A 57,671-nucleotide genomic window follows, 5' to 3' on the forward strand; every position below is an offset into this window, starting at 1 on the left:
TAATAGCCTGCGATAAGCTCCGGGGAGGCGGCAAATATCCTTTGATCCGGAGATTTCTGAATGGGGGAACCCACCTACTTTAAGGTAGGTATTGCAACATGAATACATAGTGTTGCAAGGCGAACGAGGGGAAGTGAAACATCTCAGTACCCTTAGGAAAAGAAATCAATTGAGATTCCCTTAGTAGCGGCGAGCGAACGGGGATCAGCCCATTAAGTTATGTGTGTTTTAGTGGAACGCTCTGGGAAGTGCGAACGTAGAGGGTGATATTCCCGTACACGAAAGGGCACACATAATGATGACGAGTAGGGCGAGGCACGTGAAACCTTGTCTGAATATGGGGGGACCATCCTCCAAGGCTAAATACTCCTGACTGACCGATAGTGAACCAGTACCGTGAGGGAAAGGCGAAAAGAACCCCTGTGAGGGGAGTGAAATAGATCCTGAAACCGCATGCATACAAGCAGTGGGAGCCGACTTGTTCGGTGACTGCGTACCTTTTGTATAATGGGTCAGCGACTTATATTCAGTAGCGAGGTTAACCGTATAGGGGAGCCGTAGAGAAATCGAGTCTTAATAGGGCGTTTAGTTGCTGGGTATAGACCCGAAACCAGGCGATCTATCCATGAGCAGGTTGAAGGTTGGGTAACACTAACTGGAGGACCGAACCCACTGTCGTTGAAAAGCCAGGGGATGACTTGTGGATAGGGGTGAAAGGCTAATCAAGCCTGGTGATAGCTGGTTCTCCCCGAAAGCTATTTAGGTAGCGCCTCGGACGAATACCATAGGGGGTAGAGCACTGTTTCGGCTAGGGGGTCATCCCGACTTACCAAACCGATGCAAACTCCGAATACCTATGAGTACTATCCGGGAGACAGACTGCGGGTGCTAACGTCCGTAGTCAAGAGGAAAACAATCCAGACCGCCAGCTAAGGCCCCAAAATCATAGTTAAGTGGGAAACGATGTGGGAAGGCATAGACAGCTAGGAGGTTGGCTTAGAAGCAGCCACCCTTTAAAGAAAGCGTAATAGCTCACTAGTCGAGTCGGCCTGCGCGGAAGATGTAACGGGGCTAAAACTATGTGCCGAAGCTGCGGATTTGACTTTTAGTCAAGTGGTAGGGGAGCGTTCTGTAAGCCGATGAAGGTGTATTGAGAAGTATGCTGGAGGTATCAGAAGTGCGAATGCTGACGTGAGTAACGACAAAACGGGTGAAAAACCCGTTCGCCGAAAGACCAAGGGTTCCAGTCCAACGTTAATCGGGGCTGGGTGAGTCGACCCCTAAGGCGAGGCCGAAAGGCGTAGTCGATGGGAAATTGGTTAATATTCCAATACTTCTGTGTAATGCGATGAGAGGACGGAGAAGGTTAAGTCAGCCTGGCGTTGGTTGTCCAGGTGGAAGGAAGTAGGCATGCATCTTAGGCAAATCCGGGGTGCTCTATGCTGAGATCTGATAGCAAGCTGTACTTGTACAGCGAAGTGGCTGATACCATGCTTCCAGGAAAAGTCTCTAAGCTTCAGTTACACAGGAATCGTACCCGAAACCGACACAGGTGGTCAGGTCGAGTAGACCAAGGCGCTTGAGAGAACTCTGCTGAAGGAACTAGGCAAAATGGTACCGTAACTTCGGGAGAAGGTACGCTGCTGACGGTGATGACCCTCGCGGTCTGAGCTATTGGCAGCCACAGAAACCAGGCCGCTGCAACTGTTTATTAAAAACATAGCACTCTGCAAACACGAAAGTGGACGTATAGGGTGTGATGCCTGCCCGGTGCTGGAAGGTTAATTGATGGGGTTAGCGTAAGCGAAGCTCTTGATCGAAGCCCCAGTAAACGGCGGCCGTAACTATAACGGTCCTAAGGTAGCGAAATTCCTTGTCGGGTAAGTTCCGACCTGCACGAATGGCATAATGATGGCGGCGCTGTCTCCAGCAGAGGCTCAGTGAAATCGAAATCGCTGTGAAGATGCAGTGTACCCGCGGCTAGACGGAAAGACCCCGTGAACCTTTACTGCAGCTTGACATTGAACTTTGACCTTACTTGTGTAGGATAGGTGGGAGGCTTTGAAGTTGGAACGCTAGTTCCAATGGAGCCGTCCTTGAAATACCACCCTGGTAATGTTGAGGTTCTAACTCTGCCCCGTAATCCGGGGCGAGGACCATGTCTGGTGGGTAGTTTGACTGGGGCGGTCTCCTCCTAAAGAGTAACGGAGGAGTACGAAGGTGCGCTCAGCGTGGTCGGAAATCACGCGTAGAGTATAAAGGCAAAAGCGCGCTTAACTGCGAGACCCACAAGTCGAGCAGGTACGAAAGTAGGTCTTAGTGATCCGGTGGTTCTGTATGGAAGGGCCATCGCTCAACGGATAAAAGGTACTCTGGGGATAACAGGCTGATACCGCCCAAGAGTTCATATCGACGGCGGTGTTTGGCACCTCGATGTCGGCTCATCTCATCCTGGGGCTGAAGCAGGTCCCAAGGGTATGGCTGTTCGCCATTTAAAGAGGTACGCGAGCTGGGTTTAGAACGTCGTGAGACAGTTCGGTCCCTATCTACCGTGGGCGCTGGAAATTTGAGAGGATCTGCTCCTAGTACGAGAGGACCAGAGTGGACGAACCTCTGGTGTACCGGTTGTGACGCCAGTCGCATCGCCGGGTAGCTATGTTCGGAAGGGATAACCGCTGAAAGCATCTAAGCGGGAAGCCTACCTCAAGATAAGATTTCCCTAGGACTTTATGTCCTCTAAAGAGCCGTTCGAGACTAGGACGTTGATAGGTTGGATGTGGAAGCATAGTGATATGTGAAGCTGACCAATACTAATTGCTCGTGAGGCTTGACTATACAACACCCAAGCAGTTGTATATAAAGCATCAATCGATTCATTAATATGCAAAGCAACTTGATTTAGTTATACGCTTAGCTAAAATGAACAAATAAAGTAAGATTCAATCAGCCCATCTGTAAAGATTTGGAAAACGCATCGGCATATTAAGACCCATGCAAGTATCCATACCAGTTGTGCTGGCGACCATAGCAAGAGTGAACCACCTGATCCCTTCCCGAACTCAGAAGTGAAACCTCTTAGCGCTGATGGTAGTGTGGGGTTTCCCATGTGAGAGTAAGTCATCGCCAGCTCATTATTCTAAACACCCCCAACTTAACAGTTGGGGGTGTTTTTTGCATGCGGGTAATAAATATTAAGGGGTTTTAACTAAAAACTTCATATTATTTCGAGCTTTGCTTATGATTTAAACAATTAAAATAGAGTTTCTGCCTATGCAGTTTAAAATCATCGCGGCTCATGACTTAGATAAACAACAACGGCAACAAATTGCTGAGCTATGTTTTGCTGCTTTTGATGAAGATCCTTGGAGTCAATATACCTTCATGCAAACCGCTGTGCATATAATAGGCATATTGGATGATAATATTGTGTCGCATGTTTTATGGACAGATCGAATTTTCACCTTAAAAGATGGTATCCCTGTAAAAACTGCTTATATAGAATATGTGACTACTGATGTCAAAATGCGTGGAAAAGGACTCGCATCTAAATTATTAAAATATTTAACTGATGCTTTAACTACTTTAGGCTATGAACTTGCGGCATTACAGCCTGAAGATGAGACGTTCTATAAAAAATTAGATTGGATTTCGTGGTGGGGGGATTTATACATCAAGCAAGATACTTTCACTTATCTAACAGATGATTATCAAATTATGCTATTTCCGTTAAGCGCTAAGCTGAAGGAGCGACTAACCTATAATTTAGAAGATGATACTATTTGTGCCGATTGGAGAGAGGGTGAACTTTGGTAACTCACTATATAAAATTTTGAAAAACATTAGCTTTAATTTATGACCAGAAGATGTGCGATATTAGCCTGATGTTCTCTTATTTTTAATGCATGATATGGATAGCTAAATAAACTTATTTAATCTAATAATTTGTTTTTTAAAATAATTTTTAAATTTTTATTTATTAAAAGAAATCTATGACAAGAGACACTGTTCATTTGAGAGTTTAGGTATTACTTAGCTTTTCTACTTTCCTGTTTATTATAGAAGCTTATAATGATTCAGAATCATTCCAAATCTAATAAGGATATAACATGTCTACTGATCAGCAATTTCCAACACCCAATAATTTAGGGATCGCGGTATATTCCAATAATGCAGAAGCTATTGGTAATACTCCTTTAGTTCGCATTAATCGTTTGATTAAAACTGGTGCAACCGTATTAGCAAAAGTGGAAAGCCGTAATCCTGCATTTTCTGTGAAATGTCGTATCGGAGCGGCACTAATTGCAGATGCAGAAAAGCGCGGTGTGTTAAAAGAAGGCATGCAAATTGTTGAACCAACCAGTGGTAATACGGGGATTGCACTAGCTTTTGTTGCAGCTGCTAAGGGTTATCCAATTACTTTAACTATGCCTGCAAGCATGAGTCTTGAGCGTAGAAAAGTATTAAAAGCTCTCGGTGCCAATTTGATTTTAACTGAACCAGCGAAAGGAATGAAAGGTGCAGTTGATGAAGCTATACGATTAGCAGCTGAACAGCCAGATGTTTATTTCTTACCTCAGCAATTTGAGAACCCAGCGAATCCACAAATCCATGTAGATACAACTGGTCCTGAAATCTGGCAAGCAACAGGTGGACAAGTTGATATTTTGGTTGCTGGCGTAGGTACTGGTGGCACAATTACTGGTATTTCTCGTTATTTCGAACAAGTTCAAAATAAACCTTTGTATTCTGTAGCCGTTGAACCTGCTGAGTCTCCAATTATTACTCAAACTAGAAATGGAGACAACATTACACCTGCGCCGCATAAAATTCAGGGAATTGGTGCGAACTTTATTCCAAAGAATCTTGATTTAGATCTTGTGGATGAAGTCTTACCAGTGACTAGCGAAGAAGCAATTCAGTGGGCAAGAAACTGTGCAACCCAAGAAGGTATTCTAGTGGGTATTTCAAGTGGCGCAGCTTTGGCTGCGGCGGCAAAAATTGCAGAACGCCCTGAAAATGTTGGTAAAACTATTGTTGTTATTCTGCCAGATAGTGGGGAGCGTTATTTATCTTCTGTTCTGTTTGATGGTTTATTTGACGAATAAAATTAACTCTATAAAAAAGCCCATCTATTGATGGGCTTTTTATTTAAGCTTATTTATAAAGCACTTTTTAAAGCTTTTTGATGATGTTTAACTGATCGAGCATATTTTTTAGCTTTGTGCCGTGTCCAGAAACTTCTCTGATATCCACTTGGTCCAACATTATAATAAGCAGTTGCTTTGAACCAACTATCCGCTGACTTATAGTAATGATTTAAAATATATGCGCCACATTGAATATTTGTAGATTCATCATACAAATTACCAGTACAAGTTTGTTGCCAATAGCTGGGAATAATTTGAGTTAAACCTACTGCACCCGTAGGCGAGAGGGCATTAGTATTGTAACTCGATTCTTGTCTTATGACCGCGGCAAGTAAAAGAGGCGGCACATTATATTGGTCAGCACTTTGAATAATTATTGGAGATAACCGATTCGCTGTGCTTTGTGGAACAGAATAAGCTTTTTGTAGACCAGACGAGAGCTTATTTGAACGCCATGAAAATGAACCACTATTCGGGCCTAAGCTTGTACACCCAGTCATTATTGTCATTAAAGCAATTACGAAAAATTTGAGACTCAAAATGTTTATTTGAGTCGGATTAAAATAATTGTTAGATAAAGATGAGGTAAGCAAAATACAAAACCGATAATCAAATTTCAAATGAAATCATGGTATTCAGCCATACTCAACGGATCAATATAAGTTCTGTTGCTCAGCACAAGCAAAGAGTGAGAATTTTGTATAATTAAAATGAAAAAACCCCGACATCCTGTCGAGGTTTTTTCGTATTCAGCTTATGTAGCTAACTCCTGTCAACTACCGCTTCCTGCGTTCTTATTCTTCTTCAATGAGACATCCTGTCTCTCTATGCTTCATATATTATGAAAAAATACTAAAGATGAATATCCGCAAATCACCGCAAGTTTTGTACGTTTTAACTTACAGATCAACTTACTTAAATACAATGTCGACAAGTTTCTGAGCTATAGGCGCACAAATCAATACACTTGGAAAAGCCAATATCCATGCAATAATCCAAGCCGATACCCACAATGAAAGGAAATGATGATTTAGCCCCACTACTTTAAAAGTTGAAATACCCGAAACTATAAAAGACATCATTCCAGATAAAATTAACAGAAATAAAAGCTTCTGTGCTTTCATGGCCTTATATTCCTTGATAAGCATTTAAGGTCAATGCAAAATTTTCTCCAAATTGTTGAGCAGTTTTAATATCTCCTTCATCAAACCTATCGGCATTACTGCCATGTTCAGCCTGAGCCATTAAGCCTGACCATGAGCCTAGACGATTGGCTGCTTGAGTATAAGGAATACCTTGGTGTTGCTCAGGCACAATCGGGTTGCCGATCCATAACATGCCGTGTTGCATACAAAAGGTAAAAAGTGAAATTAGTGTCGATTGTTTATCACCTGCTGGAAGGGAAGACACGGTAAAGCCAGCCGCCAGTTTTCCTTTAAAGCTCTGCTTTTTCCATAATGGACCCGTTGCATCCATGAGTTGTTTTAACTTGGAAGATACACCCCCTAAATAAGTGGGGGATCCCCAAATTAAGCCGTCATATTGAATTAGGATTTCTGGGTTTTCGACAAGATGTTCAGCATTGAGTAAATCTACTTTAATATCTTTATGGTTCAAGATGCCAGTTTGAATTTGCTGAGCAATAAATTGGGTGTGGCCTTGGCGACTAAAGTAAATAATGGCAACGGTTTTCATGAGCAGTTTCCTCTTTATTTAAATTTGAAATAATTTTGCAGTGAGATATAAGCCACAACCAAAAACACTATGGTTCATCAAACTTTTTAGGCAGTTCAAAAAAGGACGAGGGGTTTTTGATGAAGCAAAACCACTACCCATCGCAGGTTGCATAATAAAAAAAGGAATGAGAACGGTGACTACACCAAAAAGTAGTGCTGAATAAAACTGAGGATGGCTAAGCCAAGTTGAGCCAACAATTAAAAGAAAGCTAAATGAAAAGATTAGCCCAACACTATAGTGAGCAATCCAACCTAATAAATATTCATCCTTAATTTGAGGGCTTTGGGCTATAGATTGATGGATGAGTTTCCCTTTAAATATCCAACCAACCCAGCGTCCGAGCAAGCCGAAGTTTAAGGTCGGAATTTTGAATATCTTTAATGTTAACAGCCAGATATCCATCATAATTGTTGCGCCAATGCCGAGACATAAAGCCTGAAAGAACAATGTGGAGAGATTCATTTTGAAACCTTGCTTTTATACGTCTGAAACGTGATAAATTTATTGTGCAAGTTAAAGTTCACTTGAAGTCAAGAGGTTGTTATGGATATTGGTGAAGTCGCTAAAAAGGCAAAAGTCACAACCGCTACACTACGTTTTTATGAAGAGAAAGGATTAATTAAATCGATAGGGCGGCAAGGTTTACGTCGGCAATATGGGAAACAAGTGCTTGATCAACTGGCACTCATTGCTTTAGGTCGTGCTGCAGGTTTTTCTTTAAATGAAATCGCAACAATGTTTGGACAAGATGGTAAACCAGAGCTCAATCGGCAAAAACTAAAAGATAAAGCTGAACAATTAGAGCAAATGGCTAAACGATTGCATTTTATCAGCCAAGGATTACAACATGCTGCGGTATGTCCTGCTGAAAATCATATGGAATGTCCAACTTTCCAGAACTTTTTGAAAGCAGCAATTGCTGGAGAATATCAGCCAACGAAACTTTAATTATTTTTGATGAGGTCATTTAGTTTGTGTTTGTATTGAACAGTTGAGTTTGTCATATTTTCGCCATAAAGATTTCATCTTTTTGAAGTAAAAACTTCATATAAGATTGATTAAATTTGCTTAATTTTTTACCAACTGTATAAAACTATGAGCAAAAAAACTTTAGTCGCATTATTATGCTGCGCCAGTTTAGGATTGACGGCATGTAATGATGATAATGATCAAGAACAAACTTCACCTACTGAAAAAGTTACCGAACCGACCTTAATTTCTTTTGCCAAGTTACCTGTAGAAACTTATGCAGCTGGTCCAGACTCTGGCGCATATGTGAAAGGTGCAAATGGAATTTATCCTCCATTTAAGGGTCAACCTGTACAAGGCTTTTCTGCTGCATTAAAAAATGAAGATGGCAGTTATATGGCAATGGCTGATAATGGTTTTGGGACTCAAGATAATTCAGCAGATTTTTTACTTCGTATTTATAAACAAAAGCCTGATTTCAAAACTAAAGCTAAAGGCACGGGGCAAGTGACTGTGCAAAGCTTTATCCAGCTGCGTGATCCAAATAAGTTAATTCCTTTTAATATCGTGAATGGTGATACAGCTGATCGATTATTAACGGGCGCTGATTTTGATCCAGAGTCTATGCAACGTACTAGTGATGGGACTTACTGGATTGGCGATGAATTTGGACCTTATTTACTTCATTTTTCAGCCGATGGTGTGTTATTAGATGCACCGATTGCTCTACCAAATCCGTTAAACCCGACTCAAGAATTACGTTCACCACAAAATCAGTTTAATAAAGCACAAATTAATTTTGTAGAACCTCTAGTTCAGCAAAGTGGTGGTTTTGAAGGAATGGCGATTTCGCCAGACGGGCAGTATCTTTACCCTCTTATAGAAAAGCCAATTAAATCAATTCGGGAAACAGAAAGACAACTACTGATTTCTCAATTTGACCTGAAGAAAAAAGCGTATACAGGAAAATATTATTGGTTCCAGTTAGACAGCAAGGCAACCAATATTGGTGACTTCCAACTCTTTAATGATAAAGAAGGGATCATTATTGAACGTGATGCGACTCAGAATAATTTAGGCGGCTATAAAAAATTAATCCGTATTAAATTACATGAGTCCGGTCAGCTAGTAAGCCGTGAAGATTTGGTTGATTTAATTAAAATTGCTAACCCGAATTTATTGTATAGCACAGCAAGAGCAGGGGATATCGGTACGGGACAGGTTTTTGCTTTCCCATTTGAAACCATTGAAGATGTGATTATTGAAAATGGTACAACGCTTACCGTTTTCAATGATAATAACTTCCCTGGTTCGACAGGGCGTAACGCAAAACTGGCTGATGATAATGAGATTATTCAGATTCGTTTACCAAAAGCTTTGTTTTAAGCTCTATAAATAAAAATTAAAACTGCGGCGGATTTTATTCCGCCGTATTTATTCCAAGAATAAAATATTGAGTAAACTTTAATCAAATTAATTTCTATATTATTGTTTTCGCATGTTTTATAAACAGGGAAAATGAATGAAATTCATGTTAAAATGATCGGCTTTCATCTTTAGATGTCTCTCCTCCATCTGCTAGCCGAGATTCGCAAGCCATGTCTACTGCCTACACCATGCAGACTGCGCCCAAAGCGCTGTTTGATTACGACAAATATTGGGCGTCGTGTTTTGAACCCGCACCATTTTTGCCGATGTCACGAGAAGAAATGGACCAACTCGGCTGGGATGCATGTGACTTTATTTTAGTCTGTGGTGATGCTTATATTGACCACCCATCATTTGTATCGGGTGTGATTGGGCGTGTACTTGAAGCACAAGGTTTCCGTGTCGGAATTATTGCGCAGCCAGATTGGACCAATGTTGAAAGCTTCCGCGTTTTAGGTAAGCCAACAATTGCTTGGGGTGTAACCGCAGGTAATATGGATTCGATGATTAACCGTTATACGGCAGATCGTAAAATCCGTTCTGATGATGCATATTCACCAAACAATGAACCAAATAAACGTCCTGACCGTGCAGCAACAGTATATTGTCAACGTTGTCGTGAAGCATTTCCAGACGTACCTGTGTTATTAGGTGGTATTGAAGGTAGTTTACGTCGTATTGCTCACTACGATTATTGGTCAGATAAAGTTCGTCGTTCGATTTTGATGGATTCAAAAGCTGATTTACTCATGTATGGTAATGGTGAGCGTGCCATTATTGATGTGATGCATCGTTTGGCTAAAGGTGAAAAAATCCACGAGATTACTGATGTTCGTGGTACAGCATTTATTATTAATAAACATAACAAAGCATCAAAAGCAAAGTTTGTTGAAGTTGCGAGTAATGATGTAGATACGATTGGACGTGTTGATCCAATTATTAACCCATATGTCATGACTGAAGATATTGATGGCTGTGAGGTTGAAAAAGAAAAAGGCAACTCACTAGCTCAGTATCAAGATTTCCAGAAAGAGATTGTTGCAAACCCGATTGTGCGTGAAGGCGACAAACTAGATGACGACACTCAAATCGTTCAATTAAAACCGGCACCATCAAAAGCAATTAAACACAAGTTACCTCCACGTGAGTTAGCGGTAATTCGTTTACCTTCTTTTGAAGAGGTGTCAAATGATCACGTGCTTTACGCGCATGCAAACCGTATTTTGCACCTTGAAACTAATCCGGGTAATGCCCGTGCTTTGGTTCAACGCCATGGTGAACGTGATGTCTGGATCAATCCTCCACCAATTCCTCTAACCACTGAGGAAATGGACTATGTGTTTGATCTTCCATATGCACGTTTGCCACATCCTACTTATGGCGATGCTCGTTTCCCTGCATTTGATATGATCAAATTCTCGGTCAACATTATGCGTGGCTGTTTTGGCGGCTGTACATTCTGTTCGATTACAGAACATGAAGGTCGTATTATTCAAAACCGTTCGGAAGATTCGATCTTACGTGAGATTGAAAAAATCCGTGATACTGCACCTAACTTCACAGGTATTATTTCAGATTTAGGTGGTCCAACGGCAAACATGTACCGTTTGCATTGTAAAGATCCTGAAATTGAGAAGAACTGTCGTAAACCTTCTTGTGTATATCCAGGCGTTTGTCAAAACTTGCATACCGATCATGCCCCTTTAGTGCAGCTTTATCGTAAGGCACGTGCAATTAAAGGCGTGAAGAAGATTCTGATTGGTTCAGGTTTACGTTATGACCTTGCCGTACTAAACCCTGAATATGTCAAAGAGCTGGTACAACACCACGTTGGCGGTTATTTAAAAATTGCTCCTGAACATACCGAAAATGGTCCTTTATCTAAGATGATGAAGCCGGGTATTGGTACGTATGATCGTTTCAAACAAATGTTTGATCGTTTCAGTAAAGAAGCAGGAAAAGAGCAATACTTAATTCCTTACTTTATTGCAGCACATCCGGGTACTTCAGATTATGACATGATGCACCTTGCAATTTGGTTGAAAAAGAATGGTTTCCGTGCCGATCAGGTACAGACGTTCTATCCATCGCCAATGGCAACTGCAACGACCATGTATTATTCGGGCAAAAACCCGCTTGCTAAAGTAGCTCGCTATACTGAAAAAGTTGATATTGTAAAAGGTGAGAAACGCCGTCGTTTGCATAAAGCATTCTTACGTTACCATGATCCAAACAACTGGCCATTGCTTCGTGAAGCTTTAAAAGAAATGGGCCGTGCAGATTTAATTGGTAATTCAAAGCAGCATTTAATTCCAACCTATCAGCCACAAGGTACTGCTGAAGGTGAATATAAGTCGGCACGTAAGAAGAACTCTTCTGTAGCGGGTGATTCAGCAAAACGTGGTCAGGGGCAATCTCGTTCAGCAGCAGGGCAAAAACGTCCACAAAAAGGCCAGGTTCTAACCCAACACACTGGTTTACCTCCTCGTGAAACCGGTGAGAAAAGACCATTTGGTGGAAAAAGTAAACCTAAAAGCAAGGTTCGTGGATAGTGATAAAACAGGCTCTTAAATAGAGCCTGTTTTGTTTTTAAAGTGTCTATTTAAATCGTATAATGAGATTTTTGAAGATTAAAAGTACGAAAAACGTAACGAATAATGATAAATAGCAAAAATCTGACGAGCTGCACTTGATTGTTGTAGATTCTATGATTATAAATAATGTGAGGGTGGCTAAATTTAAGCCAAGCTTGATAACTACAAGTGAAATTACTAAGTGAACCTTTTAAAAAACGGCTCTGTCGTTATCAATTAAAACAAAGTGTGATCTAGCAAAATCATTATAAAAAACCTAAAGGATTGGACCCATGTACTATTTAATCACGATCTTATTATTATTTCTGGCTGTTGTAATGGCAGTGAAAAGTCTTTCGCGAAGGCATCAACATGATAGTGCCTTGAAGCGCCGTGCAGTCTTAACCAGTCATGAGCAAATGACATTAACCAGACTACAAACAGTTTTGCCTAAATTTACCGTGTTGGCACATGTATCGTTTGATGCATTATTAACTACAAAATATGCGCATACACGTCGAAAATATCAAAATATGGCGGCTGATTTTGTTGTGCTTGATCAAAATTATCAGGTTGTTGTAGTGGTTGTTCTTGGAGAAAGTGGTTTACGCCGAGCGCATCAACAATATGAACGTCGTCTATTACAACTGGCTGGCTATCGTGTGCTTCATTACAGTGAGGTGCCTGATTATCACGATCTAAGAAGGGACTTATTGACTCCAGAAACAGAGATGGCAATTTTACATGCAACGCCGCAACTAGAACGAATGTCAAATGCGTTTGTGAAGTCTTAAAAATTAGAGATTATAGCAATTGATTAGAGAACTCATTAAAGAGGATCTTAATAACATGCTGACATTAAAAATGTTAAAACTACTAAAAAATTGAGCAATATAACTAGAGATATTGCTCAATTTAGTTTCACTTTATATTTATAAAAATTATGGAAGTACTGCAACTACCGTCATTTCTACAAGCACGTCTGGTGCATAAAGTTTGGATTCTACACAAGTACGTGCTGGTGGATGTCCTTCACTAATCCATGCATCCCAAACAGCATTCATTGCTGCATAATCTTTGTCGATATCTTTTAGAAAAATCATAACAGAAAGAATATGGGTTTTATCTGTTCCAGCTTCTGCCAATAGACGGTCAATATTATCTAAAGTTTGTTGAGTCTGTGCTGTAACATCGACGCTTGTATCATCTGCGAGTTGGCCAGCTAAGTGTACTAAATTACCTGAAATCGCAACTTCGCAGTAGCGTGAAGTCACGTGTAAACGCTGCACGGACATAAGCTTTACCTGATTTAAAAAACAATAGAAAAGATTGTACTTGATTGAATTAAGCAGTGGAATTTTTTTAGTTGATATTGGTGGCTATAATTAATTAATGACAAGATTTATTATAAATTGCTAATATCTGCATTGAATAAAATAATATATTGGACATGACCATGCGAAAAAAAATAGAGATTATTATATTGGGAGGATTAGTGGGAATGACAACAATAACGCATGCTATAAATCCTGATCAAGAATATATATTGTTCTTTGAAAAATATAAACAGTTGTCGAATGAGAGTGATCCGAAAGGAATGGAACTCTATGCAGACAATGCCAAACTTCATCAAAAACAAATCACACCAGATGGTATTGAACAAAGCATGAGTATGTCTGGGAAAAAATTAAAAGAACTATTTTTAGAAAATCAAGAAATGCTTCAAAAGCTGGGATATACATCTAACTATAGTGATGTGAAAGTGACGAGAAGTCAAAATTCTGCAAAGATTTCAGCGACGAGATATAGCACTAATAACTGTTTTACAGATCGTGATTACTATATGGTGGTTTCTCGTGGGGTGGATAAACAGTTATATATTACAGAGGAATATTCTACAAGTGTCCCTCAGAATTTGTGTAAAGAAAGTATTAAGGATGATTTGCCGCTACAGTTAACTTTTGGGGCCAAGATAATCAATAAAAACTTGCCTATGCAAGTAGATCGAGAAACAAATTTAGAGCATGTTGAGGCCCAAGGGAAAGAATTAACGTTGAATTATCGTCTGATTCATATAACGTCTGTGGATATGCCTACTGAATGGGTACAAGCAATGGAAGTTAATGGTGTTCCTGAAATTGTTAAAGGTGTTTGCAATAATATAAAAATGAAAGAATTATTAAATAAAGGAGCGCAACTTAATTTAAAGTATTTATATAAAGATAATGTACCATTAACTAAAATTAAAATGACCAAACAGGACTGTAATATATAAATGTTTTTATTAAAGAATAAATTATAATAAAAGGGCACATTTGTGCCCTGTAATATTCGGATTTGGTCGTCACGCCAATCACAGGACGATATGCCGAAAGTAAAGGTTGCTTTGGCATGTTGCAAATACATGGGTAATGAAGATGCGTTGATTAGGTTACTCTAAAGTCTTAGTAAAAGGGAGTCTATTTTGTTTAAAAGTTGCTCTTTTGGGTGAAAATTAATCAACTACCAGAGGTTAAGCTGGAAGTCATCCGCTTGGGTTTGTAATTGATAAACTCCTATACCAATTAAGCGAAACTGAAAATGTTCAGGAATCTGCATTTCATTTAATAATAAAAATAAAACTTGAATTAAGTCCTGTAGCGACTGGATTGGTCTTTTAAAGCTTTTACTATGTTGTAAAGTCTGAAAATTCTTGAGCTTAAGCTTAATATTCACACCACGTGCATTGAGCTGTTTTTTCTCTAAGCTTTGCCAAACTTTTTCGGCTAGTCCCTGCCAATAGGGCTGACATTGAACTAAAGTAAAGTCACTATCGAAAGTTGTCTCTTTCGAAATTTGTTGGCGAGCTCTTTCAGCTTGAACAGGTCTATGATCAATTCCTTGTGCATATAGGTAGAGTTGTTGTCCATATTTACCAAAGTGGTGAACTAAAACAGCTTCTTCAATTTTCTGTAAATCGCCCAAAGTATGCAGTTGAAGTTGCTGTAATTTTTCCTGAGTGACTTTACCGACGCCAGGAATCTTTTTAAGTGGCAGATCTTGAATAAAAGTAGCAACCTGAGAAGGTTTAATTACACATAAGCCATTCGGTTTATTCCAATCTGAAGCAATTTTTGCCAAAAATTTATTAGGGGCCACACCCGCCGATGCAGTTAGTCCAGTTAACCGAAAAATATCTTCCCGAATATGCATCGCAACTTCGGTTGCACTCGCAATCTGTTTTAGATTTTCAGTGACATCTAAATAAGCTTCATCAAGCGATAAAGGTTCAATAAGCAGAGTATATTGCTGAAAGATCGAGTGAATTTGAGCGGAGACTGTACGATATTTTTCAAAATTTGGCTCAATAATAACGACTTGAGGGCATAGTTTTCTTGCCTGAGTCATCGACATGGCTGAACGTAAACCAAATTCGCGGGCAGGATAAGATGCAGCAGCAATCACAGCTCGCGGATGATGAGATGAAATAACCACAGGGAGATGCTTTAGATCAGGACGCTCTCGCAATTCGACTGATGCATAAAAGGCATCCATATCGATATGAATGATTTTGCGCATATTATTGTGCTTTCACGATGCCTCGCTGCTGTAAGAATTGGTGCCATTCTTTGACTGAACCCTCATAAACATTTAAGTCTACGGGCTTTATTATCCCTTCAATTTTACCCTGATTACTATGCTGCCAAAAGAGCCATTTTCGCTTGTCCTTCAGCTCAGGTTTTCCTTCGTAATCTCTGACCCAAAGTGGGGTATTAGGGAAACTTCCTATTAACACAATGTGGTAAAAAGTTTTGGAAATATAAAAGATAGGCTGTTTGCCATAATGCTGTTTTAGGCGGTCATGCATGATGCCTATTTCTTTAAGTAATTGTTCTTTGGTGTGCGCATTAATACAGTTGCCGTCATATTCCAGATCGATAACAGGAGGAAGGGCATCAGGTTTGTTGGGTACGGTTGCAATAAAATTTTCAGCTTGTGTTTTGCCATCGCGGCATAAACGGTAAAAATGATAAGCCCCAACATAAAAGCCATGTTCGCGTGCTTTTAACCAGTTTTCTTGAAATTTTGGATCTTTATAATCACCACCTTCGGTCGCTTTTAAATAGACGAACTGAAATTTTTGGGGTGATATTTTTTTCCAGTTAATATTTTCTTGATGATGAGAAACATCAAAGCCTTGAACCGGATAATCTTGAGCAATTGCTTTTTGTTGGTAGAACAGACCGAAGTAAGTGAGAACCCCCATAACACAAGCTAAAACAATCCCAATGAGGGTGTTGTAGCGTGGTGCAGAAAAGGTTTTTGCCAGCTTGGTCATGCAAAACTCAGTATCAATATGAAGCTCACATCATAGCGTGATTCGTGAATGAGAAACCATGTTAAAAATGCAACTGCTTACACAGGCGTATTTTTTGGAATTTGCCAAAAGATAAGCGCAGTAATGACATTAATACAGCCGAGGCAAATTAAAGTGACATGGAATGCAGTGGTCACATGGTCAGCTCCATAATAATTAGTAAAGATATTAATGAGAGTGCCCGCGAGTGCTACGCCAATACTCATTGATAGCATCATGATCATCGATAAAAAACTATTACCGCTACTTGCATCTTGTTGAGGCAGATCTTTTAAGGTCAATGTGTTCATACCCACAAATTGCAGTGAATTTAATGTGCCAAATAAGAAAAAGTGTAAGGCTCTAAACCAAGTTGGAGTGTCGACTGTCATGATGGCGAAAGAGGCAATACATAGCCCGACCAGTGTTGTGTTGATGAGTAAAAAACGTCGATAGCCAATCTTTTGAATAATGGGTCTGACAATTGGCTTTGAAAATAATGAGCCTAAGACCAAAGGGATCATCATTAAACCGGCTATGAAAGGTTCAAAGCCAAAAGCCACCTGTAACATGAGCGGTAAAACAAAAGGTAAGGCATTACCACCAAAGCGGGCAAAGAAATTACCTAAAATACCAATCGCATAAATTTTGTTTCTAAAAAGTCGGCTACGGAACAACGCATTTTGATGAGTATGTGAGTGATAGGCATACCAAAGCGTTGCGATTATGCCGACGATTAATAGCGAAATACTGAACCATTTAGAATATTCAGGTGAGGCTAAATGTTCGATACCCAAAGACCATCCAATCATGGCTACCACTAATAAGATGAAGCCACCTAAATCAAATGTTTTGACTGAAGGCTCTTTTAAATTAGGCATCACTTTTAATGTCATTAAGATGCCTAAGATACCCATGGGAATATTAATCAGGAAAATCCAGTGCCAAGTTGCAACTTCAACTAACCAGCCACCTAAAGTTGGGCCAGCCAACGGCCCGAGTAAACCTGCAAGACTCATTAAGCTCATTGCAGCTAAAAACTGAGTTCGGGGAATAATCTTTAAAAGGGATAATCGCCCAACAGGAAGTAGTAAAGCTCCACCTACGCCTTGGATGACTCGGAAAAATAAGAGTTCATTGAGGCTCTGAGAAAGACCACAACCTAAAGAGGCCAAAGTAAAAATAACGATTGCCGATAAGAAAATATTTCTAACACCAAAGCGGTCTGCTAACCATCCACTTAAAGGAATGCAGGCGGCTACTGATAATACATAGGCCACTACTACGCTATGCATGCGTAGAGGGTCTTCATTTAAATGGTGAGCCATTGCAGGAATAGCTGTATTTACAATTGTTGTGTCCAAAGCCTGCATAAAAAAGCCAATGGAAACCAAAAGTACGAGTAAGCGATATTCAGGTTGCAAGGCTTGGTGAGTCGGCGTGGCATTCATAACATTTGAAAGTTAACGTTTTGGTCTAGTGTAAAACAAATTGAAAGTAAAAAAAGTAAGACAATGTTGAATACCCCTTTAATAAATCTAAGTGCTTTTGAAGGTAGCGGTGAAAATAGTTAAAACGAAAAAAGCGGCAGAGCCGCTTTTTTATGGAGAGTAGGTGGATAACTAAACAACAAATCTTTTCGGCATTTTTAAATTTTTAATGACGTTATAAATTTGATCGACATCATCACATACAATTAATTTAGCTCGGTGCTGAAGGGGAAGAAAACCTTCTTGAACCGCATGGTCTAGTTGGGCAATCAATGCATTATAAAAGCCATTTACGTTATACAAAATCATGGGTTTTTGATGTTGGTTAAGTTGGCCCCACGTGGCTATTTCCAATATTTCTTCGAATGTTCCTAAACCACCCGGTAATGCAACAAATGCACTTGCACGTTCAGCCATCATGGCTTTGCGCTCATGCATGGTTTCTACTACGTGTAATTCGGTTAATCTTGAGTGTGCTTCTTCATAGTTAAGCATAAAATCAGGAATGACACCGACAGCTTCACCGCCATTTTCGAGTACGCTGTCGGCTACTTGTCCCATTAAGCCAATGCTTGCACCGCCGTAGACCAAACCAAAGCCTTGCTCAGCAATTCCACGAGCGAGCTCAATTGCTTTTTCTCGATAGATTGGATTATTTCCTACACGTGAACCACAATATAATGCAATAAGAGGTTGTTTTGTTTTTACAGCTGTTATAGATGAATCATTTACTGCCATTGTTAATACGCTATTCATTGCTTTATTTTCACCTTATCACGTTCATATTTCTTGTCTACACTAAGCCAAAGATATGACAACTTTATAAGCAGATTTATAAGAAAGATTCATGTTTTGTATGGGTTTGGTGAATGCCCGTCATGAACAAATAAAAATGATGAATTTCTATTAAATCTTGCCTATACTAAAAATTCGTTTAACAACATATGAACAAATATGGGTAGTGGTTGTAGTCGCTCCGTTTTAATTTCTTGTCCTAAAAAAACATTTTCCCTCCTTTGTATGGGCATGCCTGCTGTGTTGCCAAATAAAGATAAAATCCAATCAGCACAGGAGCAGGATCGATGATCTTTGAATGGATGTCTGATCCCTCTGCTTGGGTGGGTTTAGCAACTTTAATCGTTCTTGAAATTGTATTGGGGATCGATAACCTCGTTTTCATCGCTATTTTGGCCGAAAAACTGCCGCCAGAGCAGAGAGGCAAGGCTCGAAAGCTGGGATTATTATTAGCCTTGGGCATGCGTATGCTCTTGTTGGCTGCTATCGCTTGGGTAGTTACGTTAACCCAGCCACTTTTCCATATTTTTGATCATCCTTTTTCTGGTCGTGATTTGATTCTATTATTCGGTGGTGTGTTCTTGCTCTTTAAAGGCACCATGGAATTGCATGAACGAATGGAAGGCAAACAATTACAAAAAGAAGAAAATCCAGTTCATGCTGCATTCTGGATGGTCATTGTCCAGATTGTAGTGCTTGATGCTGTGTTCTCTTTAGACAGCGTGATTACTGCAGTAGGAATGGTCAAAGACAAGAGCGTCATGATGTTGGCGATGATTGTTGCTGTGGGTATTATGCTGTGGGCATCAAGACCCCTCATGGACTTTGTCAATAAGCATCCAACAGTCGTTATTCTGTGTCTTGGTTTCTTGATGATGATTGGTTTCTCTTTGGTTGTGGAAGGTTTTGGTTTCCATATTCCGAAGGGCTACTTATATGCTGCAATTGGCTTCTCAGTTTTGGTGGAAGTTATCAATCAGAGCATGCGTCGCAATCAGGAAAAGCTGGTTACAACCACAGACTTGCGTTATCGCACTGCCTCCGCAGTTTTACGTATGTTAGGAAGTAAAAGCAGTGGTTCTAGCTCAGATACACAATCTTCTGATAAAGAAGACGTATTAGCGACACAAGCTTTTGCAGATGAAGTCTTTGACGAAGAAAATGGCGCTTATCATAGTGTGCTTGTGCAAGGTGTTCTTGGTTTATCAGAACGTCCTGTAAAGTCTGTTATGACTCCACGACCTGAACTTGAATGGATTAATTTAGATGACGAACCTGAAGTGTTAAAAGAACGCTTAATGTCAATGACACACTCTCGTTTGATTGTTGCACGTGGTGAGCTTGATAATATTGAGGGTATCGCATTAACACATAAAGTTTTAAACGGCTTTATTGAAACAGGCGTGGTTGATTTCGAAAAGCATTTACGTGAACCTGTCATTGTGCATGAAAATGCTCAAGTACTGATGGTGATGGAGCAATTACGTCAAGCACCATTACAAATGGCAATCGTTTTAAATGAATACGGTTCAATTGAAGGTATTGCAACACCAATTGATATTTTAGAAGCCATTGCTGGTGAATTCCCCGATGAAGATGAGCTGGATGCAGCAGCTGAGAGCTTGGCAGATGGCTCATTAATACTTGAAGGTTCAACGGATATTCGCCACGTATCTCTTTTATTAGGTCGTGATTTGGTTGATGAAAGTGAACAGTATTCAACTTTGTCAGGTTATTTGTTATTCCATTTAGGTCGCTTACCAGAAAATGGTGAAGCTGTTGAAGCAGATGGTTATCGCTTTGAAGTGATTACGATGGAAGGTCATAAAATCGAGAAAGTTCATATTGTTTCTATCGAACAAGATGAATCAAAAGATTAAATGATATTTTAAGCCTAGAAACATCATAAAATAGCTCAACTCTGAGCTATTTTTTATTTGAGAAACACAGAATGACTCAACACACTTGTCCATGTGGAAAAGGCAGCTATGCAGAATGTTGTGAGCCTTTACATTTAGGCACAGCAAAAGCCCTGACAGCAGAGCAGCTTATGCGTTCGCGTTATAGTGCTTTTGCATTGCAGCAAATTGATTATATTGTGAAAACAACCGCTTTAGGCCAGCAAACTGAACTTGATAAAGAGGCTATTGCAGACTGGAGCAAACAAAATCAATGGTTGGGTTTAGAAGTCGTTAATGTCAAAGAAAAACTAGATAAAACCCATGCACAGGTTGAATTCAAGGCACATTATCATGATGGACAAAAAGCTCAGGTTCATCATGAGATTTCACATTTTGTATATCAACAACAATGGTTTTTTCTTGATCCCACTGTAGATATGCAGGTCACGATGAAACAGCCTTGTATATGTGGCTCTGGAAAAAAATTTAAACAATGCTGTGCACAATTCCTATAACTTTATCTTAAAATACGCGCACCGTTTGGCCTGAGGGAAAGGGCAATGTTACTCACCGTTATTTATATTATTGCGATTACTGCCGAAGCCATGACAGGTGCATTGTCTGCTGGGCGACGGAGTATGGACTGGTTCGGTGTCGTACTGATTGCCTGTGTGACTGCCTTAGGAGGCGGGTCGGTACGTGATGTATTACTTGGTCACTATCCTTTAACTTGGGTAAAACATCCTGAATATTTAGTTCTGACTTGTTGTGCTGCATTTGTCACAATCATTATTGCCAAATGGATGCGTCACTTACATAACATCTTTTTGGTGCTCGATGCCTTAGGTCTAATTGGATTTACCATTATTGGTTGTCAGATTGCTTTACAAATGGGGCATGGTTTTGTCGTATCGGCAGTAGCAGGGGTGTTAACTGGAGTTTCTGGCGGTATTTTGCGTGACATTTTATGTAACGATGTTCCGTTCGTTTTCCGTCGCGAACTTTATGCGAGTATTTCTTTTGTAGCGGTCATTTGCTATTGGGTATGCTTAGATTTGGGATTCAGTTTAGAGTTAACTGTTATTTCAACCTTAATTTTCGGTTTTACTCTGCGTCTAATTGCGATCTATTTCGGCTTAGAAATGCCTAAGTTTATTTATAAAGATGACGATGCAGAATCAGCTTCATCAACCGATGAACATTAATCATGCAGAATGCGATGTGAGCATGCTATAACAATTAAATATTGTCTTGCTCACTTATTCTTTCCAGTAGAGTTTTCTTATGGATCTGGTTTCACGTATACAAAATCTTCCAATTGGCAAATTCCACTACACTTTATTGTGGGTGGTTGGTTTAGGTTGGATGTTTGATGCGATGGACACCGGTATCATTGCTTTTATCATGACAACGCTTGTTAAAGACTGGGCATTAACCCCAGCCCAAAGCGGTTGGATTGTGAGTATTGGCTTTGTAGGAATGGCTATTGGAGCGGTTTGCTCGGGAGCCTTAGCCGATCGGTTTGGTCGAAAGACAATATTTGCTACGACTATGGCAATTTATAGTATCGCGACTGCCTTATGTGCATTTGCTCCAGATTTGAAATGGTTATTGATTTTCCGTTTTATTGTTGGTCTTGGACTTGGCGGGCAATTACCTGTTGCAGTGACATTGGTGAGTGAATATATACCCTCACATGTACGCGGTCGTTTTATTGTATTACTTGAAAGTTTTTGGGGTTTAGGCTGGTTAGTTGCGGCGTTAATTTCTTATTTTATTATTCCTAAATTTGGCTGGCATATCGCATTTCTGATGGGCGGCCTCCCTCTGATTTATATTCTAGTGATTTGGAAAAAACTCCCTGAGTCGATACCGTACCTGATTAACCGTGGCCGCATCGAAGAAGCGCATGCTTTAGTACAAAAACTAGAAGCTCAGGCGGGTGTCCAAATCGTTCATCATATTGAAGTTGTGCCTGTCGCTATACAACAAAAGGTCTCTTTTAAACAACTTTGGAGTGGCCCTTTTGCACGCCGTAGTTTAATGCTCTGGCTGATCTGGTTTGGAATCGTATATTCCTACTACGGTATCTTTACGTGGTTGCCAAGTTTATTGGTGAAACAAGGCTATGACATTGTTAAATCTTTTGAATATGTTTTGCTGATGATTTTGGCGCAACTACCGGGCTACTTGGCAGCGGCATGGTTTGTAGAACGATTGGGTAGAAAAATTACTCTCGCTTCATTTATTGGGTTTTGTGCACTGTCTGCATATTTCTTTGGACAAGCCCACAGCGTAAATAGCATTATGTTTTGGGGCTGTCTCATGTCATTCTTTAATTTAGGGGCATGGGGAGTGTTATATACCTATACGCCAGAACAATATCCAGCCAATATTCGGGCTTTTGGTTCGGGCTGGGCATCGGCAATGGGGCGTTTAGGCGGAATTTTGGCGCCGATTGTGGTTACCCATATGATGGTTGCAAAGCATGGGTTTAGCCATGTTTTTATGATGTTTACTGTTGTTTTACTTTTGGTCGCAGCTGTAATTTTAATATTAGGTGAAGAAACCCAAGGGAAAAGACTAGAGTCGATAGGCTTGTAATTTTGCCTAACTTTATAGCAAGTAACTAAAAATATAGAGAGATGAGACATAATTTGACGCTCAGGTGACAGACTCCCTCTTGTGTCTGTAACATAGCCCACTTAGCATAAGACTCATTTAAAATAACGACTGATTTGGAAGATAAGCTGACTATGACCAGCCTTGCGCATCAAGCGACAGAAAACCGCTCTGTAGCCGAATTTACTGAACAGGCTTACTTGAATTATGCCATGTACGTCATTATGGACCGTGCATTGCCGCATATCAGTGATGGCTTAAAGCCTGTACAGCGCCGTATTGTCTATGCCATGAGCGAGCTAGGCTTAAAAAATAGCGGCAAGCCAAAAAAATCAGCACGTACAGTAGGTGATGTGCTAGGTAAATACCATCCTCATGGTGACTCGGCATGTTATGAAGCGATGGTATTGATGGCTCAGCCATTTAGTTATCGTTATCCTTTAATTGAAGGACAAGGTAACTGGGGGGCACCAGATGATCCTAAGTCATTTGCTGCGATGCGTTATACCGAAGCAAAGCTTTCTGCCTACAGTGAGTTGTTATTAAATGAGTTAGGTCAGGGCACAACTGACTGGCAAGATAACTTTGATGGTTCATTAAAAGAACCTATTACTTTGCCAGCGCGTATTCCTAATATTCTGCTCAACGGCACAACTGGTATTGCGGTTGGTATGGCAACCGATATTCCTCCACATAATTTACGTGAAGTGATTAAAGGAACGATTGCATTAATTCGTAACCCGCAAACTTCAGATGAAAAATTGGCTGAATATATTCCAGGGCCAGATTTACCAACAAAAGCTGAAATTATTACTCCGCCAGAAGAATTACTCAAAATTCAGACCACTGGTCGTGGCAGTTACCGCATGCGAGCGGTTTATACCATCGAAAAAAATGAAATCGTGATTACTGAACTGCCTTATCAAGTATCGGGCTCTAAGGTGATTACTCAAATTGCCGACCAAATGCAGGCCAAAAAGCTGCCATTAGTCGTTGATATTCGTGACGAGTCGGATCATGCAAACCCAACACGATTAGTGATTGTACTTCGCTCTAACCGCATTGATGCAGAAGCGGTAATGAGCCACTTATTTGCAACCACCGATTTAGAGTCGAGCTACCGTGTTAATTTAAACATGATTGGTGAGGATGGACGTCCTCAAGTTAAATCGATTCGTCGTATTTTGCTTGAATGGATTGAGATCCGTAAAAAGACGGTCACTCGCCGTTTAGAATATCATTTAAACCGAATTGAAAAACGTCTGCATATTTTGGCAGGTCTTTTAATTGCTTATCTTGATATTGATACAGTGATTCGTATTATTCGTGAAGAAGATCAGCCTAAACCAGTGTTGATGGAACATTTCAATATTGATGAGATACAGGCAGAAGCAATTTTAGAACTCAAGTTGCGTCATTTAGCAAAACTTGAAGAGATGGAAATCCGTCATGAACAAGATGAGCTTGCTGCAAAAGCTGCCATTATTCGTGAGCAATTAGAAAATCCAGAATCTTTAAAAAATCTGATTATTGGTGAATTAAAAGAAGACGCGAAAAAGTTTGGTGACGAACGCCGTTCTCCAATCGTGGTGCGTGCTGAAGCTGTTCAGATTAAAGAACAGGATTTAATGCCAGCTGAAGCGGTAACGGTGGTTTTATCTGAAGCTGGATGGATTCGTGCTGCAAAAGGTGCGGATGTTGATGCAGAGAATTTAAACTATCGTGCGGGCGACCAATATTTAAGTCATGCTGTGGGTAAAACCAATCAACGGATCTATTTCCTTGATGAGACAGGGCGTAGTTATGCCTTGCCTATTAGCAGTTTGCCATCAGCAAGAGGTTTGGGTGAACCATTAAGTTCTAAACTTGCTCCTGCAAGTGGCGTGTCGTTTATTCAGGTTTATCTAGAAGACGAAGAGTCTGAACTTATCGCGGCGAGTACCTCTGGTTATGGGTTTAAAACTCAAACCAAACAGTTAGATACCAATGCCAAAGCAGGTAAGACATTCTTGTCTGTTCCTGAAAAATCAAAAGCTTTACCATTAATATCTGCTCAAAATATGACGCACTTAGCAGTGCTCAGCTCAGCAGGTCGACTCTTGATTATTGATTTGGCAGAACTACCAAATCTAAATAAGGGTAAAGGTAATAAGTTGATACAACTTGATGCGAAAGAGCAAATTTTATCCATGACAACCCTGAACTTAGATGAAATAATTCAGGTGGTTGCAGGTCAGCAACATCTAAAATTAAAAGGTGATGATCTACAAAAATATATGGGTAAACGAGCTTCAAAAGGTCAGCTCTTACCACGTGGATATCAAAAAGCAAATAAACTGTTGATTCAGAGATAAAGCTAGCGTCTGGCAACATAAATACGCTATATATGGCAACATGTTCAAGCAATGAACTGAACTTGTTGGTATTGAATAACGATTAAAAGGACAGCAATTTGGAGTACGTAATTTGTACTCCATGCAAAAAATTTGGCAGGGTTAAATTGTCAAAACTTCTGTCTCATAATCTTGTTCGAAGTGTCATGAATGTGCCAATAAGTTTTAAATATGTTCTGGCACCAAGAAGCTAAAGAATAGCTGGGGCATTGAATAACAGTTATTACTAAGGATTACGAATCGGAGATAATGGCATTATGGAAAAAATTTGGTTTGCAGAATACCAAAAAACAGGGATTCCAGAAACAGTAGCATTGCCTGCGGAAAATACCTCACTTGTTGATATTTTTGAGAGTAATTTCCAAAAATTTGGTTCTCGCGATGCCTTTATCTTTATGGATAAAGCGATGTCATTTAATGAGTTAGAACTTGCAAGCCGTAAGTTCGCAACCTATTTGCAAAATTTGGGGTTAGCAAAAGGAACTCGTGTGGCAGTGATGATGCCGAATGTATTGCAGTATCCTGTAGTTGCATTAGCTGTGTTACGTGCAGGTTTAGTGTTAGTAAACGTTAACCCACTTTATACTGCGCGTGAACTTGAGCATCAATTAAATGACTCAGGTGCAGAAGTACTTGTGATTATCGAAAACTTTGCCAGTGTTTACCAAAGCATTTTAGGTAAAACTCCAGTGAAGCATGTTGTAGTTGCATCAGTCGGAGATATGCTCGGTACACTCAAAGGTACTCTGGTGAATTTTGTATTACGTAAAGTACGTAAACAAATTCCAGCTTGGAATATTCCAGGACACGTTAAATTTAACTCAGCATTAAATAAAGAAAATGCGAGTAATTATAAGCGTCCGACTTTAACTTTAAGTGACACGGCTGTACTTCAATACACTGGTGGTACAACAGGCGTTTCAAAAGGTGCAGAGCTTACGCATCGTAATCTTGTAGCAAACTTACTTCAATGTGATGGTATTTTCCAAAGTAAATTTGGAGCAAACGATGGTGCTAAAGGCGACCGTATTGTTTGTGCGCTACCGCTTTATCATATTTTTGCGTTCATGGTTTGCGCGATGTACGGTATGTATAAAGGACAAGCAAATATCTTGATTCCGAACCCTCGTGATTTACCAGCTGTTATTAACGAATTACGTAAATATCAACCATCATTCTTCCCAGCGGTAAACACATTGTTTAATGCTTTAGTGAACAATGAAGAATTCAAACAACTTGACCATAGCAATTTAAAAATGGCGATGGGCGGTGGTATGGCCGTTTTACCTTCTACAGCAGAAGCGTGGAAGAAAATTACGGGTACAACCATTATTGAAGGTTATGGCTTGTCAGAAACTTCACCGGTAGCAACTGCAAACCCACCAGCTTCTACCGAATTTAGCGGCACTATTGGTATTCCGTTACCTTTAACTGAAGTTGCTATTTTAGATGATGACGGTAAAGAAGTTGCTTTAGGTGAGCAAGGCGAAATCTCGATTCGTGGTCCTCAAGTGATGAAGGGCTACTGGAATCGTCCTGATGAGACAGCTAAAGTCATGACAGCAGATGGTTTCTTCCGTACTGGTGACATTGGTGTGATGGATAGCCGTGGATATACAAAAATTGTAGACCGTAAAAAGGATATGATTTTGGTTTCTGGCTTTAACGTTTACCCAAGTGAAATCGAAGAAGTTATTGCTAAGCATCCAAAAGTATTGGAAGTTGCAGCCATTGGTGTTCCAGATGAAAAATCAGGTGAAGTGCCAAAACTCTTTATTGTGAAAAAAGATCAAAGCTTAACGACTGAAGAAGTTTTGAGCTTCGCTAAAGAAAACTTAACAGGCTATAAACGCCCTCGTTATGTTGAGTTTATGGATGAATTACCAAAATCAAATGTAGGCAAAATTTTACGTAAAGACTTACGTAAACCAGCTTAACCAGTTAATAAAAAAAGCGCCTTAGGGCGCTTTTTTTATTTTAGTTTTTATGGCTTTTTATAAACCAGCGGTCTATATAAGGGCGTCCAATTCCGACCATTCCAACAAAAACAAGCATTGTGCCGAGTTGAAGGCGTAGGTGAGTTAAATCAAGCTGACCATAACTTAAATAATTATCTGCTAAGCAATATATCGTAATCACAATGAGCCAATGCCACAAAGTAAGTCGTTTAATACCGACTGCAATAAAGGTAATTGTTAAAATAACAAAGGTGCCAAGTGTCGATTGCCAATTCAAATTTGCACAAATCACACTAAGTAAAAAAGCCATAATAGGGAGTACGATCTTTAATATGCGATCTATCTGAAGTTGATTCTGTTTTTGCTTATCCAAGACTTCAAACAATTCTTTTTGATCAGGTTGTTGCATACATGGCCCTATTAATCAGTGATGACAAGTGATTGCATAAAATTTCAGGTAAAAACGCAATGTTATGATAGCATGATCAACAGTATTTTCAGTGATGGATGGCACTATGCAGGGCATCAGCGGCATTATCTATATTATTTTAGTGGCATGTTTGCTGCCATACGCATTTACCGTAATTGCAAAGTTTACAGGTGGTTTTCAGCCTGCCGATAATCAAAACCCGAGAGCTTTTTTTGCCAAAACAACTGGTTTGGCTGCTCGTGCAAATGCCGTACAACAAAATAGTTTTGAAAGCTTACCTTTATTCTTAACGGCTATTTTAATGGCTGAATATATGGTCGTTCCAGAATATTTTATTCTGAGATTAGGTTGGGCATATATTATTTTAAGAGTTATTTATGGGATCTGTTATTTAAGTAACTGGGCAACTTTACGTTCGATTGTCTGGTTCTTATCTATATTGTGCCCAATCTTCTTATTAGTGGTCACGATTAAACTGACTTGAGTGTCATTCTGTCATCATTCATATCAACTTTCGCGTGTGCGCATTGTATAATCGGCATCATTTTGATGATATCCACGCTATAATCGAGTGGATTTTACATCTGACTTCATAACGAAAGAGTATTGATATGAGTTACAGCAATATCCCAGCAGGTAAAGATGCCCCAAATGACATCTATGTCATCATTGAAATTCCTGCAAATGCAGCACCAATTAAATATGAAATCGACAAAGATTCTGATGCATTGTTTGTAGACCGTTTCATGGGTACAGCAATGTTCTATCCAGCGAACTATGGTTATGTTCCAAATACTTTGTCTGAAGATGGTGACCCGTTAGACGTACTTGTTGTAACTCCACATCCTGTTGCTGCTGGTTCAGTCATTCGTTGCCGTCCAGTGGGCAAATTAAAAATGGAAGATGATGGTGGTATCGATGCGAAATTAATCGCTGTTCCACACGAGAAATTGTCTCCATTGTATAAAGACGTTAAGGAATATACAGATCTTCCTCCGTTATTAATTAGCCAAATTGAGCATTTCTTCAGTCACTATAAAGATTTAGAACCAGGTAAGTGGGTAAAAATCAGTGGTTGGGAAGGTGCTGACGTTGCTAAAGCTGAAGTATTAAAAGCAATTGAAGCTGCTAAATAAGCTTTAATTGATAGGGCTCAGAATGCCTCAATTGATATTCTGAGCTTAATAAAAAAACCTACATCTGTTGCCAGACGTAGGTTTTTTTATACTTGATAAATTTGTGAATTAGAATAATTTCACAGGAATATCAAGGAAGATACGCCATTCATTGGTGTCACCAATGTAAGCACCTTGATATGAATCGCTTGCACGATAGTAAGAGTTACGAATACGAAGGCTTGCATCTTTAGCAAAACCGCTTTGAACAGTGTATTTCACTTGGTTAAAGAACTCACGTTCCTGAGCACTGTCAGTTACATTTCTAACTTTGATGTCCCAACCGTATACAAATGCAGTCGTCCAGTTTAAACCAGGTAATACACCTAACTTACCAAAATCAACGTTGTATTGAATTTGTGCTGATTTTTCATCGTTACCGATGAAGTCAGACAAATAAGAGTTCGGTAAATAGATACTTTGGCCACCGTCAGCATTACCACCGTAATCATAACCAACATTACCACTGTTTTGTTGGTATGCTAACATCACACTATGTGGACCAGTTGCATAAGTACCTGAAATTGCCCAAATGTTATTAGACTTTTCTTCACCTGCTATACCAGTTTTACCATAATCTGGTGCTACTGCTCCAGTAGCTGAGTAGGTATTCGCATTCGCATCGAATTTAGTGTGGTAGCCACTAAAATCGTAAGTTAATGAACTGTCATTCGCCAAAGGCTGTTTATAGTTTACATTTACATAATGGCGTTCAAGAGCATTTTTACTGTCTAGACCAAAGTAAGATGCATTCAAGTTATCATCAAATTTATATTTAGCACCCCAAACAATTGCACGGTCAAGATGACGACCATCTGTATTCACCTGATCAGAATACTGATCTTTAGTAAATTTACCAGCAATCACTTCTAAATTTTTAATTTCATGACTAGTTAACAAAGTACCCGTGAAATATTCAGGTACCAAACGTGCTGTGTTACTTGCTAGAACTGGTAAATCAAGTACTTGAGTACCGTAACGTACTGTTGTATTTGAGAAACGTGCTTTAACATTAGCACCACCACGTGCCCAGTGATCATAAGAATCACCAGCACCTTTTGTTGGTACGCCATCATCATTGAGACCAGTTTCACGTGGAATCATGTTATTGCCAGCGTTTTTGTTTGCGCCGATTTTAAATGAACCATCGCCCACAACACCTACACCGAAACCGACAATACCAGGAGTAAAGCCAGAATCAATATTTACGATTGCTGTTTGAGCAAATGAACTGGTATCATCCACGCCATTTTTTTTGTCACGGCTGATGTAACCTGTACGGAAGAGAATAGAACCGTTCGCATCTTCAACAAATCCTTTTGCCTCGCTTTGCTCGCTTGCCTGAGCTGAGGAAATTATTGCCGCAGAAATGAGAACTGCTAATGTAAGTTTTTGTGCATTTAGCATATTTAAAGAACCTCATAAAAACGATAAATCCTGTGCCTTGTTATTGTTCAGGGCCTAGGATTTCAATCAATTGTATAAGTAATCTATAAAAAAGATATATTTTTGTTGATTTTATTTTATATATGCTATGCAGAAATTGATTAATGTGCTACTGCTTGTTGACTAAATTTACTATTAAGCTTTTATACTTAATGTATTGTTTAAAATAAAAAAAGTAATTTATTTTTTAGTGTATTTTTACCATTTATTTTATATTCCAAGCTCAAAAATTAGTTGATTCTTCTGTTCGTTTTTTGATCTTTTTTGATGGATATGTTTACTTTTTAATCTTCTCTTGAGTTGATTTTTTCGACAATTTATTTTTAATGTTTTTTAAAATGTTACTTTATAACATTATTTTGAAGAGTAATGTACAAAAATAGATCACTGTAGAAGACCAATAGAATTTAGTTTAAATGGTCAAACTTAGTGCAATATTCTGCGTAAATTTTGTGCATCACTTTTTTCGTTCATATGGCTACTTAAAAAAGACCCAAAATAGTTCATAAGTTTTAAAACAAGAAAAATAAAAAAATCTCATTAAAAGAAATGCCCATTTACAGACCATCAAAAGCTCAGCTTTAAGAAATTTACGTAATTTTTATATCTCTTATTTAAGCTTAGATAGAAATTTTATATGGAGTAAATGGATACTGCTGATGTCGCTCATTTATTTCCGACAAGGTGTTTACTCATGTTGATTTCTTCTCAATGGTTGAAATTATTTTTTTATAATATTGTTTTTTATAAATATATTTTTATAAATATAAAGTGGAATTTTTCTTGTAGAGATATTTTGATTTCAATATTAATGATGTCTAAAGATGGAAAAAATGGACTTGGCACAGCAATTGCTAAAGCTTAAGTAACACAATGTGTTTTATATACATAAATCGTGCATTCATTATGGGGGAGATCAGAATGATGAAATTTGCACTTAAGGCCTTAGGTCTTGGTATCTTTGCAGCAGGTTCAACCATGGTTATGGCTGAAGATGCACCATCTTTTTATGGCATCACCGCAACAGGGAGCGTCGCAGCAACCACAGACTACCGCTTCCGCGGAGTTACCCAATCATCAAATAACCCTGCAATTCAAGGTGGTTTTACTTTTTCTCATAAGTCTGGTGCTTATTTATCACTTTGGGGTTCAAGTGTTGATTTTGGAGTAACAGGCAACTCAACAGAAACTGATGTCGCTTTGGGTTATACCAATACTTTGAAATTAACGGATACGCTTGCACCTACTTATGATGTCGGTGTAATTCATTATGGCTATATTGGTTCGGGCCATAGTTTTGACCGTAATGGCATTGGTTATGATGGTAAAAATGGTTTAGATTTTAATGAGGTTTACGGTAAATTAACTTTTGCTGATTCTTTATTTAAAGGGGATGCACTTAGCGTAGGTGTGAACTATTCAGATGATTACTGGGCTCATTCTAAGCAGTTCTGGTATTTTAATGTCGGTTATTCGGCACCAATTGCAGATACAGGTTTTACAGGCCTTGCTTCAGTTGGCTATAACAAATTCAAAAATAAAGATGCTTTAGCCGTAGTTGCTGGTGGTCCAGGTAAAGACGATAGCTATATCGATTATAAAGTTGGTGTAAATCGTAACATCCTAGGCATTTTGGCTGAGCTAGATGTAGTAGGTACAGACGTTAGTACTTCTGGTATGACTGATGCTCAGAAAAAACCTTACGACACAGGTCTAGTGTTTAGTTTAACTAAAACATTCTAAGTTTATGCTGTAAAAAAGCGGGTTTATTGACCCGCTTTTTTATTAGTTTTCTATTTCAGAAAGTAGCTGTTTTAACTGGTTAAGCTCAATATCCGCAGCTTTAAACAGTGGCCTGCGTGGTGAACCCGCAGCAACACCTTTTAACTGTAAACCTGCTTTAATCGTTTTGGGTAAACCCCCAGTGACAATAAAGCGTAGTAGAGGAAGTTGTTGATAAAATGATTTTTGGGCTTGTTCTAATTCACCATTTTTTACATGTTCGATAAGTTGTTGAGGTTGTTGACCTAACAGATTTGGTGCTGCTGTACACCAACCACTTGCTCCAGCACATAAAGCTTCTAAAGCTAGAGGGTTGCAGCCGTTATAAAATGGGAGTTCTCCTTTTGAGAGTTCTTGAATTTTATGCATACGTTGAATGTCACCACTGCTTTCTTTCACCATCGTAATATTTGCAATGTTGTTAAACATACGCACAATTAATTCTGGAGACATATCAACACCACTCGTTGCAGGGTTGTTATACACCATAATTGGCAAAGTCGTTTCTTGTGCAATCGCTTGATAATATTCAAAAATCTCTTGATCTGTTAGCTTCCAATAAGATACAGGAATCACCATAAGTGCATCTGCACCATAGCTTTGCGCGATCTGTGCTTTTTTGATGGCTTGATCCGTCGTGAGTTCTGAAATTCCAATAATGACAGGTACACGTTTATTAATGCTTTCAATTGAAGTTTTAGCGACTAAACACCACTCATCCCATTCAAGATAAGCACTTTCGCCAGTACTGCCTAAAGGCGCAATTGCATCGCAGCCATTTTCAATAAGCAAATCCAGCATTTGCTTTAGAACAGGAAGGTTAATGGTGTTGTCATCAGAAAAAGGAGTAACAGGGTAGCCAATAATGCCGTTTAGTTTCATGGTTGAAGTCTCTTTTTTTAAATACAGTCAGAATGTTTTTTCAAAGCTTTACGTGCGTAGTAAGCAAAGTTCACTTTGTTGCGTTTATCGGTAGATACCCAGTCATGAGCTTCTGTAGCTAAATCGTGTGGGATCGGCTGAATTTGCCCAGCAGACATGGCTAATAGTTGCAGTTGAGCTGCGCGTTCAATTAAAAGAGCCAAGTTGCATGCTTCTTCAATGGTTTTTCCTGTGACCAGTTGACCATGGTGAGACAACAAAACAGCGCGGTTTTTACCCAGAGCAGAAGAAATCAAAATGCCTTCTTCATTGCCAACAGGGACACCTGGCCAATGGCCTATAAATGAGCAATCTTCGTAAAGTGCACAGACATCCATTTGTGAAATCATGAGTGGAATTTGAAGCATCGACAATGCAGCTACATGAGTCGGATGCGTATGGATAATGCAGTTCACCTCTGGGTGTTCTTTATAAATCCACGTGTGAAAACGGTTGGCTGGGTTTGCCATACCTTCTTGATTGATAGGTTCTAAGTCTTGATTCACCTCAAGCAAGTTTGAGGCAGTAATTTCATCAAAACCTAAACCAAAACGTTGGGTAATAAAGGATTCTTTATTTTCACTACGACAAGTAATTTGGCCTGCTAAACCAGCATCATGGCCATGATCAAATAAAATACGACAAGTGAGTGCAAGCTTTTGGCGGTCAGTTAAATCTGAGTCGCTAATCCACTTTTGCATGTCTTGCTGTGCGTGTTGCATGAGATCTTGTTTGTTTACAGAAGCAGTCTTCATCTCTTCTCCAGTCCAGTTGACCAAATTAAGTAGGTGAAGGCAGAATAGAAAACAACTGGATGAATCAATACATCCAGTTTTTATAAGTTATATGGTCCAGATGGGGCAAATATGCTAAGACCTTGGCAAGTACATTTTCGTATCGATGAAAGAGAAGAAAAAACAGTTTTTTTAAAGCTTACTAACTTGATTAGTCAGGAAGTTTTAAGTGGCCGTTTGGCGCAAGGGACTATGCTGCCGGGGTCTCGTAGCCTATCAAAAGAATTAGGAATTAATCGGAAAACGGTACAAGCGGTCTATGAAGAATTAGAAGCACAAGGATGGCTGGTGACTCGCCCCCGAAAAGGCACATTTGTGGCAGATGTTTTGCCAGAAAAACAACTCAAAATAGAGTCAATATCTGAGCGAAAAGTTAATGAGAAGCCAATTATTCAAGAAGTTGCTTTATATCCACATAACGATGGTGTGCCAGATCCACGGCTTATTCCCTACGAACTATTTTCACGCGCCTATCGGCATGCACTGATTAAGATTACTCAAAACCAGTACATGGGATATGGTGACCCACGAGGTATGATTGAGTTAAGACAAGCCTTACAACAAATGTTGTCAATGGAACGTTTTATGAATGTTGCCGCAGATAAGATTTGTATTGTACGGGGTAGCCAGATGGGAATTTTTCTTGCATCTCGTGCATTACCTAATAGGCAGGGTGTTATCGTTGTTGAAGAGCTTTACTATCCATCTGCTTTTAAAGCGTTCCAATCAAATGGTTTTCAGGTCGTTTCTGTCAAATTAGATGAACAAGGTATTGTCATTGAAGATTTAGAACGGATTTTAAAAGAACATTCGGTTGCTGCTATTTATACAACTCCGCATCATCAATATCCCACAACTGTCACGATGCCAATGAATCGCCGTCTTCAACTCTTAGAGCTTTCAAAAAAATGGGGCTTTTATATTATTGAAGATGACTATGACCATGAATTCCATTATGACAGTCGGCCTATGCCACCCTTAGCGAGTTTGCCTCATTCTGAATTAGTCATTCATGTTGGCTCATTGTCTAAAGTTTTTGCACCAGGGATCCGTTTAGGCTACATCGTGGCATCGCCATCAATTATTCAATCGATTACTGAAGATATTTTATTGATTGATCGGCAAGGTAATAATATTACTGAACTTGCCTTAGCAGATTTAATGCAACGGGGTGAAATTAAAAGACACATCCGTAAAATGAAAAAAATATATCAACTACGCCGAGACCATGCGTTAGCTGAGTTTAAAAGAATTTTTGTAGAACGTATTCATATACAACCACCCGCTGGTGGAATGGCGTTATGGGTGAAATTCCAGAAACCATTTACTCGAGATCAGCTTATAAAATTAAATGAACTCAGCATTGATACAGAACATAAGTTTAAACAAATCGAGTCTTCTAATCGTTGTATTCGCTTGGGTTTTGCTGCTTTATCAGAGAAAGAAATTACTTCTTTAATCGAGACTTTAAATCAAGTTCTTACCTAAAGAACAGCTGACTCATCATCCGCTGTTTCATTTTAAGAAAGTTCACTCTAATTGGTCTTTATATGTTTGAATCTCTGAGACAAAGCTAAGCAGGAACTGCGTGATTTGTGACTTATATTCTTCAGTATGTAGCATTTCAAAAATTTGTTCGGGAGATTTACTGAGGAGAGAGAAGCGTAAAAACAAATCTTCAAAAAAGTTGCTGCTCACTGTCGAAAGTACTCTTCTTAAAGAAACTAGCATGTCGTCACCACGACTAGATGCATGAACTAGAACAATGGGCTTGTCTATGATTTCGGTACGGGAAACCATCCAATCAATTGCATTTTTAAGACCGCCCGGAATACAACGAATATATTCAGGACTTGAAATAATAATTCCATCTGCATCAGAAACAGATTTGATGAAATCTTCCACTATGGAAGGTGTTTTTTCGCCCTCATCATCTGGAGAAAAGACAGGAAAACTATTAATTTGATCGAAAACTGAAAACTCAATACTGGACGGTGCGATATCTTTCATCGCTCGTAATAGCGCGGTATTTGTAGATGCTTTTCTTGCACTACCCGAGATAGCCAAAATTTTCATAGCGTCCTCTTTTTTGCCTTTTTATATAGGCTTTAACAAATTCTCTAATGAACAACTCATATACATATTAAAAAAGCGGATACACGATCCGCTGTTGTACCTTAAGAATGATTTCCTCGATAGGAGAGTGCTTCTGTGAGATGCGGACTTTGGATCATCTCGCTTTGAGCCAAATCGGCAATGGTCCGCGCTACTCGTAAAACACGGTGATAAGCACGAGCTGATAGATTTAAACGTTGCTGTGCCATTTCAATCATTCGCTGTGAAGTACTATCAAGTACTGCATATTGCTCAAGTTGTTTTGGTGAGAGCGCCTGATTTAAACAATTTTGTCTTTGCATTTGTTGTTCATAAGCAGAAATCACGCGTTGTCGAACACTGCTGGAGTCTTCAGCAGGTGTTGGATCTTGCAGTTCTTGAGCTTTTAACGGTGGCACATCAATATGTAAATCGATGCGGTCAAGTAATGGCCCCGATATACGGTTCTGATAACGTTTAATACTCTCAGGTGAACATTGGCAACGGCTGTCTTGGTTAAACGCATAACCACATGGGCAGGGGTTCATCGCAGCAATGAGTTGAAAGTTAGCCGGATAAGTAATTTGCCGAGCTGCTCGTGAAATAATGATTTCTTTTGACTCAAGCGGCTGGCGTAAAACTTCTAGCACTTTTCTATCAAACTCTGGAAGTTCATCTAAAAATAAAACGCCTAAGTGAGATAGGGTAATTTCACCTGGTTTAGGATGAGATCCGCCCCCAACCAGTGCAATTGCTGATGCCGTATGGTGGGGCGAACGAAAAGGACGCTGTCCAAACGTATGCGGTGTATTGGAAATCGAATAAATACTCGCAACTTCAAGTGTTTCTTGATTAGAAAGAGGTGGCAAAATTGAAGGAAGACGTGAAGCGAGTAAAGTCTTACCTGTGCCCGGTGGTCCTTTAAAGAGCAGAGAATGTCCGCCTGCTGCGGCTATTTCTAATGCGCGGCGTGGGCGTAGCTGACCTTTTACATCGGCCAAGTCAAATTTATATGGCATTTGATTTGATGCCGTTGAAGGTTCAATCGAAGATAGAGATTTCGTGCCCAGAAAATGTTCACAGACTTCTTTTAAATGGCCCACCGGATAACACTCAAGGTCCGGTAAATGGTTAATATCTTGACTATTATCGAGAGGTAAAAGCATTTTATGCTTGGCCTGTTGACAGGCCATTGCCAAAGTTAAAGTACCTGACACTGGTCTTACATGCCCATCCAGCGCTAATTCACCAATTAATTCAAAATCTTCGGCACAGTTTTCAGGAAGCTGACCAGAAGCAATTAAAATGCCTACAGCAATTGGTAAATCCAGACGTGACCCATCTTTGGGCAAATCTGCTGGTGCAAGATTAATGGTCAGCCGTTTAGTTGGAAATTGAAATCCACTATTAATAATGGCTGAGCGAACTCGGTCTTTACTTTCTCTGACTGCCGCTTCTGCTAGTCCGACAATGGTAAGAGAAGGTAAGCCTTGACTTACATGTACCTCAACTTCAATCAGAGGTGCATGTAAACCCAAAAGTCCCCGTGTATAAATTTTAGAAAAAGACATCTTATTGTTCCATTATGGTGCTTCATTTTTAATCGTTGTAAAGTATAAGTGCGCTACGTTGGTGCTTATTTTTTATTCTTTAAAGTTTCTTCTAACAGACTTACTTGTTTTTGTAGCTCTTCTAAACGTTGAGTGGCCGATTGAAGTGCAGTCTTTTGACGGTCAATCTCTTGTTTGGAAACAAGATCCAACTTTTCGACTGCTTCATTTAATAATGCACGTAAATTTTTTTCCAAATCTTTTTTAGGCTCATCAATTTGTTCCAAAATGGCCTGTAGTAATGTTTCTAGCATAAAATATCCAAAGTGTTGTATTACCTTATAGTTTACAGTTTAACACTGCTTGAACTTGGGATATAGGTTTCAATTCTTTTAGTACAAATAGAACATTAAATAAGCACTCAACGATACTGAAAATTCATTTTATTTTTAATAGCTCATCTACATCTTGATCACTAAATAGGTTATAAAGAAAGTTCATGCAATAGATTCATTTCCCTCAACCTTTGAAATATTGGCATGAAAATTGAACATAAAACCTTACTGGTGAAAAGAAGCCGAAGGAAACAAACATGAAGCTTGTAACTGCAATTGTAAAACCGTTTAAATTGGATGATGTGCGTGAAGCGCTCTCTGACATTGGTGTACAAGGGATTACCGTAACTGAAGTTAAAGGTTTTGGTCGTCAAAAAGGACATACAGAACTCTACCGTGGCGCAGAGTATGTGGTTGATTTCTTACCTAAAGTAAAAATCGAAATTGCGATTAGTGATGAAATGGTTGACGCGGTAATTGAATCAATTACTCGTGTAGCAAGCACTGGAAAAATCGGCGATGGTAAGATTTTTGTGACTAACCTGGAACAAGTTATCCGTATCCGTACGGGTGAAACTGGACCAGATGCTGTCTAATTGGCACAAAGCTTGCTGAGTAGAAAATAACTCGCAAATGAGGTTGGGGGACACGAATGAAAAAAATGCTTATGGCGCTGAGTCTATCAGGCGCTCTTTTGGGTGGTACTGCCGTTTGGGCAGAAGATGCTGTAACAACGCCTACATCGGAAGTTGCGGCTACATCAACATCTCCAGCTACTGCAACCACTGCAGAAGCACCAGTTGCTGAAACTCCAGCAGCTCCAGCACCAACACCAAAACTTGATACAGGCGATACATCTTGGATTTTAGTTTCAACAGCTTTGGTTCTATTAATGACCATTCCTGGTTTGGCACTATTCTACGGCGGTATGGTACGTAAGAAAAATGTATTAAGTACTATGATGTTCAGCCTTTCCGCTGCAATTTTAGTAAGTTTGCTGTGGGTGATTGCAGGGTATTCAATCGCGTTCTCTGGCACAGGTGCATTTTTTGGTGATTTGTCTAAAGCCATGCTCAACGGAGTCGCGTTTGATGCATTGAGCGGGACAATTCCTGAAAGTCTCTTTGTTATTTTCCAAATGACTTTTGCCATCATTACAGTTGCAATCCTTAGTGGTTCTATTGCAGACCGTATGAAATATTCAGCTTTCATGGCATTCATTGCAATTTGGGTACTTGTTGTTTATGCACCAATTACTCACTGGGTTTGGGCAACAGATGGCTGGTTGTTTAAAGCAGGCGCATTAGATTTTGCTGGTGGTACAGTTGTACACATCAACTCAGGTGTTGCAGGTCTCGTTGCTGCTTACATGCTTGGAAAGCGTATTGGCCTTGGCCGTGAATCTATGGCTCCACATAACCTGACTCTAACTGTTGTTGGTGCAAGCTTACTTTGGGTGGGCTGGTTTGGCTTCAACGGTGGTAGTGCATTAGGCGCGGGTGCTCGTGCAAGTATGGCAATTTTAGTGACTCAAGTTGCTGCCGCTGCTGCTGCATTCTCTTGGTTGGTTGTTGAACGCATGATCCGTGGCAAAGCATCTGTATTAGGTGGTGCTTCTGGTGCGGTAGCTGGTTTGGTTGTGATTACACCAGCAGCAGGTTTTGTCGGTGTAGGCGGTGCTTTAGTGATGGGCCTTATCGGTGGCGTAGTGTGCTTCTGGGGTATTACTGCACTTAAACGCTTACTTAAAGCCGACGATGCTTTGGATGCGTTTGGTTTACATGCTGTAGGCGGTATTGTCGGTGCGATTTTAACTGGCGTATTCTACAGTGACGAAATTATTAAAGCCGCTAACGTTACCTTAGCACCAACATTCGCTGGCCAATTATGGGTACAAGTTGAAGGTGTATTGGCAACCATGATTTACAGTGGTATCGCGACTTTCATTATTCTTAAAGTGATTGATCTTGTGATTGGTATCCGTGTGAACGCTGATGATGAGCGCATGGGTCTGGATTTAAGCCAACATGGCGAACGTATTGAATAATCATCATTAATATATCTGCTGTCTTAAAAGAACAGTCTTGCGCTGTGATCAAAGCGATACTTTGATCTTGCTCAGGACTGTTTTTTTGTCTTATAGAATGCTGGTTCTGTAAGTGTAGAAATTTTGCTACACTAGGTCAAAGTAATCGACCCTATAAATCCGCTATGCATTGTCCATTTTGCAACGCCGCAGATAGTAAAGTCATCGATTCACGTTTAGCCGCCGAAGGCTGTCAGATTCGTCGACGTCGTGAGTGTGTAAGTTGCGGTGAACGTTTTACCACTTTTGAAAGCTATGAAGTGGTAATGCCCCGTGTGATCAAATCGAATGGAAAAAATGAACCTTTCGATGAGGCTAAATTACGTCGTTCGTTAATGCATGCTCTGCAAAAACGTCCGGTCACACAAGAGCAGATCGAAACAGTTTTAAGTGATATTCAGTTGCAGATTCGCCGTTTAGGTGAACGTGACGTAAAATCTAGAACAATTGGTGAAATCGTCATGCAATCTCTATTTGCCCTTGACCATGTCGCTTATGTCCGATTTGCTTCTGTATATCAAGATTTTCAGGATGTTGAGGCGTTTCGTCGTCAAATTGAGCAAATGCAACAACGTGAACAATAACTATTTGAGATTTTTATGTCTGAGTTGAAAAAAGATCAATATTGGATGCAGCAAGCTATTGAACTTGCCAAACGAGGTCTATATTCGACTAAGCCTAATCCAAATGTTGGTTGTGTCATTGTCAAAGATGATCAGTTAATTGGTGAAGGCTTCCATCCTAAAGCGGGTCAACCACACGCAGAGGTCTTTGCTTTACATCAGGCAGCTGAACAAGCACAAGGTGCAACAGCCTATGTCACGCTTGAGCCATGTGCGCATTATGGGCGAACGCCTCCTTGTGCTGAAGCACTGGTTAAAGCACAGGTTAAAAGAGTAGTTGTGGCATGTCCTGATCCAAATCCGCTTGTTGCGGGGAAGGGTGTTCAGATTTTGAAAAATGCCGAAATTGAAGTAGACGTTGGCATTTGTGAAGATTTAGCAGAGAAATTAAATCAAGGTTTCTTAAAGGCGATGTCTACGGGCATGCCTTATGTACGCTTAAAAGTAGCTTCAAGTCTAGATGGACGTACGGCAATGGCATCTGGTGAATCGAAGTGGATTACCGGTTCTGCTGCCCGTCAGGATGTCCAGCATTGGCGCGCCATTTCAGGCGCGGTGATTACAGGTATTGAAACTGTGATTGCAGATGATTGTCAGCTTAATGTGCGTTCACTCGGTCATATTGATATTGAGACAGTTGCTCAGCCAAAACGGGTTGTTTTAGATCGTCAAGGGCGTTTGCCACTTAACGCTAAAATTTTAGAAAACCCTGAAACTGTGATGGTCATGGGACCATATCGCGAAGAACTTGCCGATTTAGGCGTGATACAATTAGAAATTCAGCCTTTAAAAATGCTGTTACAGACCCTATCTAAGCAACATCAAATTTATGATGTATTGGTGGAAGCCGGTGCGACATTATCTACTGCCTTTTTACAAGAAGGTTTGGTAGATGAGTTGATCAGTTATATTGCCCCAACATTTTTGGGGAAAAGTGCAAGAGCCATGTTCAATGCAGAGTTTGAATATATGGCACAACAACTTCGTTTTACACTTCTTGATGTGACACAACTTGATCAAGATATACGCTTAAGGTTAATCCCTACGCAAGAGAAAGTATGAATTCAGAGCCTTCGGTTTATCACAAACGTCGTCATGCGGCCCGTACGACAGACGAATATCTTTTCCATCAGCTTGTTCCTTACCTAGGTAACAAGCGCCGATTGCTCCATCTAATTTTAGAAGCCCTTGAAATTACAGGGACACTGAATAGCAAGAAAAAGAATCCTCCGATTTTTGCCGATTTCTTTGCCGGCAGTGGTGTCGTGTCTCGTTTAGCACGTCAAAATGGTTACCGTGTCATTGCAAATGACTGGGAACCTTATAGCCATGCTTTAAATCATGCGATTTTAGCTTGTACCGATGCACCTGCATTTAAAGAGCTAGGTGGCTATCAGAAGGCAATTGACTATTTAAATCGCTTACCTGAAGTTAAAGGTTGGGTAACGCATAACCTTTGCCCCCGTAACGATGATGTATACGATCCAACTCGTGACCGTTTATTCTTTAAACGCCGTAATGGTATGCGTATTGATGCGATTCGCCAGCAGATTGCAACATGGCAGGCACAAGGTGCAATTAATGATGTAGAAATGAGTGCTTTGCTTGCACCATTACTCTATTCAGCAAGTTTTGTGAGTAACACCAGTGGTGTATTTAAAAGCTTTCACCAAGGGTGGGGCGGACGTACACAAACTGCATTAGAACGAATTGAGTCATTGCTTTGGTTAACACCAAGCCGTTTTTGCGAGATTGGTGACCGTAAGCGTCCTGCTGCTGAAATGTGGTGTGTAGATTCACAGCATCTAGCAAATCAAATGAGTGGTTTTGAAGTCGATGTTGCCTATCTTGATCCACCATATAACCAGCATGCATACAGCAGTAATTACCATGTTTTGAATGCATTAACTTTATGGGATCAGGTTGATTTACCTTCACCAGATACTAAAGGTTATAAGAGTGGAATTGATAGAGCTTGGCGTAAAGAGCGTCCAAGTCCATATAACTCTTCTAAATATGCGAAAGATGCGTATGAAAAGTTACTTTCAACCATCAATGCCCGCTATATTCTGACCAGTTATTCAACTGATGGTAATATCGAGCCTAAAGATTTGCTTATGGCTAATCTGGAGCGCGGCAAAGTGACCTTGTTAACACAAGATGTTCCACGCTATCGAGTAAGTAAACAGCGACAGTCTGAACGTGCACGCGTGCTTGAGTTTATTGTAATTACTGATACTCATGCTAAGTCAGGACCACCATTACGTCAGTTATTAGGCCAGCTTTACCACTTCGCTGAGCTAGGTGGTGTAGATACCTCAGGTAATAGTACACAGCTCGCACTTTGGTAAGCGCTGCAATTTAAGCAGTGTAAAAAGATTTGGAGATTGAGCCATGTTTACAGGCATTATTGAAAGTTTAGGAAAAGTCGAAAGCCTGCAAAGCGTAGGTGGTGATGTGCGTTTACGTATTCAGACTGATCTGGATATGTCCGATGTACATTTGGGAGACTCAATTGCGACCAATGGAATCTGTCTCACCGTGATTGAATGGGGTGATAACTGGTACGCAGCGGATGTTTCTCGTGAAAGCTTGAATCGAACAACTTTAGGTAACTGGAAAGTTGGGCAACGTGTCAATGTTGAAAAGGCAATGTTACCGACAACACGCTTTGGTGGACACATTGTCAGTGGCCATGTTGATGGTGTGGGTGAAATTACTGTGGTACGTGAAGATGCTCGCTCAATCTATTATGAAGTTACAGCACCCGCAGAACTTGCTAAATATTTAGCAGAAAAAGGTTCTGTGACCGTAGATGGGATTAGCTTAACGATTAACCACTTACGTGGAAATATTTTAAGCTTAAACTTAATTCCGCATACAGCAGAGCGTACTAACATTGGAACATGGCAAGTTGGTAGTAAAGTAAACCTAGAAGTCGATGTTTTGGCGCGTTATATCGAGCGTTTATTACTTGGTGACAAGGCTGCTGAACAAAAAACAGAATCAAATATTAGTATGGCTTTTTTAGCTGAGAATGGTTTTTTAAAATAAAAAGCTAAATCGTTAAAATAAAAAAACCGGACACTTGTTCCGGTTTTTTTATTTTGAAAATTTATTGCTTGGTTAGCGTAACCGAGTTTGTGCCGACCCATGGTTTATTATGTTGGGTGCGCGTAATTAAAAATTCGCCTTTTTCTGACTCTCGTGTAAGTAAGATAGACAAAGAGTTAAAGTCATTATGACTCATATAAAGTTCTTGTGCTGAAAATGTCCATTGTTCCCCCTGATTAAGCTGCTCAAGTTGCATTGAAATCTGATGCGGAATGTCCATTTTTACCCTCATTAATTTTCATAAATAACGATGCGATATTCTAATAATTATTTGAACTAAAAGAATATTGTGCATGACTATTCTGTGACAATTAAATGTCATTTTTATGACAAAGGGAGTCTTAAAAACTTTACTTTTCTATTTTTTCATCAGAAAACTTAGAATTCTTTAAAATGTATTCAATTTCTTCTTGAGCTGCTGAATTTAGCTTGGCTCGGAAAGCTGTTACCGACTGTTCAATTAAGCTCTCAGCTTCAAGTTCTAAACGAATGCGTAAACTTTCAAGTTCAGATAAGATTTGATCATCGGTAATACTAAGTTTTACCCCAGCAGAATAATTGACTGCTGGTGTTTCAGGGGTTTTTTGATAACGCGCAGTTTGCTCTGCAACCTCTTGTTCTAAATGGCTACGTAATGTGTGTAATGTTTCAGTCTGTTCATTAAATTTTCGAACTTCATCTGCTTGCAACTCCGCAGCATAAGCAGCTTCTGATGCACGTTTGTCAGCAAGCGATTTTTCTAAAGCGAGTTGACGACGAATACGTGCTTGCTCAATGAGCTCTGCTTTAAGATCTGCGTAGGCTTGTTCAATTTTTTGCTGTGATTCTAACTGCGCTTTTTCATCATTTAAAACCCAAAGCTGAATAGGCGTTTGAGGCTCTAGTAAGTCACAAATACGTGCCAGGTCCTGTTGATAGGTATGACGGACAGCTTCAGGCGCATTTAACCATCTTTTTTTAAAATCTTGCCCGACATTTAATGCCACCATGTTTCTCCTTGATCAGCAGTATTTACATTTTAGCGCGTTATAATTTAAAGGTCCGCGGTTCTATACCCAAACGGCGATACATTTTAAATTTTTCTCGACCAATTTGCTTGGCTGTTTCATTATTTTCAACAATTTCTATAATGTGGCTAAAATGATCAACTTGTTCAAGTGCATGATTGTTAAAATTAAATACTAACAGGCCTTGTTCAAGTGGTTGTTTAGCCGAAATACATACAGCAGCATCAGTCTGGTCAATGCCATGCGCAATGAAACTGACAGGGTCGAATTCCCATAATCTTTCATCAAGCATCTGTTGTAGCTGCACATCTGGGCAATACCACCAGATTTTAGGATGTTTCTGTAATATTTTTCGACATAAACGGCAAGCACTATCGACTTGCCGTTCTTCGCTGGTTTCAAACAGATAAAAACTAACTTTAGCCATTCGTATTTACACGATTCGCTAAAAATTGCATGAGTAATGGTACTGGACGACCTGTTGCACCTTTAGCTGGACCAGATAACCATGCTGTTCCTGCTACATCTAAATGAGCCCAACGATATTCACGTGTAAAACGCTCAAGGAAACATGCAGCTGTAATCGCGCCGCCATATGGACCACCGATGTTTGCAATATCCGCAAATGGTGAATCAAGTAATTCTTGATAATCATCAATCACTGGCATACGCCATACACGGTCAAACGATTGTTCGCCAGCTTGTTGGAGCTCTGCTGCCAAAGCATCATCTGGTGAGAATAACCCACTGAGTACTTTGCCTAAAGCGACTACACACGCACCTGTTAAGGTCGCAATATCAACCACTACTGCTGGATTAAAGCGTTTAATATAGGTCAATGTGTCACACAGTACTAAACGGCCTTCAGCATCTGTATTTAAAATTTCAACAGTTTGACCGCTCATGGTGGTCACAATGTCACCTGGACGAGTTGCTTTACCAGAAGGCATATTTTCTGCTGCTGCAATTGCACCAACTACATGAATAGGAAGTTTCGCTTCGCATAGGGCACGAATGGTACCAAGTACAGATGCTGCACCACACATATCGAATTTCATTTCATCCATGCCAAGGCCTGGTTTTAATGAAATACCACCTGTATCAAAAGTTACGCCTTTACCAACGAGAACAACCGGAGCTTGATCAATCTGTGCTTGATATTCGAGCGTTACAATACGGCCCGGACGTTCAGATCCTTTACTGACTGCAAGAAAAGCATACATGCCTAAATCAGCCATTTGTTGCTCATTTAAAACAGTTACTTTAAGTAAGTCAGGGAATTCTGCGGCTAAAGCTAGAGCCTGTTCTGCCAAATATTCTGGGAAACAAATATTCCCCGGACGGTTGCCAAGATCACGTGCATAAGACTGACCAGACTGTACTGCATGTACTAAAGCCAGTTGTTTTTCATCTAGGCTAGTTGTTGAACTAATTAAATCAACCTGTTGTAACACAAATTCATTTTTTTTCGATTTAAACTCATCATAACCATAAGCTGCTTGAGTTAAGCTTAAAGCAAATAAATAATGGTGCTCGACAGGTAACGCAGCAATATCAATTGCGATATGCTTAAATTTATTTTGTGTCGATTTGATAATCGTTTGGGCAAGTTTAGCGAGCTTGACTGCCTGAAGTTCAGCTGTTTTTCCTAAGCCAAGTAATTGGCTATGAGGCTGATTTGAAATCTGACCAAATAAAGGCAGAGTTTCATTGAAGTTGCCTTTAAATTGGGTAGCGTTCAGAACGTTTTCTAGGTTATTGATTTGATATGTGTTGACGTTGCTTTGTAGCTGTTCTGAATCAACTAAAACCCACAAAGATTCATTAGATGTCTGTTCGGGAAAAGTTGTATAAGTTGTAAATTTCATGGCTGTCGTGATTGCCTATAGAAAGTTATGATGAATTAAAACATTGAAACACTTTCAAGCATAGCGTTGCAATGTGCGGTTTTATATTTTTAACATTCGGGTAAACTAGCAGTCGTCCCGATTAGCCTTTTGGAAGTATTACTTTGATTATTCGGCGTTATCTCGTCAAGCAAGTTGTCTCTACCTCATTAGTGGTCATTTCTTTATTGACCTTAATCATGATGGGTGGTCGTCTGATCAAATACTTTGGTGTGGCGGCGCAGGGGCGTTTAGATGCCAGTATCTTATTTAGCATCATTGGATATCGTTTACCTGAATTTCTAACACTCATTTTACCACTGGGTTTTTTCATTGGCTTAATGTTGGTGTTTGGTCGTTTATATGTTGACCATGAAATGGCAGTACTGAACGGTAGTGGGGTGAGCCGTCACCAATTGGCACGATTACTCATTCCAATGACGCTTGTTTATATGGTTTGTCAGTCTGTGCTTATGCTCTGGATGACGCCGTGGGGACTGCGTGAGTTTGAAAAATTAACCACCACCCAAGCGGTTAGGACAGGCTTCGATTTGGTTCGCCCAAGAGAATTTATCTCTTCTGGACCCTATACGATTTATGCAGGTTCATTGTCAGAAGACCGAAAGAACTTGAAGGACATTTTCTTTTATCAACGTGCGACCAAAGAAGATAAGCCAGATGTCATGATCTTGGCAAAAGAAGCGACTCGTGTAGAAGTTGCAAATGACACAGCCAATGTCGTTGATCTGGTGCAAGGCCGCCGTTATGAAATATTCCCGGGACAACCAAAATACACACAAGCAGAGTTTCAGTCTTATCGTCTACGTTTAGAAAATGACAAAGATGTTAAGTTTGAAAGTGGCGATGTAGAAGCATTATCAACGACTAAACTCTTTTCAAAAACAAATGATCCAGTCATAAGAAGTGAGTTGGGATGGCGTTTGTTTGGACCATTCACCATTATTATTGCTTTAATGCTTTCTGTGGCATTGTCTGAGGTGAGTCCACGACAAGGTCGTTATTACCGTCTTATTCCGGCGATTTTTATTTTTTCCAGTCTGATCGTATTAATGATTGCAATCAAGACTCGTATTAGTAAAGAAGAACTCGATATTTGGGCTTATCCTGCCGTGTTGGTGGTTTATGGCGTTGCAGCAGCCTTATTTTCACGTAAACAAAAGTTGGCACCAAAAATCAAGAAACAGATCAAGCGAGTGAAATTATAATGTTAGCACGTCGAATAGTCGCCAAATATGTGACGAAAACCACTGCGCTTGCAATGTTTGGCACCACAGTTGTTTTGTCGATTTTACAGATCTTATTTACGTATCTGGGCGAGTTGGGTGAGCTCAAACCAGACTACAACGCATGGCAAGCTCTCATCTATGTGTTATGGGGCGCTCCTCGTTATCTATATGAAATTTTACCTATTTCTGCCTTGATTGGTGCGGTAATTGGTTTAGGGTCACTAGCAACCAGCAGTGAACTTATTGTTATGCGCTCTGCTGGTATTAGCTTATGGCGTATTGTTGGTTGGGTGATGCGCTCAGCTTTACTGCTTATTATTTTGTCTTTTGCTTTAAGTGAATGGGTTATTCCATATACCAATGAAAAAGCAGCAAGTGTTAAAAGTCACCGATCTGTAGCCGCTTTAGGCGAAGTGAAAGGTTATTGGTCACGTGAAGGGCAGCGATTTATCTATATCGACTATGCTAACTCTCAAGGCAATTTAAAAGATATTCAAGTGGTCGATTTTGACCAGAACTATTATTTGCAATCATTAATCAATGCTCAGCAAGGACAGTTCGTAAAAGATGGTCAATGGGCTTTGAAGAAAGCACAACAAATGGATATTTTGGCGGCAGGAAATGCCATCAAAACTGACCATGACGAACAATCGCTTTCTTTAGCATTACAGCCTAAATATGTGCACATGGTGACTTTAGATCCTGAAGATTTATCACCAAGCCAGCTCATCAGTTTCATGCGCTATATGGATGAATATAGTCAGGTTCCAAAGACCTATCAATTGGCTTTCTGGCAAAAAGTTGCCTCGCCATTTTCGTTGATTGCTCTGGTTCTCGTGGCATGTTCATTTATTTTTGGTCCATTACGCCAACAATCTATGGGTTTCCGTTTGGTAATCGCATTGTTTATTGGTTTGAGTTTCTATTATTTGCAAGATTTCTTGGGTTATGCCAGCTTGGTTTATGCCCCATCTCCTGCGTGGTTCGTACTCGTACCTATCTTGTTAATGTTTGGCGCAGGAAGTTATTTGCTTTACCGCGCTCGCTAGTAATAATTGAAATTTATGGTTTTCATCAATCGTAGATATTGGTGAAAGCCATAGGAAAAAATAGAGTCTTGACCGAAAATTCGGTAAGATATTGTGACGAAATTGTAGACAAAAGAGAAATAGATTATGACGGATGCAACTGCTGGCAAGATCCCTCACGTTCTGGTCATTATGGATGGTGTTGGTCACCGTGAAGCGACTGAAGATAATGCCTTCCTTGCAGCAAAAACACCGAATTTGGCAGCAATGACCGCAAAGCATCCAAATAGTCTAATTTCTGGTTCTGGCGAAGATGTTGGTTTACCTGATGGACAAATGGGCAACTCTGAAGTTGGTCATATGAACCTTGGCGCAGGCCGTGTGTTATATCAAGACTTTACCCGTATTACTAAAGATATTCGTACTGGCGACTTTTTTAAACATGAAGTGTTGATCGACGCTGTTGAAAAGGCCAAAGCTGCTAATGGTGCTGTTCACATTATGGGATTGCTCTCAGAAGGTGGCGTCCATTCACATGAAGACCATATTGTGTCGATGTGTGAGCTTGCATTAAAACGCGGTGCAAAAGTTTATTTACATGCTTTCCTTGATGGTCGTGATACACCTCCACGTAGTGCTCAGCCATCTTTAGAAAAATTAGATGCATTATTTGCTCAATATCCAGGTCAAGGCCGTATCGCGACGATGATTGGCCGCTACTTTGCAATGGACCGCGACAACCGTTGGGATCGCGTTGAACAAGCTTATCGCTTGTTAACTGAAGGCGAGGCACTTCGTACTGCACAAACAGCAGTGGAAGGATTAGAGTTAGCTTACGCAGCCAATGAAAACGATGAGTTTGTAAAAGCGACTCGCATTGGTGATATTGCTAAAGTACAAGATGGCGATAGCGTTGTATTTATGAATTTCCGTGCTGACCGAGCTCGTGAAATTACTCGCGCATTTGTAGAAAAAGACTTTGCTGGTTTTGAGCGTAAAGTTGTACCAAATCTTTCTAAATTTGTGATGCTTACACGTTATCAGGCTAGCATTGATGCGCCAGTTGCATACATGCCAGAAGCTCTTAAAAATTCATTGGGGGAATATTTATCTTCTCTTGGAAAAACTCAGTTGCGTATTGCCGAAACTGAAAAATATGCTCATGTGACGTTCTTCTTTAGTGGTGGGCGTGAAGATGAATATCCAGGTGAGAAACGTATTTTAATTCCATCTCCAAACGTTGCGACATATGACCTTAAGCCTGAAATGAGTGCTTATGAAGTCACTGATGAGTTGGTTAAAGCGATTAATTCGGGTGAATACGACTTATTGGTTGTGAACTACGCAAATGGTGATATGGTAGGCCATACAGGTATTTTTGATGCTGCGGTTAAAGCAGTTGAAGCGGTTGATACTTGTTTAGGTCGTGTCTATGAGGCAGTTATGGCGAAAAAAGGCCACATGCTCATTACTGCTGACCATGGTAACGTTGAACAGATGCAAGACTACGAGAGTGGTCAAGTTCATACTCAACATACAACGGAACTTGTACCGTTTATCTATGTCGGCCCAACACAAGCAACAATTGCAGAAGGTGGTGTGCTTGCCGATGTAGCACCAACAATTCTCAATTTAATGCAGATTCCTGTTCCTGCTGAAATGCAAGGACGTAACCTGATTACATTATCTGCATAAACTAAAGGTGATTGGATGCTGCAACACATTAAATGTAAAAAACTTATTGTAAGTATGTTGCTGTGTTGCAGCCAATTTTCTTTTGCGGCACCAGTTGTAAAAGAGAAATTGTCACCTTTGCATTCTGATTCGGAAGAACCAGAACATAGTTATGCAGAGGTGCCGATCGAGTCGATTCAACAGTTTGTACAAATCTATGGAATCGTTCGAGATAACTATGTCGACGTGAAGTCTGACGATGCTTTATTTCAACAAGCCATTAAAGGGCTAGTGAGTGGGCTAGATCGTTATTCACGTTATTTGTCAGCAGAGGAATATCGTCAACTCATTCAATATACTGAAGGTGACCTTGCCTCGGTTGATTTTGCGTTAAGCCCTGAATTACATCTCCATAAATGGATAATTCGTGATCTTAAAACAGGTTCAGACTCATACAAATTAGGTCTGAGAAATGGTCAGACGATTCTCAAGATTGATAATCAAGACCTAAAAAACTTAAATCAAGATCAGGTACTTGGCCTGCTTTATGGTTCTATCGGAAGTACGCTTCAAGTACAAGCAGAAGAGTTAAGTGGAAACATTAACTTAGTTCGTAATAAAAAAATAGAAACCGATATCGAACCTGTAATGCTACATAATCAGGTTTTAGTACTCAAAATTAGAGTATTCCAGCAAGATACTGCTAATGAAATTAAACGGTTAATTGAAGAAAATAGTTCACCACGTTTAAAAGCCGTTTTAATCGATTTGCGCAATAATCCGGGTGGATTGTTATCAGCAGCAGTCGAGTCAGCAGATTTATTTTTAAATAATGGAATTATTGTTTCAACCAAAAGCCGCTCGGAAGGTAACCAGCAATTTCAGGCTTTGCCCGGCAATGAATTTCAAAATATCAAATTAGGTATATTAATTAATCATCGCTCTGCATCGGCAGCCGAAGTTTTTACTGCGGCCATGAAAGAACACCAGCGTGCATGGGTCATGGGTGAAAAAAGTTATGGAAAAGGCGTAGTGCAAAAGCTATTTCCTTTACCAAGTGGTGCGGCACTACAAATGACAGTCTCACACTATTACACGCCAAACGGTAATATGATTGAAGGGCAAGGTATTCAGCCTAATCAGACCTATCCTATGCCCCCAGAAATGAAAGAAGACGTCTATTTAGATCGCGTTGCAGACTTATTTCTAAAGAAAAAGTAGTTTTATACTTCTTCACCCAATTCGGTATCTAAGCCAAACTTTTTCAGTCGATAGCGTAATGAACGAAAGGTCATTCCTAGCTTTTTAGCTGCTAATGTTCGGTTCCAATGTGTCATGTCCAATGCGTTCAATAGAAGATCTTTTTCAATATTTTCTAAGTAGCGTTCTAAACCTTCCATTGGTAGTTTTGGCCGAGTCTGAGCTATCACATTTGATGTGTCATTCACTGGTTGAGTGGTGATTTGAGAGTTAACACTACTGCCTCTGAGAAGAGGTGCTAGGTGTGTTAAATCAATAAATTCATCATCACTTAAGGTAATAGCTCGTTCAATCATATTTCTTAATTCACGAACATTACCGGGGAAATCTTGTTGCAATAAATAAGTTTCACCAGTTGTAGTTAATTGTTTGCTTGGAATTTCCCATTCCATACAAACTTTTTGAATAAAATGATTGGCTAATAACAAAATATCGCCACCGCGCTCACGTAGTGGGGGCAACATGATATCCATTACATGAATACGGAAAAATAAGTCCTGACGGAATTTACCTTGTCGGACTAACAAATCTAAATCTTGGTGGCTGGCACTGATTACTCGAAAATCAACATCAATTTCCTGATCTGAACCTACTGGGCGAATTTTTTTCTCTTGGACGGCCCGAAGCAATTTAACTTGCATACTTAATGGCAATTCGGCAATTTCATCTAAAAATAAACTGCCGCCATGAGCAGACAAAATAAGGCCTTGTTTGTCTTGGGTCGCTCCAGTAAAACTTCCTTTTTTATGTCCAAAAAGTTCACTTTCCATGAGCTCAGTTGGGATGGCTCCACAGTTAATCGCAATAAACGGGCCTTCGCTGCGATTACTCAAGCGGTGAATAAGATTAGCAACAACCTCTTTACCTGTACCAGACTCGCCTGTAACAAACACAGGAGCTTGAGAGCGGGCTATTTTTTTAATAGCTGTTCGTAAGTTTTGTATTGGGGGGGAACGACCAATTAATAGGTCATTTTCCAAAGTTGTTTCACCAAACTCATGCTCTGGTTTTGGCTGATTTAGCGCCTTTTTTAATAACTGATCTAAATGAATTTGGTTAATAGGTTTACTTACAAAGTCAAAAGCTCCTGCCTTTAACGCTGCAATTGCAATATCCATGTTGCCGTATGCAGTTAAAACTGCAATTGGGGTGTGTGGGTAAGTTTGAGATACGTGTTTAACCAATTCTAAACCGCTACCATCGGGTAGGTTTAAATCGGTTAAACATGCATCGTAATGAAACTGAGTAAAGAGTTGTTTGGCCTGTTCAACCCGATAAGCAAGATGTGTTTTAATCCCCATTCGTGCAAGAGTCATTTGCATTAAAAGGCACAAATCTTCTTCATCGTCTACAAGCAAAACCAGTGGTTGCTGTTCTGCCATTTCCCCAAAAACCTAATAAAAAATCAATATATTATTGGGCATTCCATTCGGAAGCATGCCCCTTGTTTTTGCTCTACATAAGTGAGCTTTGCATGGTTTGCCTCACAAAAACTATGAGACAAATATAATCCTAAACCAGTTCCATTAATTTCGGTACTAAAAAATGGTTTAAATAATTGAGATATATCACGTTTTGAAACCCCTTCGCCGTAATCGATCACATCAATATAAATTTTATTTGTGTGTGAATGAATGTTGATCAGAATATGAGGTGAATCAGGTGCATTATGTCGTAAAGCATTTCTGACAAGGTTAATGAGCACCTGCCTAAGTTGTTTCTCGTCAAATAATAATTTTAAGGATGAGTCGGAAATTTTAAGCTGTATAGAATGTTTAACATCTAATAGATCTTCATCTAATAACGTCTTTATGAAATTGTTTAATTCAATCTGGATTGGGTAAGTTCTTTCGCTACTGGCAAGTCCTAATGTGTCTTGAACAATACTATCGATGCGTTTTGTTTGCTTACTAATCATACGACGTAAAGTATTTTGCTGTTCTGAATCACTATCTTTAAGTAGTTCATTTGCTTGCACAATTGCTGCAAGAGGATTGCGGATTTCATGTGCAATACTTGCTGAGAGTTGCCCTAAAGCGGCAAGTTTGAGTTGTTGAGCTTGCTGATTAATTTGCTGTGCATCTTGTAAGATGAGTAGCGTCAATGCTTGTTGCGGCACCACAAGATGTTGCACTTTAATGTTAATAGAATATGCCGATAGCCGAGACTCAAAAATAAATCGATCACCTTCTTGCAGGTTATCAAACTTAAGAATTTCAAATAAATCGGGGTGCCATTTCGCTAACGGGTATTTTTCACTCGCAAATTGAGGAGGAATCCCTAACAGAGAGCAGGCAGCTGGATTACTTAAAACAATGTCGTAGTTTTCATCTAGAACCAAATAGCCTTCTTCAATTTGTTCCAAAATATAGCGGTTAATATTTTGTAGTTGATAGAGTTCTATAGATTGGTGGAAAGTCAGTGCTTCAAGTAGTTTAAAGCGCTGTACCGCAATTTGCCCGATGCCGTGTACCACAAAAAATAAGAAGGCTAATAAGGCACTATTACCAATCGTATTTAGATTATTGTAGTCAAATAAACTACCAACAAAACGTTGGTAAATAACGGCAATGACAGCAAGTAATGTAATGAGTAAAGACATTCTTGCGCTGAGTAAAATTGCCGAGGTAAATATAGCAATAACATACAGTAAGCTGAGTTGTAAATTTGGTTCGCCTACAGAAAATGTAAGTAAACTCAGGCAGATAACATCAACTACAAAAAATAAAATAAGCTGCTTAGTTGCCTGAGTTGCAACAAACTTAAAACACAAAAGCTGAAGAAGGCTTAATATGGAATAGCCGAGCAGGGTATAAGAATATAAAGCGGGTTGTTGTAGACTATTGTCGATTTGAGCATCGGTTAAAACCAAAATAATATTGAGGCTAACCGCAATAATAAGACGATATAAACCATACCACGTGCCCAAACGAAAAATCGTATGGGACAACGATGAGTTTAAGGGAAATTGCATATAAGTTTAATTATGGCTTGATCAAACCATAACGGATCGCAAGATGAGTGAGTTTAACGTCGCTATCGATAGCGAGTTTTTCAAAAATACGGTAGCGGTAAGTATTAACCGTTTTTACACTTACAAAAAGTTTGTCCGCAATTTCCTGAGCGCTAATACAATTTACAACCATCATTGCAACTTGCATTTCTCGTTCGGATAAAGCGTCAAAAGGCGATTGCTGCGTGTCAGATAGATAGGAACTCGCCAACTGCTCAGCAATATCGGCACTGAAGTATTTGCCGCCTTGCATGACTTTGTTGATTGCCCGAACCATTTCTGTAATTGGAGCACCTTTAGTGATATAGCCTTTAGCTCCTGCTTTAAGCAGAAGAGAAGGGTACGGTTCTTCTGATAAACCACTTACAGCAATAACTTTTGTGTCTGGTGCGGTTTGTAGTAAACGACGTGTCGTTTCTACGCCCCCGATGCCTGGCATGTTGACATCAAGCAACACAACTTGAGGATGTTTCTGACGAACAATAGCAATTGCTTCTTCACCCGATTCGGCTTGTCCAATGACCTCTACATCGGCATGATCTTCTAACATACGGCAAATGCCTGTACGTACAAGTTCATGGTCATCCACAACTAAAACTGTAATCAAGAAGACCTCCTTTCTTTCAAAAAACAAGTTTTTTGTTACATAAAGCAAAATTAGCTTGCAATGGAATGACAAAATTAGCAATCCTATTCTTATATAGTGAGCGAATAGTTGTGCACAATTGTGTCGGTAAAAGCGTTATACCTTATACCTCAAATGTAAGGCATAATTATAGTAAGCGCAAATGTGTATCACCCTGAGTCGAGTATTGTGCCGTGAAAAATTCTAAAAAGTCTTTAATACATGTGCTAAGCATGTCTATTTTGCTTAGTTTGAGTTCAACAAGCTTTGCAGAACTCGTCAATAACCCGTCCTCAGGGAGTACTGGGACTGCAAATTTAAATTGGTCTTCAGCTGACGTTAGTCAACTGTTAAATGATGAAGATGATGAGCCGACTATTCAAGGATCAACATCTGTAACTACAACTTTACGTGGTAGTAATGCACCTAAAGTTATAGCATCTGCTCCTAAGCTTGCTCCAATCCGTGATACGAGTGGTTACAATGCTCAGCCGAGCGTAAGTGCTCGAGCTGCGTTAGTGATGGATGCGCAAACGGGTGAAGTGCTGTTTAGTAAAAATACCAATGCTTCTGTGCCAATTGCATCTATTACCAAGTTAATGACAGCAGTGGTAACAGCAGATGCTCGTTTAAACATGTCAGAAGAAATTATGCTTGAGCAAATCGATTTTGCTGGGGCAAACGGTAAAAATTCAAGTTCAACACTTCGTGTTGGCGATAAAATGAACCGTGCAGAAGTATTGTTGTTTGCTTTGATGAAGTCTGAAAATCCCGCAGCGGCAGCTTTAGCGCGTACTTATCCGGGTGGTCGTCCTGCATTCGTAGCGGCGATGAATGCTAAAGCACGTGCTTTAGGTATGAACGCAACTCATTATTATGAGTCAACTGGTTTAGATCCACGCAATGTATCTTCTGCGCGTGACTTAGGGATTTTAGCCAGTACAGCTTCTCAATATGGTTTGATTCGTCAATTCTCAACTACACCGACCTATGACTTTAACTTGGGTTATCGTGTGTTGAAATCTAACAATACCAACGCTTTAGTGCGTAATGGTGGTTGGAATATTAACTTGTCTAAAACAGGTTATATCAATGAAGCAGGTCGCTGTGTTGTCATGCATACGACTGTAAACTCGCGTCCAGCAGTGATTGTATTACTTGGCGAGCCAAGTACGCAGGCACGTAATAACGATGCAACTAACCTATTGGGTTGGTTAAGTAATTTACCAAAACGTATTTAATTTAAATATTCTAAAAACGCTTCTTTCAAGAAGCGTTTTTTTATGGCTATAAAAAAGACATAAAAAACGGCTGTATTGAACAGCCGTTTTTGAAAACTCAGATTTTACATATTAGATAAAATCGAATCTTTTACTTGGCTCATTGTCGCATCAATTGACAACATTACTGCATCAGCACATTGTTTGATTGCAGTATCAGGATCTTTCAAGCCATTACCAGTTACTGTACATACAATGACAGAACCTTCAGCAATCTTACCTGCTTTAATGTCGCGAATCGCACCGCCAATAGAAGCAGCAGATGCTGGCTCAACAAATACGCCTTCATACATAGAAAGTAAGCGTTGAGCTTCTAAAATTTCGCTGTCTTGAAGTTCATCGAACCAGCCTTTAGAGTCACGTACTACAGCTTTTGCATGGTTCCAGCTTTGTGGATTACCAATACGAATTGCAGTTGCAACTGTTTCAGGGCTTTCAACTGGAGCACCACGTAAGAAAGGAGCTGCGCCAGAAGCTTGGTAACCCACCATTGTTGGTAAACCTTCAGGTTTTGGACCAGTGAATTGATCAGTAGCTGCATCATAAATCACTTGTTCAAACTGATCAGCAGGTTGGTTTGCTACAGCTTCGGTATAACCCATCCAGTGAGCAGTGATGTTACCTGCGTTACCAACAGGTAAGCAGTGATAATCAGGTGCGCGGCCTAAAGCTTCAACGATTTCATAAGCAATAGTTTTTTGACCTTGCAAACGGTAAGGGTTGATTGAGTTTACAATCGTTACAGGTGCTTGATCAGCAACTTCTTTTACAAGACGCATACCATCATCGAAGTTACCACGAATTTGCATAGTGATTGCACCATACATCATCGCTTGCGCCATTTTACCCATTGCAATTTTGCCTTCTGGAATCAAAACAAATGCTTTGATACCTGCACGTGCAGCATAAGCAGCAGCAGCAGCAGAAGTGTTACCAGTAGATGCACAGATAA

The 57,671-nt window shown here is 39.8% G+C and carries 53 protein-coding genes, 2 rRNA genes and 1 pseudogene (2 of these 56 cut by a window edge); 32 read left to right on the forward strand and 24 right to left on the reverse strand.

The features are described from left to right. The 4 genes from ACS125_RS04930 to cysK form a co-directional block, all read left to right on the forward strand. Window positions 1–2,835, forward strand: a 23S ribosomal RNA gene (locus ACS125_RS04930) (it extends 58 nt beyond the left edge of the window). Window positions 2,836–3,014: 179 nt separating this feature from the next. After that, window positions 3,015–3,129 (forward strand): 5S ribosomal RNA (gene rrf, locus ACS125_RS04935). Window positions 3,130–3,270: 141 nt separating this feature from the next. After that, window positions 3,271–3,813, forward strand: coding sequence for a GNAT family N-acetyltransferase (locus ACS125_RS04940; protein ID WP_443270865.1), 543 nt, complete (start codon window positions 3,271–3,273; stop codon window positions 3,811–3,813). Between the two features lie 293 nt (window positions 3,814–4,106). Then, on the forward strand, window positions 4,107–5,105 hold the full coding sequence (cysK, locus tag ACS125_RS04945) for a cysteine synthase A (RefSeq protein ID WP_443270867.1): 999 nt from the start codon (window positions 4,107–4,109) through the stop codon (window positions 5,103–5,105). A gap of 53 nt (window positions 5,106–5,158) precedes the next feature. Here cysK and ACS125_RS04950 read toward each other — a convergent pair whose 3' ends face one another. The 4 genes from ACS125_RS04950 to ACS125_RS04965 form a co-directional block, all read right to left on the reverse strand. Continuing rightward, window positions 5,159–5,767, reverse strand: coding sequence for a lytic transglycosylase domain-containing protein (locus ACS125_RS04950; protein ID WP_443270869.1), 609 nt, complete (start codon window positions 5,765–5,767; stop codon window positions 5,159–5,161). Window positions 5,768–6,058: 291 nt separating this feature from the next. After that, entirely contained in the window at window positions 6,059–6,271 is a 213-nt protein-coding gene (locus ACS125_RS04955; protein ID WP_151964581.1) for a DUF2798 domain-containing protein, read from the reverse strand. Between the two features lie 4 nt (window positions 6,272–6,275). Next, a complete protein-coding gene (locus ACS125_RS04960; protein WP_443270871.1) occupies window positions 6,276–6,842 on the reverse strand; it encodes a flavodoxin family protein in 567 nt (188 codons plus the stop codon). A gap of 18 nt (window positions 6,843–6,860) precedes the next feature. Next, the gene (locus ACS125_RS04965) at window positions 6,861–7,346 is read right to left on the reverse strand and encodes a DUF2938 domain-containing protein (protein ID WP_353158392.1); all 486 of its coding nucleotides are present in this window, start codon (window positions 7,344–7,346) and stop codon (window positions 6,861–6,863) included. Window positions 7,347–7,427: 81 nt separating this feature from the next. Between ACS125_RS04965 and ACS125_RS04970 the strand changes: the two genes are divergently transcribed. From ACS125_RS04970 to ACS125_RS04985, 4 genes are all read left to right on the forward strand, one after another. Further along, window positions 7,428–7,832, forward strand: a complete 405-nt coding sequence (locus ACS125_RS04970) for a helix-turn-helix domain-containing protein (RefSeq protein WP_004795245.1) — start codon at window positions 7,428–7,430, stop codon at window positions 7,830–7,832. 147 nt (window positions 7,833–7,979) lie between these two features. Continuing rightward, window positions 7,980–9,239: an esterase-like activity of phytase family protein gene (locus ACS125_RS04975; RefSeq protein ID WP_238612789.1), complete on the forward strand. Its 1,260-nt coding sequence runs from the start codon at window positions 7,980–7,982 to the stop codon at window positions 9,237–9,239. 212 nt (window positions 9,240–9,451) lie between these two features. After that, window positions 9,452–11,833, forward strand: coding sequence for a YgiQ family radical SAM protein (locus ACS125_RS04980; protein ID WP_416662424.1), 2,382 nt, complete (start codon window positions 9,452–9,454; stop codon window positions 11,831–11,833). A gap of 314 nt (window positions 11,834–12,147) precedes the next feature. Next, on the forward strand, window positions 12,148–12,648 hold the full coding sequence (locus ACS125_RS04985; RefSeq protein ID WP_004795239.1) for a DUF2726 domain-containing protein: 501 nt from the start codon (window positions 12,148–12,150) through the stop codon (window positions 12,646–12,648). 147 nt (window positions 12,649–12,795) lie between these two features. Here ACS125_RS04985 and ACS125_RS04990 read toward each other — a convergent pair whose 3' ends face one another. Next, window positions 12,796–13,149, reverse strand: coding sequence for a RidA family protein (locus tag ACS125_RS04990; protein WP_174730889.1), 354 nt, complete (start codon window positions 13,147–13,149; stop codon window positions 12,796–12,798). 161 nt (window positions 13,150–13,310) lie between these two features. On the opposite strand from ACS125_RS04990, the gene ACS125_RS04995 reads away from it, so the two are divergent. Together ACS125_RS04995 and ACS125_RS05000 are read left to right on the forward strand one after the other, a co-directional pair. After that, window positions 13,311–14,129 carry a hypothetical protein gene (locus ACS125_RS04995; RefSeq protein WP_238612791.1) on the forward strand — a complete coding sequence of 273 codons (819 nt, stop codon included), beginning with the start codon at window positions 13,311–13,313 and terminating at the stop codon, window positions 14,127–14,129. Window positions 14,130–14,235: 106 nt separating this feature from the next. Next, window positions 14,236–14,352 (forward strand): annotated as a pseudogene (locus ACS125_RS05000) (hypothetical protein). Window positions 14,353–14,356: 4 nt separating this feature from the next. Here ACS125_RS05000 and dinB read toward each other — a convergent pair. The 4 genes from dinB to ACS125_RS05020 all read right to left on the reverse strand — a co-directional run bounded on the left by dinB (window position 14,357) and on the right by ACS125_RS05020 (window position 18,436). Beyond that, on the reverse strand, window positions 14,357–15,412 hold the full coding sequence (gene dinB / locus ACS125_RS05005) for a DNA polymerase IV (RefSeq protein ID WP_144735539.1): 1,056 nt from the start codon (window positions 15,410–15,412) through the stop codon (window positions 14,357–14,359). 1 nt (window position 15,413) lies between these two features. After that, window positions 15,414–16,172, reverse strand: a complete 759-nt coding sequence (locus ACS125_RS05010; protein ID WP_443270876.1) for a glycoside hydrolase family 25 protein — start codon at window positions 16,170–16,172, stop codon at window positions 15,414–15,416. A gap of 77 nt (window positions 16,173–16,249) precedes the next feature. Beyond that, window positions 16,250–17,641: a multidrug transporter subunit MdtD gene (gene mdtD, locus ACS125_RS05015; RefSeq protein WP_443270878.1), complete on the reverse strand. Its 1,392-nt coding sequence runs from the start codon at window positions 17,639–17,641 to the stop codon at window positions 16,250–16,252. A 171-nt stretch (window positions 17,642–17,812) separates the two neighbouring features. Beyond that, window positions 17,813–18,436: an LOG family protein gene (locus ACS125_RS05020; RefSeq protein WP_311076288.1), complete on the reverse strand. Its 624-nt coding sequence runs from the start codon at window positions 18,434–18,436 to the stop codon at window positions 17,813–17,815. A 326-nt stretch (window positions 18,437–18,762) separates the two neighbouring features. On the opposite strand from ACS125_RS05020, the gene ACS125_RS05025 reads away from it, so the two are divergent. The 6 genes from ACS125_RS05025 (at window position 18,763) to ACS125_RS05050 (ending at window position 27,328) form a co-directional block, all read left to right on the forward strand. Further along, complete coding sequence (locus tag ACS125_RS05025) at window positions 18,763–20,355, forward strand: TerC family protein (RefSeq protein WP_443270881.1); 1,593 nt, start codon at window positions 18,763–18,765, stop codon at window positions 20,353–20,355. Window positions 20,356–20,426: 71 nt separating this feature from the next. Then, complete coding sequence (locus ACS125_RS05030; protein WP_443270883.1) at window positions 20,427–20,891, forward strand: YchJ family protein; 465 nt, start codon at window positions 20,427–20,429, stop codon at window positions 20,889–20,891. Window positions 20,892–20,936: 45 nt separating this feature from the next. Beyond that, the gene (locus ACS125_RS05035) at window positions 20,937–21,581 is read left to right on the forward strand and encodes a trimeric intracellular cation channel family protein (protein ID WP_004795225.1); all 645 of its coding nucleotides are present in this window, start codon (window positions 20,937–20,939) and stop codon (window positions 21,579–21,581) included. 79 nt (window positions 21,582–21,660) lie between these two features. After that, the gene (gene niaP, locus ACS125_RS05040) at window positions 21,661–22,980 is read left to right on the forward strand and encodes a niacin transporter NiaP (RefSeq protein ID WP_174758411.1); all 1,320 of its coding nucleotides are present in this window, start codon (window positions 21,661–21,663) and stop codon (window positions 22,978–22,980) included. A 152-nt stretch (window positions 22,981–23,132) separates the two neighbouring features. Continuing rightward, window positions 23,133–25,352 (forward strand): DNA topoisomerase IV subunit A, encoded by a 2,220-nt coding sequence (parC, locus tag ACS125_RS05045; protein WP_013199151.1) that lies wholly within the window; start codon window positions 23,133–23,135, stop codon window positions 25,350–25,352. Between the two features lie 296 nt (window positions 25,353–25,648). Continuing rightward, the gene (locus ACS125_RS05050; RefSeq protein ID WP_004795215.1) at window positions 25,649–27,328 is read left to right on the forward strand and encodes a long-chain-fatty-acid--CoA ligase; all 1,680 of its coding nucleotides are present in this window, start codon (window positions 25,649–25,651) and stop codon (window positions 27,326–27,328) included. A 40-nt stretch (window positions 27,329–27,368) separates the two neighbouring features. Here ACS125_RS05050 and ACS125_RS05055 read toward each other — a convergent pair whose 3' ends face one another. Further along, window positions 27,369–27,758 (reverse strand): hypothetical protein, encoded by a 390-nt coding sequence (locus ACS125_RS05055; protein ID WP_005301519.1) that lies wholly within the window; start codon window positions 27,756–27,758, stop codon window positions 27,369–27,371. Between the two features lie 106 nt (window positions 27,759–27,864). Between ACS125_RS05055 and ACS125_RS05060 the strand changes: the two genes are divergently transcribed. Then, window positions 27,865–28,263, forward strand: coding sequence for an MAPEG family protein (locus ACS125_RS05060; protein ID WP_004795212.1), 399 nt, complete (start codon window positions 27,865–27,867; stop codon window positions 28,261–28,263). Window positions 28,264–28,390: 127 nt separating this feature from the next. Then, complete coding sequence (ppa, locus tag ACS125_RS05065; RefSeq protein WP_004795210.1) at window positions 28,391–28,915, forward strand: inorganic diphosphatase; 525 nt, start codon at window positions 28,391–28,393, stop codon at window positions 28,913–28,915. Window positions 28,916–29,023: 108 nt separating this feature from the next. Here the strand turns inward: ppa and ACS125_RS05070 are convergent, their stop codons facing one another. Further along, window positions 29,024–30,361 (reverse strand): OprD family outer membrane porin, encoded by a 1,338-nt coding sequence (locus tag ACS125_RS05070; RefSeq protein WP_443270888.1) that lies wholly within the window; start codon window positions 30,359–30,361, stop codon window positions 29,024–29,026. A 733-nt stretch (window positions 30,362–31,094) separates the two neighbouring features. On the opposite strand from ACS125_RS05070, the gene ACS125_RS05075 reads away from it, so the two are divergent. Next, window positions 31,095–31,265: a hypothetical protein gene (locus tag ACS125_RS05075; protein ID WP_171388243.1), complete on the forward strand. Its 171-nt coding sequence runs from the start codon at window positions 31,095–31,097 to the stop codon at window positions 31,263–31,265. 56 nt (window positions 31,266–31,321) lie between these two features. Continuing rightward, entirely contained in the window at window positions 31,322–32,143 is an 822-nt protein-coding gene (locus ACS125_RS05080) for a TorF family putative porin (protein ID WP_443270890.1), read from the forward strand. A gap of 42 nt (window positions 32,144–32,185) precedes the next feature. Here ACS125_RS05080 and ACS125_RS05085 read toward each other — a convergent pair whose 3' ends face one another. Next, window positions 32,186–33,064, reverse strand: a complete 879-nt coding sequence (locus ACS125_RS05085) for a dihydrodipicolinate synthase family protein (protein WP_443270892.1) — start codon at window positions 33,062–33,064, stop codon at window positions 32,186–32,188. A 17-nt stretch (window positions 33,065–33,081) separates the two neighbouring features. After that, on the reverse strand, window positions 33,082–33,858 hold the full coding sequence (locus tag ACS125_RS05090) for an aldolase (RefSeq protein ID WP_440202928.1): 777 nt from the start codon (window positions 33,856–33,858) through the stop codon (window positions 33,082–33,084). Window positions 33,859–33,969: 111 nt separating this feature from the next. Between ACS125_RS05090 and pdxR the strand changes: the two genes are divergently transcribed. Beyond that, a complete protein-coding gene (gene pdxR / locus ACS125_RS05095; RefSeq protein WP_443270894.1) occupies window positions 33,970–35,385 on the forward strand; it encodes a MocR-like pyridoxine biosynthesis transcription factor PdxR in 1,416 nt (471 codons plus the stop codon). Window positions 35,386–35,427: 42 nt separating this feature from the next. Here pdxR and ACS125_RS05100 read toward each other — a convergent pair whose 3' ends face one another. The 3 genes from ACS125_RS05100 to ACS125_RS05110 form a co-directional block, all read right to left on the reverse strand. Then, window positions 35,428–35,973, reverse strand: coding sequence for an NADPH-dependent FMN reductase (locus ACS125_RS05100; RefSeq protein ID WP_443270896.1), 546 nt, complete (start codon window positions 35,971–35,973; stop codon window positions 35,428–35,430). A 101-nt stretch (window positions 35,974–36,074) separates the two neighbouring features. Then, complete coding sequence (locus ACS125_RS05105) at window positions 36,075–37,562, reverse strand: YifB family Mg chelatase-like AAA ATPase (RefSeq protein ID WP_174738851.1); 1,488 nt, start codon at window positions 37,560–37,562, stop codon at window positions 36,075–36,077. A 65-nt stretch (window positions 37,563–37,627) separates the two neighbouring features. Next, a complete protein-coding gene (locus ACS125_RS05110; protein WP_004795193.1) occupies window positions 37,628–37,855 on the reverse strand; it encodes an accessory factor UbiK family protein in 228 nt (75 codons plus the stop codon). Between the two features lie 278 nt (window positions 37,856–38,133). Between ACS125_RS05110 and glnK the strand changes: the two genes are divergently transcribed. The 6 genes from glnK (at window position 38,134) to ACS125_RS05140 (ending at window position 43,639) form a co-directional block, all read left to right on the forward strand. Beyond that, on the forward strand, window positions 38,134–38,472 hold the full coding sequence (glnK, locus tag ACS125_RS05115) for a P-II family nitrogen regulator (protein WP_000780326.1): 339 nt from the start codon (window positions 38,134–38,136) through the stop codon (window positions 38,470–38,472). Window positions 38,473–38,528: 56 nt separating this feature from the next. Continuing rightward, the gene (locus tag ACS125_RS05120; protein ID WP_151964597.1) at window positions 38,529–39,923 is read left to right on the forward strand and encodes an ammonium transporter; all 1,395 of its coding nucleotides are present in this window, start codon (window positions 38,529–38,531) and stop codon (window positions 39,921–39,923) included. Window positions 39,924–40,087: 164 nt separating this feature from the next. Then, complete coding sequence (gene nrdR, locus ACS125_RS05125; protein WP_004795187.1) at window positions 40,088–40,546, forward strand: transcriptional regulator NrdR; 459 nt, start codon at window positions 40,088–40,090, stop codon at window positions 40,544–40,546. Between the two features lie 15 nt (window positions 40,547–40,561). Further along, the gene (gene ribD, locus ACS125_RS05130; RefSeq protein ID WP_443270902.1) at window positions 40,562–41,647 is read left to right on the forward strand and encodes a bifunctional diaminohydroxyphosphoribosylaminopyrimidine deaminase/5-amino-6-(5-phosphoribosylamino)uracil reductase RibD; all 1,086 of its coding nucleotides are present in this window, start codon (window positions 40,562–40,564) and stop codon (window positions 41,645–41,647) included. Beyond that, window positions 41,644–42,936 carry a DNA adenine methylase gene (locus ACS125_RS05135; RefSeq protein ID WP_005301611.1) on the forward strand — a complete coding sequence of 431 codons (1,293 nt, stop codon included), beginning with the start codon at window positions 41,644–41,646 and terminating at the stop codon, window positions 42,934–42,936. Before ribD ends, ACS125_RS05135 begins: the two co-directional genes overlap by 4 nt. A 43-nt stretch (window positions 42,937–42,979) precedes the next feature. Continuing rightward, window positions 42,980–43,639, forward strand: a complete 660-nt coding sequence (locus ACS125_RS05140; RefSeq protein ID WP_005301612.1) for a riboflavin synthase — start codon at window positions 42,980–42,982, stop codon at window positions 43,637–43,639. 61 nt (window positions 43,640–43,700) lie between these two features. Here ACS125_RS05140 and ACS125_RS05145 read toward each other — a convergent pair whose 3' ends face one another. The 4 genes from ACS125_RS05145 to ACS125_RS05160 form a co-directional block, all read right to left on the reverse strand. After that, complete coding sequence (locus ACS125_RS05145; protein ID WP_443270905.1) at window positions 43,701–43,919, reverse strand: hypothetical protein; 219 nt, start codon at window positions 43,917–43,919, stop codon at window positions 43,701–43,703. Between the two features lie 130 nt (window positions 43,920–44,049). Beyond that, window positions 44,050–44,688, reverse strand: a complete 639-nt coding sequence (gene blhA, locus ACS125_RS05150) for a cell division protein BlhA (protein ID WP_443270907.1) — start codon at window positions 44,686–44,688, stop codon at window positions 44,050–44,052. 37 nt (window positions 44,689–44,725) lie between these two features. Further along, window positions 44,726–45,133: a DNA polymerase III subunit chi gene (locus tag ACS125_RS05155; RefSeq protein ID WP_174738853.1), complete on the reverse strand. Its 408-nt coding sequence runs from the start codon at window positions 45,131–45,133 to the stop codon at window positions 44,726–44,728. After that, window positions 45,126–46,574, reverse strand: coding sequence for a leucyl aminopeptidase (locus ACS125_RS05160; RefSeq protein WP_443270909.1), 1,449 nt, complete (start codon window positions 46,572–46,574; stop codon window positions 45,126–45,128). Before ACS125_RS05160 ends, ACS125_RS05155 begins: the two co-directional genes overlap by 8 nt. 143 nt (window positions 46,575–46,717) lie before the next feature. Between ACS125_RS05160 and lptF the strand changes: the two genes are divergently transcribed. From lptF to ACS125_RS05180, 4 genes are all read left to right on the forward strand, one after another. Further along, the gene (gene lptF, locus ACS125_RS05165; RefSeq protein WP_013199136.1) at window positions 46,718–47,818 is read left to right on the forward strand and encodes an LPS export ABC transporter permease LptF; all 1,101 of its coding nucleotides are present in this window, start codon (window positions 46,718–46,720) and stop codon (window positions 47,816–47,818) included. Further along, window positions 47,818–48,888, forward strand: a complete 1,071-nt coding sequence (gene lptG, locus ACS125_RS05170; protein ID WP_013199135.1) for an LPS export ABC transporter permease LptG — start codon at window positions 47,818–47,820, stop codon at window positions 48,886–48,888. The genes lptF and lptG overlap by 1 nt, the downstream gene beginning before the upstream one ends. 126 nt (window positions 48,889–49,014) lie before the next feature. After that, entirely contained in the window at window positions 49,015–50,562 is a 1,548-nt protein-coding gene (gene gpmI / locus ACS125_RS05175; protein ID WP_443270912.1) for a 2,3-bisphosphoglycerate-independent phosphoglycerate mutase, read from the forward strand. Between the two features lie 15 nt (window positions 50,563–50,577). Beyond that, the gene (locus ACS125_RS05180; protein WP_443270914.1) at window positions 50,578–51,762 is read left to right on the forward strand and encodes a S41 family peptidase; all 1,185 of its coding nucleotides are present in this window, start codon (window positions 50,578–50,580) and stop codon (window positions 51,760–51,762) included. A 2-nt stretch (window positions 51,763–51,764) separates the two neighbouring features. On the opposite strand, the gene ACS125_RS05185 is transcribed toward ACS125_RS05180, so the two are convergent. Genes ACS125_RS05185 through gacA form a run of 3 tightly spaced genes read right to left on the reverse strand, consistent with a single transcriptional unit; the run spans window position 51,765 to window position 55,421 of the window. Next, a complete protein-coding gene (locus ACS125_RS05185) occupies window positions 51,765–53,183 on the reverse strand; it encodes a sigma-54-dependent transcriptional regulator (RefSeq protein ID WP_443270916.1) in 1,419 nt (472 codons plus the stop codon). 23 nt (window positions 53,184–53,206) lie between these two features. Continuing rightward, a complete protein-coding gene (locus tag ACS125_RS05190; RefSeq protein ID WP_296527100.1) occupies window positions 53,207–54,775 on the reverse strand; it encodes a sensor histidine kinase in 1,569 nt (522 codons plus the stop codon). A 10-nt stretch (window positions 54,776–54,785) separates the two neighbouring features. Further along, complete coding sequence (gene gacA / locus ACS125_RS05195; RefSeq protein ID WP_003654436.1) at window positions 54,786–55,421, reverse strand: response regulator transcription factor GacA; 636 nt, start codon at window positions 55,419–55,421, stop codon at window positions 54,786–54,788. Between the two features lie 212 nt (window positions 55,422–55,633). On the opposite strand from gacA, the gene pbpG reads away from it, so the two are divergent. Then, a complete protein-coding gene (gene pbpG, locus ACS125_RS05200; protein ID WP_147306163.1) occupies window positions 55,634–56,680 on the forward strand; it encodes a D-alanyl-D-alanine endopeptidase PBP7/8 in 1,047 nt (348 codons plus the stop codon). 104 nt (window positions 56,681–56,784) lie between these two features. Here the strand turns inward: pbpG and thrC are convergent, their stop codons facing one another. Beyond that, window positions 56,785–57,671, reverse strand: partial view of a threonine synthase gene (thrC, locus tag ACS125_RS05205; RefSeq protein WP_004795157.1) — the 3' portion only. The gene runs 253 nt beyond the window's last position; 887 of the gene's 1,140 nt are visible here — the last part of the coding sequence; its start codon lies beyond the right edge, outside the window; its stop codon occupies window positions 56,785–56,787.

Source organism: Acinetobacter sp. PFS20, assembly GCF_052261015.1.
Taxonomy (GTDB): domain Bacteria; phylum Pseudomonadota; class Gammaproteobacteria; order Pseudomonadales; family Moraxellaceae; genus Acinetobacter.

Coding starts and splice junctions, on each gene's coding strand:
- ACS125_RS04940 (WP_443270865.1), top strand. CDS start 3,271: ATGCAGTTTAAAATCATCGCGGCTCATGACTTAGATAAACAACAACGG.
- cysK (WP_443270867.1), top strand. CDS start 4,107: ATGTCTACTGATCAGCAATTTCCAACACCCAATAATTTAGGGATCGCG.
- ACS125_RS04955 (WP_151964581.1), bottom strand. CDS start 6,271: ATGAAAGCACAGAAGCTTTTATTTCTGTTAATTTTATCTGGAATGATG.
- ACS125_RS04960 (WP_443270871.1), bottom strand. CDS start 6,842: ATGAAAACCGTTGCCATTATTTACTTTAGTCGCCAAGGCCACACCCAA.
- ACS125_RS04965 (WP_353158392.1), bottom strand. CDS start 7,346: ATGAATCTCTCCACATTGTTCTTTCAGGCTTTATGTCTCGGCATTGGC.
- ACS125_RS04970 (WP_004795245.1), top strand. CDS start 7,428: ATGGATATTGGTGAAGTCGCTAAAAAGGCAAAAGTCACAACCGCTACA.
- ACS125_RS04975 (WP_238612789.1), top strand. CDS start 7,980: ATGAGCAAAAAAACTTTAGTCGCATTATTATGCTGCGCCAGTTTAGGA.
- ACS125_RS04980 (WP_416662424.1), top strand. CDS start 9,452: ATGTCTACTGCCTACACCATGCAGACTGCGCCCAAAGCGCTGTTTGAT.
- ACS125_RS04985 (WP_004795239.1), top strand. CDS start 12,148: ATGTACTATTTAATCACGATCTTATTATTATTTCTGGCTGTTGTAATG.
- ACS125_RS04990 (WP_174730889.1), bottom strand. CDS start 13,149: ATGTCCGTGCAGCGTTTACACGTGACTTCACGCTACTGCGAAGTTGCG.
- ACS125_RS04995 (WP_238612791.1), top strand. CDS start 13,311: ATGCGAAAAAAAATAGAGATTATTATATTGGGAGGATTAGTGGGAATG.
- dinB (WP_144735539.1), bottom strand. CDS start 15,412: ATGCGCAAAATCATTCATATCGATATGGATGCCTTTTATGCATCAGTC.
- ACS125_RS05010 (WP_443270876.1), bottom strand. CDS start 16,172: ATGACCAAGCTGGCAAAAACCTTTTCTGCACCACGCTACAACACCCTC.
- mdtD (WP_443270878.1), bottom strand. CDS start 17,641: ATGAATGCCACGCCGACTCACCAAGCCTTGCAACCTGAATATCGCTTA.
- ACS125_RS05020 (WP_311076288.1), bottom strand. CDS start 18,436: ATGAATAGCGTATTAACAATGGCAGTAAATGATTCATCTATAACAGCT.
- ACS125_RS05025 (WP_443270881.1), top strand. CDS start 18,763: ATGATCTTTGAATGGATGTCTGATCCCTCTGCTTGGGTGGGTTTAGCA.
- ACS125_RS05030 (WP_443270883.1), top strand. CDS start 20,427: ATGACTCAACACACTTGTCCATGTGGAAAAGGCAGCTATGCAGAATGT.
- ACS125_RS05035 (WP_004795225.1), top strand. CDS start 20,937: ATGTTACTCACCGTTATTTATATTATTGCGATTACTGCCGAAGCCATG.
- niaP (WP_174758411.1), top strand. CDS start 21,661: ATGGATCTGGTTTCACGTATACAAAATCTTCCAATTGGCAAATTCCAC.
- parC (WP_013199151.1), top strand. CDS start 23,133: ATGACCAGCCTTGCGCATCAAGCGACAGAAAACCGCTCTGTAGCCGAA.
- ACS125_RS05050 (WP_004795215.1), top strand. CDS start 25,649: ATGGAAAAAATTTGGTTTGCAGAATACCAAAAAACAGGGATTCCAGAA.
- ACS125_RS05055 (WP_005301519.1), bottom strand. CDS start 27,758: ATGCAACAACCTGATCAAAAAGAATTGTTTGAAGTCTTGGATAAGCAA.
- ACS125_RS05060 (WP_004795212.1), top strand. CDS start 27,865: ATGCAGGGCATCAGCGGCATTATCTATATTATTTTAGTGGCATGTTTG.
- ppa (WP_004795210.1), top strand. CDS start 28,391: ATGAGTTACAGCAATATCCCAGCAGGTAAAGATGCCCCAAATGACATC.
- ACS125_RS05070 (WP_443270888.1), bottom strand. CDS start 30,361: ATGCTAAATGCACAAAAACTTACATTAGCAGTTCTCATTTCTGCGGCA.
- ACS125_RS05075 (WP_171388243.1), top strand. CDS start 31,095: ATGTTGATTTCTTCTCAATGGTTGAAATTATTTTTTTATAATATTGTT.
- ACS125_RS05080 (WP_443270890.1), top strand. CDS start 31,322: ATGATGAAATTTGCACTTAAGGCCTTAGGTCTTGGTATCTTTGCAGCA.
- ACS125_RS05085 (WP_443270892.1), bottom strand. CDS start 33,064: ATGAAACTAAACGGCATTATTGGCTACCCTGTTACTCCTTTTTCTGAT.
- ACS125_RS05090 (WP_440202928.1), bottom strand. CDS start 33,858: ATGAAGACTGCTTCTGTAAACAAACAAGATCTCATGCAACACGCACAG.
- pdxR (WP_443270894.1), top strand. CDS start 33,970: ATGCTAAGACCTTGGCAAGTACATTTTCGTATCGATGAAAGAGAAGAA.
- ACS125_RS05100 (WP_443270896.1), bottom strand. CDS start 35,973: ATGAAAATTTTGGCTATCTCGGGTAGTGCAAGAAAAGCATCTACAAAT.
- ACS125_RS05105 (WP_174738851.1), bottom strand. CDS start 37,562: ATGTCTTTTTCTAAAATTTATACACGGGGACTTTTGGGTTTACATGCA.
- ACS125_RS05110 (WP_004795193.1), bottom strand. CDS start 37,855: ATGCTAGAAACATTACTACAGGCCATTTTGGAACAAATTGATGAGCCT.
- glnK (WP_000780326.1), top strand. CDS start 38,134: ATGAAGCTTGTAACTGCAATTGTAAAACCGTTTAAATTGGATGATGTG.
- ACS125_RS05120 (WP_151964597.1), top strand. CDS start 38,529: ATGAAAAAAATGCTTATGGCGCTGAGTCTATCAGGCGCTCTTTTGGGT.
- nrdR (WP_004795187.1), top strand. CDS start 40,088: ATGCATTGTCCATTTTGCAACGCCGCAGATAGTAAAGTCATCGATTCA.
- ribD (WP_443270902.1), top strand. CDS start 40,562: ATGTCTGAGTTGAAAAAAGATCAATATTGGATGCAGCAAGCTATTGAA.
- ACS125_RS05135 (WP_005301611.1), top strand. CDS start 41,644: ATGAATTCAGAGCCTTCGGTTTATCACAAACGTCGTCATGCGGCCCGT.
- ACS125_RS05140 (WP_005301612.1), top strand. CDS start 42,980: ATGTTTACAGGCATTATTGAAAGTTTAGGAAAAGTCGAAAGCCTGCAA.
- ACS125_RS05145 (WP_443270905.1), bottom strand. CDS start 43,919: ATGGACATTCCGCATCAGATTTCAATGCAACTTGAGCAGCTTAATCAG.
- blhA (WP_443270907.1), bottom strand. CDS start 44,688: ATGGTGGCATTAAATGTCGGGCAAGATTTTAAAAAAAGATGGTTAAAT.
- ACS125_RS05155 (WP_174738853.1), bottom strand. CDS start 45,133: ATGGCTAAAGTTAGTTTTTATCTGTTTGAAACCAGCGAAGAACGGCAA.
- ACS125_RS05160 (WP_443270909.1), bottom strand. CDS start 46,574: ATGAAATTTACAACTTATACAACTTTTCCCGAACAGACATCTAATGAA.
- lptG (WP_013199135.1), top strand. CDS start 47,818: ATGTTAGCACGTCGAATAGTCGCCAAATATGTGACGAAAACCACTGCG.
- gpmI (WP_443270912.1), top strand. CDS start 49,015: ATGACGGATGCAACTGCTGGCAAGATCCCTCACGTTCTGGTCATTATG.
- ACS125_RS05180 (WP_443270914.1), top strand. CDS start 50,578: ATGCTGCAACACATTAAATGTAAAAAACTTATTGTAAGTATGTTGCTG.
- ACS125_RS05185 (WP_443270916.1), bottom strand. CDS start 53,183: ATGGCAGAACAGCAACCACTGGTTTTGCTTGTAGACGATGAAGAAGAT.
- ACS125_RS05190 (WP_296527100.1), bottom strand. CDS start 54,775: ATGCAATTTCCCTTAAACTCATCGTTGTCCCATACGATTTTTCGTTTG.